The organism is Rhodovulum sp. YNF3179, from assembly GCF_050586465.1.
Taxonomy (GTDB): domain Bacteria; phylum Pseudomonadota; class Alphaproteobacteria; order Rhodobacterales; family Rhodobacteraceae; genus CAJXYS01.
Genome location: NZ_JBOCEG010000002.1, coordinates 55,989 through 109,047, shown reverse-complemented (window position 1 = coordinate 109,047; position 53,059 = coordinate 55,989). Strand labels below are relative to the sequence as shown.

59 protein-coding genes, 1 tRNA gene and 1 other RNA gene (1 of these 61 running past the window's edge) are annotated in these 53,059 nt (G+C 69.4%); 21 read left to right on the top strand and 40 right to left on the bottom strand.

The genetic code is table 11. The annotated features are described in order from the left end of the window. The 6 genes from ACQ5SP_RS03495 to ACQ5SP_RS03470 form a co-directional block, all read right to left on the bottom strand. Positions 1-607, bottom strand: partial view of an acetyl-CoA carboxylase biotin carboxylase subunit gene (locus ACQ5SP_RS03495; protein ID WP_430936489.1) — the 5' portion only. The gene continues 1,394 nt to the left of window position 1, outside the view; 607 of the gene's 2,001 nt are visible here — the first part of the coding sequence; the start codon lies at positions 605-607; the stop codon falls past the left edge of the window. Between the two features lie 138 nt (positions 608-745). Beyond that, complete coding sequence (locus ACQ5SP_RS03490) at positions 746-952, bottom strand: hypothetical protein (RefSeq protein WP_430936487.1); 207 nt, start codon at positions 950-952, stop codon at positions 746-748. A gap of 358 nt (positions 953-1,310) precedes the next feature. Further along, positions 1,311-1,667, bottom strand: coding sequence for a hypothetical protein (locus ACQ5SP_RS03485; protein WP_430936485.1), 357 nt, complete (start codon positions 1,665-1,667; stop codon positions 1,311-1,313). A 72-nt stretch (positions 1,668-1,739) separates the two neighbouring features. Further along, positions 1,740-1,874 (bottom strand): hypothetical protein, encoded by a 135-nt coding sequence (locus ACQ5SP_RS03480; RefSeq protein WP_430936483.1) that lies wholly within the window; start codon positions 1,872-1,874, stop codon positions 1,740-1,742. 214 nt (positions 1,875-2,088) lie between these two features. Beyond that, a complete protein-coding gene (locus tag ACQ5SP_RS03475; protein ID WP_430936481.1) occupies positions 2,089-2,475 on the bottom strand; it encodes a DUF6497 family protein in 387 nt (128 codons plus the stop codon). A gap of 11 nt (positions 2,476-2,486) precedes the next feature. Then, positions 2,487-4,019, bottom strand: a complete 1,533-nt coding sequence (locus ACQ5SP_RS03470) for an acyl-CoA carboxylase subunit beta (protein ID WP_430936479.1) — start codon at positions 4,017-4,019, stop codon at positions 2,487-2,489. Positions 4,020-4,147: 128 nt separating this feature from the next. Between ACQ5SP_RS03470 and ACQ5SP_RS03465 the strand changes: the two genes are divergently transcribed. Together ACQ5SP_RS03465 and ACQ5SP_RS03460 are read left to right on the top strand one after the other, a co-directional pair. Continuing rightward, positions 4,148-5,176: a trans-3-hydroxy-L-proline dehydratase gene (locus ACQ5SP_RS03465; protein WP_430936477.1), complete on the top strand. Its 1,029-nt coding sequence runs from the start codon at positions 4,148-4,150 to the stop codon at positions 5,174-5,176. Between the two features lie 58 nt (positions 5,177-5,234). Then, on the top strand, positions 5,235-6,455 hold the full coding sequence (locus ACQ5SP_RS03460) for a multidrug effflux MFS transporter (protein ID WP_430936475.1): 1,221 nt from the start codon (positions 5,235-5,237) through the stop codon (positions 6,453-6,455). A gap of 4 nt (positions 6,456-6,459) precedes the next feature. On the opposite strand, the gene ACQ5SP_RS03455 is transcribed toward ACQ5SP_RS03460, so the two are convergent. Next, complete coding sequence (locus tag ACQ5SP_RS03455) at positions 6,460-8,241, bottom strand: SLC13 family permease (RefSeq protein ID WP_430936473.1); 1,782 nt, start codon at positions 8,239-8,241, stop codon at positions 6,460-6,462. Between the two features lie 128 nt (positions 8,242-8,369). On the opposite strand from ACQ5SP_RS03455, the gene ACQ5SP_RS03450 reads away from it, so the two are divergent. Next, the gene (locus tag ACQ5SP_RS03450; protein ID WP_430936471.1) at positions 8,370-9,116 is read left to right on the top strand and encodes a YebC/PmpR family DNA-binding transcriptional regulator; all 747 of its coding nucleotides are present in this window, start codon (positions 8,370-8,372) and stop codon (positions 9,114-9,116) included. 76 nt (positions 9,117-9,192) lie between these two features. Then, positions 9,193-10,098, top strand: coding sequence for a DMT family transporter (locus tag ACQ5SP_RS03445; RefSeq protein WP_430936469.1), 906 nt, complete (start codon positions 9,193-9,195; stop codon positions 10,096-10,098). Positions 10,099-10,166: 68 nt separating this feature from the next. On the opposite strand, the gene choV is transcribed toward ACQ5SP_RS03445, so the two are convergent. From choV to choX, 3 genes are all read right to left on the bottom strand, one after another. Beyond that, positions 10,167-11,192: a choline ABC transporter ATP-binding protein gene (choV, locus tag ACQ5SP_RS03440; RefSeq protein WP_430936467.1), complete on the bottom strand. Its 1,026-nt coding sequence runs from the start codon at positions 11,190-11,192 to the stop codon at positions 10,167-10,169. After that, complete coding sequence (gene choW, locus ACQ5SP_RS03435; RefSeq protein WP_430936465.1) at positions 11,189-12,025, bottom strand: choline ABC transporter permease subunit; 837 nt, start codon at positions 12,023-12,025, stop codon at positions 11,189-11,191. The genes choV and choW overlap by 4 nt, the downstream gene beginning before the upstream one ends. A 130-nt stretch (positions 12,026-12,155) precedes the next feature. After that, a complete protein-coding gene (gene choX, locus ACQ5SP_RS03430; RefSeq protein WP_430936463.1) occupies positions 12,156-13,088 on the bottom strand; it encodes a choline ABC transporter substrate-binding protein in 933 nt (310 codons plus the stop codon). 78 nt (positions 13,089-13,166) lie between these two features. Here choX and betI point away from each other — a divergent pair, with 78 nt between their 5' ends. The 5 genes from betI (at position 13,167) to ACQ5SP_RS03405 (ending at position 17,894) form a co-directional block, all read left to right on the top strand. Next, entirely contained in the window at positions 13,167-13,754 is a 588-nt protein-coding gene (betI, locus tag ACQ5SP_RS03425; RefSeq protein ID WP_430936461.1) for a transcriptional regulator BetI, read from the top strand. Beyond that, positions 13,751-15,259, top strand: coding sequence for a choline-sulfatase (betC, locus tag ACQ5SP_RS03420; RefSeq protein ID WP_430936459.1), 1,509 nt, complete (start codon positions 13,751-13,753; stop codon positions 15,257-15,259). The genes betI and betC overlap by 4 nt, the downstream gene beginning before the upstream one ends. 43 nt (positions 15,260-15,302) lie before the next feature. Beyond that, positions 15,303-16,964: a choline dehydrogenase gene (betA, locus tag ACQ5SP_RS03415; RefSeq protein ID WP_430936457.1), complete on the top strand. Its 1,662-nt coding sequence runs from the start codon at positions 15,303-15,305 to the stop codon at positions 16,962-16,964. A gap of 41 nt (positions 16,965-17,005) precedes the next feature. Beyond that, positions 17,006-17,581 carry a hemerythrin domain-containing protein gene (locus ACQ5SP_RS03410; protein WP_430936455.1) on the top strand — a complete coding sequence of 192 codons (576 nt, stop codon included), beginning with the start codon at positions 17,006-17,008 and terminating at the stop codon, positions 17,579-17,581. Positions 17,582-17,654: 73 nt separating this feature from the next. Then, the gene (locus ACQ5SP_RS03405; protein WP_430936453.1) at positions 17,655-17,894 is read left to right on the top strand and encodes a YdcH family protein; all 240 of its coding nucleotides are present in this window, start codon (positions 17,655-17,657) and stop codon (positions 17,892-17,894) included. Between the two features lie 19 nt (positions 17,895-17,913). Here ACQ5SP_RS03405 and ACQ5SP_RS03400 read toward each other — a convergent pair whose 3' ends face one another. From ACQ5SP_RS03400 to ssrS, 8 genes are all read right to left on the bottom strand, one after another. Next, positions 17,914-18,390, bottom strand: a complete 477-nt coding sequence (locus ACQ5SP_RS03400) for a CoxG family protein (RefSeq protein WP_430936451.1) — start codon at positions 18,388-18,390, stop codon at positions 17,914-17,916. A gap of 72 nt (positions 18,391-18,462) precedes the next feature. Next, positions 18,463-19,473, bottom strand: a complete 1,011-nt coding sequence (locus ACQ5SP_RS03395) for an NADP-dependent oxidoreductase (protein ID WP_430936449.1) — start codon at positions 19,471-19,473, stop codon at positions 18,463-18,465. Between the two features lie 14 nt (positions 19,474-19,487). Next, positions 19,488-20,891: a helix-turn-helix domain-containing protein gene (locus ACQ5SP_RS03390; protein WP_430936447.1), complete on the bottom strand. Its 1,404-nt coding sequence runs from the start codon at positions 20,889-20,891 to the stop codon at positions 19,488-19,490. An 83-nt stretch (positions 20,892-20,974) separates the two neighbouring features. After that, positions 20,975-22,753 (bottom strand): SLC13 family permease, encoded by a 1,779-nt coding sequence (locus ACQ5SP_RS03385; protein WP_430936445.1) that lies wholly within the window; start codon positions 22,751-22,753, stop codon positions 20,975-20,977. Between the two features lie 18 nt (positions 22,754-22,771). Next, positions 22,772-23,695: a DMT family transporter gene (locus ACQ5SP_RS03380; protein WP_430936443.1), complete on the bottom strand. Its 924-nt coding sequence runs from the start codon at positions 23,693-23,695 to the stop codon at positions 22,772-22,774. Continuing rightward, the gene (locus ACQ5SP_RS03375; protein ID WP_430936441.1) at positions 23,692-24,504 is read right to left on the bottom strand and encodes a TIGR00282 family metallophosphoesterase; all 813 of its coding nucleotides are present in this window, start codon (positions 24,502-24,504) and stop codon (positions 23,692-23,694) included. The genes ACQ5SP_RS03380 and ACQ5SP_RS03375 overlap by 4 nt, the downstream gene beginning before the upstream one ends. A gap of 161 nt (positions 24,505-24,665) precedes the next feature. Beyond that, positions 24,666-25,229, bottom strand: a complete 564-nt coding sequence (locus tag ACQ5SP_RS03370; RefSeq protein WP_430936439.1) for a 5-formyltetrahydrofolate cyclo-ligase — start codon at positions 25,227-25,229, stop codon at positions 24,666-24,668. Positions 25,230-25,336: 107 nt separating this feature from the next. Continuing rightward, a non-coding RNA gene (gene ssrS / locus ACQ5SP_RS03365) (6S RNA) lies at positions 25,337-25,493 on the bottom strand. 86 nt (positions 25,494-25,579) lie between these two features. Here ssrS and ACQ5SP_RS03360 point away from each other — a divergent pair. Further along, positions 25,580-26,026: an MmcB family DNA repair protein gene (locus ACQ5SP_RS03360; protein ID WP_430936437.1), complete on the top strand. Its 447-nt coding sequence runs from the start codon at positions 25,580-25,582 to the stop codon at positions 26,024-26,026. On the opposite strand, the gene ACQ5SP_RS03355 is transcribed toward ACQ5SP_RS03360, so the two are convergent. Next, positions 26,023-26,262, bottom strand: coding sequence for a DUF6324 family protein (locus tag ACQ5SP_RS03355; protein ID WP_430936435.1), 240 nt, complete (start codon positions 26,260-26,262; stop codon positions 26,023-26,025). The two genes, ACQ5SP_RS03360 and ACQ5SP_RS03355, sit on opposite strands and share 4 nt — an antisense overlap. A 119-nt stretch (positions 26,263-26,381) precedes the next feature. Between ACQ5SP_RS03355 and ACQ5SP_RS03350 the strand changes: the two genes are divergently transcribed. Beyond that, positions 26,382-26,458: transfer RNA gene (locus ACQ5SP_RS03350), tRNA-His, on the top strand. 25 nt (positions 26,459-26,483) lie between these two features. Here the strand turns inward: ACQ5SP_RS03350 and ACQ5SP_RS03345 are convergent. Genes ACQ5SP_RS03345 through ACQ5SP_RS03330 form a run of 4 tightly spaced genes read right to left on the bottom strand, consistent with a single transcriptional unit; the run spans position 26,484 to position 31,504 of the window. Beyond that, complete coding sequence (locus tag ACQ5SP_RS03345) at positions 26,484-27,041, bottom strand: sarcosine oxidase subunit gamma (protein ID WP_430936433.1); 558 nt, start codon at positions 27,039-27,041, stop codon at positions 26,484-26,486. Further along, entirely contained in the window at positions 27,034-29,970 is a 2,937-nt protein-coding gene (locus ACQ5SP_RS03340; protein ID WP_430936431.1) for a sarcosine oxidase subunit alpha family protein, read from the bottom strand. The genes ACQ5SP_RS03345 and ACQ5SP_RS03340 overlap by 8 nt, the downstream gene beginning before the upstream one ends. After that, a complete protein-coding gene (locus ACQ5SP_RS03335) occupies positions 29,970-30,242 on the bottom strand; it encodes a sarcosine oxidase subunit delta (RefSeq protein ID WP_430936429.1) in 273 nt (90 codons plus the stop codon). Before ACQ5SP_RS03335 ends, ACQ5SP_RS03340 begins: the two co-directional genes overlap by 1 nt. Positions 30,243-30,253: 11 nt before the next feature. Further along, complete coding sequence (locus tag ACQ5SP_RS03330; RefSeq protein ID WP_430936427.1) at positions 30,254-31,504, bottom strand: sarcosine oxidase subunit beta family protein; 1,251 nt, start codon at positions 31,502-31,504, stop codon at positions 30,254-30,256. Between the two features lie 275 nt (positions 31,505-31,779). Between ACQ5SP_RS03330 and ACQ5SP_RS03325 the strand changes: the two genes are divergently transcribed. Then, positions 31,780-33,210 (top strand): Glu/Leu/Phe/Val family dehydrogenase, encoded by a 1,431-nt coding sequence (locus ACQ5SP_RS03325; protein WP_430936425.1) that lies wholly within the window; start codon positions 31,780-31,782, stop codon positions 33,208-33,210. Between the two features lie 24 nt (positions 33,211-33,234). Here the strand turns inward: ACQ5SP_RS03325 and ACQ5SP_RS03320 are convergent, their stop codons facing one another. Further along, a complete protein-coding gene (locus tag ACQ5SP_RS03320) occupies positions 33,235-33,711 on the bottom strand; it encodes a hypothetical protein (protein WP_430936423.1) in 477 nt (158 codons plus the stop codon). 172 nt (positions 33,712-33,883) lie between these two features. Here ACQ5SP_RS03320 and ACQ5SP_RS03315 point away from each other — a divergent pair, with 172 nt between their 5' ends. Then, positions 33,884-34,795 (top strand): pirin family protein, encoded by a 912-nt coding sequence (locus ACQ5SP_RS03315; protein ID WP_430936421.1) that lies wholly within the window; start codon positions 33,884-33,886, stop codon positions 34,793-34,795. Positions 34,796-34,853: 58 nt separating this feature from the next. Continuing rightward, on the top strand, positions 34,854-35,630 hold the full coding sequence (locus tag ACQ5SP_RS03310; RefSeq protein ID WP_430936419.1) for an alpha/beta fold hydrolase: 777 nt from the start codon (positions 34,854-34,856) through the stop codon (positions 35,628-35,630). Here ACQ5SP_RS03310 and ACQ5SP_RS03305 read toward each other — a convergent pair. After that, a complete protein-coding gene (locus tag ACQ5SP_RS03305) occupies positions 35,627-35,779 on the bottom strand; it encodes a CTP synthetase (protein WP_430936417.1) in 153 nt (50 codons plus the stop codon). The genes ACQ5SP_RS03310 and ACQ5SP_RS03305 overlap by 4 nt on opposite strands. 168 nt (positions 35,780-35,947) lie before the next feature. On the opposite strand from ACQ5SP_RS03305, the gene ACQ5SP_RS03300 reads away from it, so the two are divergent. Next, the gene (locus ACQ5SP_RS03300) at positions 35,948-36,223 is read left to right on the top strand and encodes a hypothetical protein (RefSeq protein ID WP_430936415.1); all 276 of its coding nucleotides are present in this window, start codon (positions 35,948-35,950) and stop codon (positions 36,221-36,223) included. A gap of 6 nt (positions 36,224-36,229) precedes the next feature. On the opposite strand, the gene ACQ5SP_RS03295 is transcribed toward ACQ5SP_RS03300, so the two are convergent. Continuing rightward, positions 36,230-36,445 carry a hypothetical protein gene (locus tag ACQ5SP_RS03295; protein ID WP_430936413.1) on the bottom strand — a complete coding sequence of 72 codons (216 nt, stop codon included), beginning with the start codon at positions 36,443-36,445 and terminating at the stop codon, positions 36,230-36,232. 116 nt (positions 36,446-36,561) lie between these two features. Beyond that, positions 36,562-37,011 (bottom strand): hypothetical protein, encoded by a 450-nt coding sequence (locus ACQ5SP_RS03290; RefSeq protein WP_430936411.1) that lies wholly within the window; start codon positions 37,009-37,011, stop codon positions 36,562-36,564. Between the two features lie 161 nt (positions 37,012-37,172). Between ACQ5SP_RS03290 and ACQ5SP_RS03285 the strand changes: the two genes are divergently transcribed. Continuing rightward, positions 37,173-37,319 carry an entericidin A/B family lipoprotein gene (locus tag ACQ5SP_RS03285; protein WP_430936409.1) on the top strand — a complete coding sequence of 49 codons (147 nt, stop codon included), beginning with the start codon at positions 37,173-37,175 and terminating at the stop codon, positions 37,317-37,319. Positions 37,320-37,339: 20 nt separating this feature from the next. On the opposite strand, the gene ACQ5SP_RS03280 is transcribed toward ACQ5SP_RS03285, so the two are convergent. From ACQ5SP_RS03280 to ACQ5SP_RS03270, 3 genes are all read right to left on the bottom strand, one after another. Continuing rightward, a complete protein-coding gene (locus ACQ5SP_RS03280) occupies positions 37,340-37,525 on the bottom strand; it encodes a CTP synthetase (RefSeq protein ID WP_430936407.1) in 186 nt (61 codons plus the stop codon). A 106-nt stretch (positions 37,526-37,631) separates the two neighbouring features. Continuing rightward, positions 37,632-39,431, bottom strand: a complete 1,800-nt coding sequence (gene lepA / locus ACQ5SP_RS03275; RefSeq protein ID WP_430936405.1) for a translation elongation factor 4 — start codon at positions 39,429-39,431, stop codon at positions 37,632-37,634. Between the two features lie 56 nt (positions 39,432-39,487). Next, positions 39,488-41,080 carry a site-specific DNA-methyltransferase gene (locus ACQ5SP_RS03270; protein ID WP_430936403.1) on the bottom strand — a complete coding sequence of 531 codons (1,593 nt, stop codon included), beginning with the start codon at positions 41,078-41,080 and terminating at the stop codon, positions 39,488-39,490. Positions 41,081-41,291: 211 nt separating this feature from the next. On the opposite strand from ACQ5SP_RS03270, the gene ACQ5SP_RS03265 reads away from it, so the two are divergent. Then, on the top strand, positions 41,292-41,600 hold the full coding sequence (locus tag ACQ5SP_RS03265) for a hypothetical protein (protein ID WP_430936401.1): 309 nt from the start codon (positions 41,292-41,294) through the stop codon (positions 41,598-41,600). Here ACQ5SP_RS03265 and ACQ5SP_RS03260 read toward each other — a convergent pair. Then, a complete protein-coding gene (locus ACQ5SP_RS03260) occupies positions 41,549-42,037 on the bottom strand; it encodes a low molecular weight protein-tyrosine-phosphatase (protein WP_430936399.1) in 489 nt (162 codons plus the stop codon). The two genes, ACQ5SP_RS03265 and ACQ5SP_RS03260, sit on opposite strands and share 52 nt — an antisense overlap. A gap of 127 nt (positions 42,038-42,164) precedes the next feature. Between ACQ5SP_RS03260 and ACQ5SP_RS03255 the strand changes: the two genes are divergently transcribed. Further along, the gene (locus tag ACQ5SP_RS03255) at positions 42,165-42,863 is read left to right on the top strand and encodes an NAD-dependent deacylase (RefSeq protein ID WP_430936397.1); all 699 of its coding nucleotides are present in this window, start codon (positions 42,165-42,167) and stop codon (positions 42,861-42,863) included. 60 nt (positions 42,864-42,923) lie between these two features. Here the strand turns inward: ACQ5SP_RS03255 and ACQ5SP_RS03250 are convergent, their stop codons facing one another. From ACQ5SP_RS03250 to meaB, 5 genes are all read right to left on the bottom strand, one after another. Then, complete coding sequence (locus ACQ5SP_RS03250) at positions 42,924-43,475, bottom strand: 2OG-Fe(II) oxygenase (RefSeq protein WP_430936395.1); 552 nt, start codon at positions 43,473-43,475, stop codon at positions 42,924-42,926. 95 nt (positions 43,476-43,570) lie between these two features. Next, positions 43,571-44,056 carry a copper chaperone PCu(A)C gene (locus tag ACQ5SP_RS03245; RefSeq protein WP_430936393.1) on the bottom strand — a complete coding sequence of 162 codons (486 nt, stop codon included), beginning with the start codon at positions 44,054-44,056 and terminating at the stop codon, positions 43,571-43,573. A 35-nt stretch (positions 44,057-44,091) separates the two neighbouring features. After that, a complete protein-coding gene (locus ACQ5SP_RS03240) occupies positions 44,092-44,445 on the bottom strand; it encodes a hypothetical protein (RefSeq protein ID WP_430936391.1) in 354 nt (117 codons plus the stop codon). 101 nt (positions 44,446-44,546) lie between these two features. Further along, positions 44,547-44,840 carry a 50S ribosomal protein L28 gene (rpmB, locus tag ACQ5SP_RS03235; RefSeq protein ID WP_430936389.1) on the bottom strand — a complete coding sequence of 98 codons (294 nt, stop codon included), beginning with the start codon at positions 44,838-44,840 and terminating at the stop codon, positions 44,547-44,549. Between the two features lie 70 nt (positions 44,841-44,910). Next, the gene (gene meaB, locus ACQ5SP_RS03230; protein WP_430936387.1) at positions 44,911-45,942 is read right to left on the bottom strand and encodes a methylmalonyl Co-A mutase-associated GTPase MeaB; all 1,032 of its coding nucleotides are present in this window, start codon (positions 45,940-45,942) and stop codon (positions 44,911-44,913) included. A gap of 97 nt (positions 45,943-46,039) precedes the next feature. Between meaB and hrpB the strand changes: the two genes are divergently transcribed. Then, positions 46,040-48,508, top strand: a complete 2,469-nt coding sequence (hrpB, locus tag ACQ5SP_RS03225; protein ID WP_430936385.1) for an ATP-dependent helicase HrpB — start codon at positions 46,040-46,042, stop codon at positions 48,506-48,508. A 223-nt stretch (positions 48,509-48,731) separates the two neighbouring features. On the opposite strand, the gene ACQ5SP_RS03220 is transcribed toward hrpB, so the two are convergent. Then, positions 48,732-49,049 (bottom strand): DUF6280 family protein, encoded by a 318-nt coding sequence (locus ACQ5SP_RS03220; RefSeq protein WP_430936383.1) that lies wholly within the window; start codon positions 49,047-49,049, stop codon positions 48,732-48,734. Positions 49,050-49,263: 214 nt separating this feature from the next. On the opposite strand from ACQ5SP_RS03220, the gene efp reads away from it, so the two are divergent. Next, the gene (efp, locus tag ACQ5SP_RS03215; protein WP_430936381.1) at positions 49,264-49,827 is read left to right on the top strand and encodes an elongation factor P; all 564 of its coding nucleotides are present in this window, start codon (positions 49,264-49,266) and stop codon (positions 49,825-49,827) included. Positions 49,828-49,834: 7 nt separating this feature from the next. On the opposite strand, the gene ACQ5SP_RS03210 is transcribed toward efp, so the two are convergent. The 3 genes from ACQ5SP_RS03210 to metF all read right to left on the bottom strand — a co-directional run bounded on the left by ACQ5SP_RS03210 (position 49,835) and on the right by metF (position 52,005). Then, positions 49,835-50,572 carry a DUF4336 domain-containing protein gene (locus ACQ5SP_RS03210; protein ID WP_430936379.1) on the bottom strand — a complete coding sequence of 246 codons (738 nt, stop codon included), beginning with the start codon at positions 50,570-50,572 and terminating at the stop codon, positions 49,835-49,837. Next, on the bottom strand, positions 50,569-51,066 hold the full coding sequence (locus ACQ5SP_RS03205) for a PaaI family thioesterase (RefSeq protein ID WP_430936377.1): 498 nt from the start codon (positions 51,064-51,066) through the stop codon (positions 50,569-50,571). The genes ACQ5SP_RS03210 and ACQ5SP_RS03205 overlap by 4 nt, the downstream gene beginning before the upstream one ends. 69 nt (positions 51,067-51,135) lie before the next feature. Further along, positions 51,136-52,005, bottom strand: coding sequence for a methylenetetrahydrofolate reductase [NAD(P)H] (metF, locus tag ACQ5SP_RS03200; protein ID WP_430936375.1), 870 nt, complete (start codon positions 52,003-52,005; stop codon positions 51,136-51,138). 85 nt (positions 52,006-52,090) lie between these two features. Between metF and ACQ5SP_RS03195 the strand changes: the two genes are divergently transcribed. Further along, positions 52,091-53,011, top strand: coding sequence for a LysR substrate-binding domain-containing protein (locus ACQ5SP_RS03195; protein ID WP_430936373.1), 921 nt, complete (start codon positions 52,091-52,093; stop codon positions 53,009-53,011). Positions 53,012-53,059 lie beyond the last annotated feature (48 nt).

Sequence of the window (53,059 nt, the reverse complement as noted above, 5' to 3'; positions counted from 1 at the left end):
CGAATTTCTCGATGAAGATCCGGTCGTCGCCGAAAGAGGACGCGGCCTCGTTCTTGGACGACTGGAAGCCCTCGCGCGCCTCTTCGTCGTTCCAGGCGATGCGCATGCCCTTGCCGCCGCCCCCGGCGCTGGCCTTGATCATCACCGGGTAGCCGATCTCCTGGCTGATCTTCACCGCCTCGTCGGCGTCCTCGATCAGCCCCATGACGCCGGGCACGGTATTGACCCCCGCTTCCTTGGCGAGCTTCTTCGAGGTGATCTTGTCGCCCATCGCCTCGATCGCGCCCTTGGGTGGGCCGATGAAGGCGACGCCCTCCTTCTCGAGCGCGGCGGCGAATTTCGGGTTCTCCGACAGGAAGCCGTAGCCCGGATGCACCGCTTCGACGCCGGTCTCGCGGATCGCCGCGAGAATGTTGTCGATCACGATGTAGGACTGGTTGGCCGGGGCCGGGCCGATATGCACCGCCTCGTCGGCCATGCGGACATGCAGCGCATGCTTGTCGGCGTCGGAATAGACCGCCACCGTCGCGATCCCCATGCGGCGGGCCGTCTTGATGACCCGGCACGCGATTTCCCCGCGGTTCGCGATCAGAATTTTCTTGAACATTCTCCGTCCCTTCCAGTCAGCGCAGCCCGGGTTCCGGCCCGGGATGCGACACGAAAAAAGCCACCGGGGCAGGCGCGGCCCCGATGGCTGTTCTTGTCGTCCGTCATTGTGCAGGCCGGGCGCGCCCGGCCGATCCGGTCAGCGGCAGCGGCCCGGATTTTGCTGGCAGTAAAGCGTGTTGCCGGCCGCGCCGACAGCCGCGCCCACGACCGGGTCGCCGTCGACCGCGGCCGCGCCCACGGCGCCCGCGGCCCCGCCGAAGAGCGCCTGCTCGCCGACCGTGTCGCCACAGGCCGCGAGCAGCGGCAGAGTGCCCAGAAGCGCGAGTATGCCAAGTTTCCGCATCGGTTCGTGTCTCCCTCTTGGGTGCAGGCGCCGGACAGGACGTCCGGGCGCGCATCTATGCAGACAGAATGGGAACCGCGCCGGCCCGACGCAAGGCGCGCGCCCGGCTTTCGGCGGGGCTCTGCCGATCCCGGCAGGGGCTTGGCGCCAAAAAGAAAATGAGCCCGGTCGCAAAACGGACGACCGGGCCCCAGAAGAGGGGAAGGGTAACGGTTGTGGATACCCGAGGCCGGCGCACCGGGCCGGCGACCGGCCTCGGGTAAACGATAGCCAGACCGCGCCCGCCGCGCCAAGCGCGGCGTCGTCGCGGCGGCATTATGGGCGATTTGCTGCCGGATTCCGGAGACCATGGGCGGGATCATGCCGGATCTCCGTCGAAGAGCTCGGGAAAAGCGGCCTCGGCCGCCGCCATGTCGACCCGCAGAAGCGCCGCGTAGCTTTCCGGGTCGAACGGCTCTTCGGCCGGCACGACCTCGCGCCCGAAGAGCCAGGACAGCCGCCCCGCGTCGAGATTGCCGCGCTCGAAGGGCGCGTCGCCGAAATGCTCGATCAGCGCGGCGAGAAACCCCGCATCCGCCATTCGGTCGGCCGAACGGCGATCGGCGAACCGCTCACGGCGGGTGAGGCGTGTGGCGCTGCCCTTCTGGGCACGCCGGATCGTGAACTGGAAATCCGTGCCGGGCAGGCGCGAGGGAAACCCGCGATGTTTCAGCATGGCCGCCCCCCTGCCGGCCGGGTGCGGCGCGCGGTCGGCGGGACGGGCGTGACCGCCCGTCCCGCAATGTTATCAGTACTTCTCGTAGGTCGGCTCTTCGACCACCGGCTCGGGCTCGACGTAGACGATTTCTTCCTCCTGCTGGGCGCAGGCGGCAGCGAAGGCCACGAGGCCGAGCGAGAGGACGATCTTGATGGTCTTGGACATTCCGTTCTCCTCAGTCTGTCTCCACCACGCGCCGACGCCCGAGAGGGCGGAACGACGCGCCGTTCCAATTCGGCCGCTTTCGTGCGACCTGTCCGGACGATACGACACTTCACGGGAAAATGATAGGAAGCGCGATCCCGTCCGAAGGGATGTGGCCGGGATGCATCAGCCGCGGCGACCGCGGCCCGGTCCGGGGAAAATCCGGGCGCCATGGTCAGAACACCTCCAGCACGCAGGCACCGTTCTCGATGCGGAACGCCTCGAAGAACTGCCGGGTGTCCGGCGCGGTTTCGCCGAAGGCCAGCGGGCGGTCGGCCATGCTCACGACGAGCTGGTCGACCGTGCGCCCGGTCTCGCGCAGAAGCTGCAAGCCCATCGTCTCGCACAGCGCCTGGAAATCCTGCTGCACATCCTCGAAGCCGAGCGTGCCGCCCTCGCGCGCGATGCCGGGCGCGACGAAGCGCAGCCGCAGCGTGTCTTCCTGCCAGAGGATCTCCTGCAGATAGAGCACCTGCCCGGACGGCACCGCGACGGGGGTCGCGGCCGCCGCCGGCAGGACCGGCAAGGCACAGGCCAGGAGGATATGAAGCGCGCGGCGCACGGTCCCTGCCCTCAAAGCGGGATGTTGTCGTGCTTCTTCCAGGGCATGCCCCGCGTCTTCGTCCGCAACGAGGCGAAGGCCCGGCAGACCCGCTTGCGGGTCGAGCGCGGCTGGATCACCTCGTCGATGAAGCCGCGTTCCGCCGCGACGAACGGGTTGGCGAAGCGATCCTCGTAATCCTTGGTCCGGCGGGCGATCTTGTCGGGGTCGCCCAGTTCGGACCGGTAGAGGATCTCGGTCGCGCCCTTGGCGCCCATCACCGCGACCTCGGAGGTCGGCCAGGCGTAGTTGAAGTCGCCCCGCAGATGCTTGGACGACATGACCACATAAGCCCCGCCATAGGCCTTGCGGGTGATGACGGTCACCTTCGGCACCGTGGCCTCGCCATAGGCGAAGAGCAGCTTGGCGCCGTGCTTGATGATCCCGTCATATTCCTGCTTGGTCCCCGGCAGGAATCCGGGCACGTCCACGAAGGTCAGGATCGGGATCTCGAAGCAGTCGCAGAACCGGACGAAGCGCGCCGCCTTGCGCGCCGAGTCGATGTCGAGCACGCCGGCCAGCACCATCGGCTGGTTCGCCACCACGCCCACGGTCTGGCCCTCGAGCCGGATGAACCCGGTGATGATGTTCTTGGCGAAATCGGCCTGCATCTCGTTGAAGTCGCCCTCGTCGGCGACGCTGCGCACGACCTCTTTCATGTCGTAGGGCTGGTTCGGGTTCTCGGGCACGATGGTGTCGAGCGCCGTTTCGACCCGATCCGGATCGTCGAAGAACGGACGGTGCGGCGGTCGCTCGCGATTGTTGAGCGGCAGCATGTCGATCAGGCGGCGCACCTCCATCAGCGCCTCCATGTCGTTCTCGAAGGCCGCGTCGGCCACCGACGACTTGGAGGTGTGCGTCTTGGCCCCGCCCAGTTCCTCGGCGGTGACGACCTCGTTGGTGACGGTCTTCACGACGTCGGGCCCGGTCACGAACATGTAGGAGCTGTCCTTCACCATGAAGATGAAGTCGGTCATCGCCGGGGAATAGACCGCGCCGCCGGCGCAGGGGCCCATGATCACGCTGATCTGGGGAATGACGCCCGAGGCCTCGATGTTGCGCTGGAACACCTCGCCATAGGCCGCGAGGCTGGCGACGCCCTCCTGGATACGCGCCCCGCCCGAATCGTTCAGGCCGATCACCGGCGCGCCGTTCTGCATCGCCATGTCCATGATCTTGCAGATCTTCTGGCCGTGGGTCTCGGACACCGAGCCGCCCATCACGGTGAAATCCTGGCTGAAGACATAGACCATGCGCCCGTTGATCGTGCCCCAGCCGGTCACGACCCCGTCGCCATAGGGGCGGCTTTCCTGCATGCCGAAATCGGTGCAGCGATGCGCCACGAACATGTCGAACTCTTCGAAGGAGCCCGGGTCGAGCAACAGCTCCAGCCGCTCGCGCGCCGTCAGCTTGCCCTTGGCGTGCTGCCCGTCGACCCGCTTCTCGCCGCCGCCGAGCCGGGCCTGGTCGCGGCGGGTCTCGAGTTCTTGCAGGATATCCTTCATCGCGTATGCTCCCCCCTGGATTTATCGCCGGACGATACGCGGCGCGGGGCTTTCGCGGAAGAAAAACATGGCAAATTTGCAAATTATTGGCACCACCCTGCAGGCTAAATGCAAATTTGCGAATTCCGGTGCGGACTGATCGCCTCATCCACGTCGTCTCGGCCCATGCCGAGGGCGAGGTCGGCGACGTCGTCACCGGCGGCGTCGCGCCGCCGCCGGGCGAAACGCTCTGGGAGCAGCGCGACCATCTCGCGCGTGACGGCCGCCTGCGCCGCTTCTTGCTGAACGAGCCGCGCGGCGGCGTCTTCCGGCACGTGAACCTGATCGTGCCGCCACGCGCCCCCGAGGCCGCGTGGGGCTTCCTGATCATGGAGCCGGAACACACGCCGCCGATGTCCGGTTCGAACACGATCTGCGTGGCCACCGTGCTGCTCGAGACCGGGATGGTGCCGATCACCGGCCCCGAGACGCGCTTCGTGATCGAGGCCCCGGCAGGCCCCATCGCGGTGACCGCGCGCTGCGAGAACGGCAAGGCCCGCGATATCCGCTTTCGCGGCGTGGCGTCCTTCGCCGACCGGCTGGACGCCCCGCTCGACGTGCCGGGGCTGGGGCGGCTCACGGTCGACACGGCTTATGGCGGCGACAGTTTCGTGATCGTGCGCGCCGAGGAGGCCGGTCTCGAGCTCGTGCCCGAGCGCGCCGACGAGATCGCGGCGCTCGGGGCGCGGATCACCCGCGCGGCCAACGCGCAACTCGGCTTCGCGCATCCCGCCGCACCCTGGCGGCATATCTCGTTCTGCCAGTTCACCGCGCCCGTCGCAGATGGCCCGGACGGCCCCGAGGGCCTTTCGGCCGTCGTCATCGACCCGGGCAAGGTCGACCGCTCCCCGACCGGAACGGGCTGCGCGGCCCGTATGGCGGTCATGGCCGCGCGGGGCGCGATGGGACCGGGCGACCGCTTCACCGGGCGCGCGATGCTCGGCGGGCGGTTCGAATGCCGCATCGCGGAAGAAACGCAGGTTGCCGGCCGTCCCGCGATCATCCCGGAAATCCGCGGCCGGGCCTGGATCACCGGCACCCACCAGCTGATGCGCGATCCCGACGATCCCTGGCCCGAGGGCTACCGGATGACCGACACCTGGCCGCGCATGCCCTGACGCGGCGTTCCGTTGCGAATGCAATGGACAATCGCGGCCAGCGGCTTAAGGTCCGGCCATGACCGCGCGACCCGATGTCCGGTTCCTCGACCGGACCACCCCGCCCCACATCTTCACGCTCGTCGTCTTCGCCGGCCTCTCGGCGCTGGCGATGAACGTGTTTCTGCCCTCTCTGCCCAGCATGACCGCCTATTTCGAGGCCGAATACAGCGTCATGCAGCTGTCGGTCGCGCTTTACCTCGCGGTGAATGCCGCGCTGCAGGTGGTGATCGGGCCGGTCTCCGACCGCTTCGGACGACGCCCGGTGATCCTCTGGTCCGCGGTCCTGTTCCTGATCTTCACGCTCGGCTGCCTGGTCGCGCCCACCGCCGAGCTTTTCCTGGCCTGCCGCATGGGCCAGGCGGTCATCGTCACCGGCATGGTGCTGAGCCGCGCGATCGTCCGCGACATGGTGCCCGGCGACCAGGCGGCCAGCATGATCGGCTATGTCACCATGGGCATGGCCGTGGTGCCGATGATCGGCCCCGCGATCGGCGGGGTGCTCGACGAGGCCTTCGGCTGGCAGGCGAATTTCGTGATGCTGTTCCTCGGCGGCCTGTTCGTGCTTTGGCTCTCCTGGGCCGACCAGGGCGAGACGGCGACCGCCCGGTCGTCCAGCTTCGCCGAACAGTTCCGCCAGTATCCCGAACTCCTGACGGCACGGCGCTTCTGGGGCTACGCGCTGACCGCGGCGTTCTGTTCGGGGGCGTTCTTCGCCTATCTGGGCGGCGCGCCCTTCGTCGGCTCCGAGGTCTACGCCCTGACGCCGGCGGTGCTCGGCTTCTATTTCGGGGCGCCGGCGCTCGGCTACGCGGCGGGCAATTTCTTCACCGGGCGCTATGCCGTGCGCTACGGCATCAACCGGATGCTCGCCTGGGGCACGCTGCTTTGCGCCGGCGGGCTCGGGCTGTCGCTGGTGGTGAGCTATGCCGGGCTCGGCAGTGCGCTGGCCTTTTTCGGCTTCATGACCTTCGTGGGGCTCGGCAACGGCATGGTGCTGCCGAACGCCACCGCGGGCATGCTGTCGGTGCGCCCGCACCTGGCCGGCACCGCCAGCGGGCTCGGCGGGGCGATCATGATCGGCGGCGGCGCCGCCCTGTCGGCGCTGGCGGGCGCCATGCTGACGACGGGCTCGGGCGCGCTGCCGTTGCAGTGGATCATGTTCCTCACCGCGTTCGCCGCCGTGCTTTCGATGGCCTATGTGCTGCAGCGCGAGCGTCGGCTGCGCCGCGGCGCCTGACCGCTCAGAGCGGCCAGACCAGCAGGATCATCGGAACCGACACGCCGATCACCAGCCCCTCGAGCGGCAGGCCCATTCGCCAATAATCGCCGAAGGCATAACCGCCGGGACCGAGGATCAGGGTGTTGTTCTTGTGGCCGATCGGCGTCAGAAACGCGCAGGATGCCGCCACCGCCACCGCCATGAGGAACGGATCGGGATTCGCGCCCAGCGTGTCGGCGATCTCCATGGCGACGGGGGCGGCCACGATGGTCGTCGCCGTGTTGTTCAGAACGTCCGAGAGCGTCATCGTCACGGCCATGAGGATAGCGAGGATCGCCCAGGCGGGAAAGCCGCCCGTGAGTCCCGTCAGCGCGTTGGCCACCAGCGCCGTGCCGCCCGCCTCCTCGAGCGCCGTGCCGAGCGGGATCATCGAGCCCAGCAAGACGACGACCGGCCATTCCACGTGCTCGTAGACCTCCGAGATCGGAACGATCCGCATGATCAGGAACAGCGCCACCACGATGCCCAGCGCCACGGGCACGGAGATATAGCCGAAACTCGCGACCGCGACCGCGGCGGCGAAGATCCCGATGGCCAGCCAGGTCTTGTCCTGCTTGGTCACCTTGAGCCCGCGTTCGGCCAGCGGAAGGCAGCCGAGCCATTCGGTGACGTCGTTCTCGCGGCCCGCCGGAACCAGCAGCAGCAGGATGTCGCCGGGATGGACCACCGCCTTGCGCACCTGGCTCGTGAGCTCGCGCCCCTTGCGCGAGATGCCCATCAGGATCGTCTGCTGGCGCCAGGAGAGCCCGATGCTCTGGGCGGTCTTGCCGGTGATGCGCGACTGTTCGGGAACCACCACCTCGAGCAGTTCGAGCCCCTCGCCGGCGGCGTCGAGCTTATCCTCGCGCTCGGTATCGGAAAACCCGAGCCTGAGCGCGGTGCGGAACTCGTCGAGGGCCTCGGGCGTGGCGTCCAGCACCAGGACGTCGCCGGCGCGCAGCGTCGCGTTGCGCGATCGGCCGAAACGGCGCTTGCCGTCGCGGACCAGCCCGATCACCGCGGCGTCGGTCTCTTCCTCGGTCTCGTGCAGGTCACGGATCTTCCGGCCCACGACCTCCGACTCCCCGGGCACGGTCAGCTCGGCGACGTAGCGAGCCTTTTCCATCAGGTTCTCGCCGGCGCTGGCCTCGCCGTCGCGCTGCGGGATAAGCCGCCAGCCGACCGTGCCGATGAAGACCAGCCCGGCCAGCGCCGCGACCGCGCCGACCGGCGCGAAGTCGAACATGGCGAAGGACTCGCCCAGACGGTCCTCGCGGAAGGTGGCGATGATGATGTTGGGCGGGGTGCCGATCAGCGTCACCATGCCGCCCAGGATCGTCGCGAAGGACAGCGGCATCAGGCTGAGCCCGGCATTGCGCCCGGCCTTGCGCGCGGTCTGGATGTCGACCGGCATCAGCAGCGCCAGCGCCGCCACGTTGTTCATGAACCCCGAGAACACGGCGCCCACGCTGCCCATCGTGGCGATGTGCCAGCCGAGCGGGCGGGAACTGTCGATCAGCGTCCGGGTGATCAGCTGTACCGCGCCCGAGCGCACCAGCCCCGCCGAGACCACCAGCACCAGCGCCACCACCATGGTCGCGGGATGCCCGAAACCGTCGAAGGCCCGGTCGGAGGGGACCACCCCGAGGACCACGCCGCTCAGCAGCGCGGTGAAGGCCACCAGGTCATAGCGCCAGCGCCCCCAGATCAGGAACACGAAGACGACGAGGAAAATGGCAAAAAGGATAATCTGGTCGGTCGTCACGGCATGCTCCCTGTCGGCGACAGACAAGCCCATTGCGCGGACATATGCAACGCCCTGGCGGTCTTGCACGTTCCCCGCGCCCTGCCCTATAGACAGGCAGACCGATTTCCCGGAACGGAGAGAGTGCCATGGCAGGCCATTCGAAATGGGCGAATATCCAGCACCGGAAAGGCCGCCAGGACGCGGCGCGTTCCAAGCTGTTCTCGAAGCTCTCCAAGGAGATCACGGTCGCCGCCAAGATGGGCGACCCGGACCCCGAGAAGAACCCGCGGCTCAGGCTCGCGATCAAGGAGGCCAAGTCGAACTCGGTTCCGAAGGACGTGATCGAGCGGGCGATCAAGAAATCGCAGGGCGGCGACTCGGAGGATTACGAGGAAATCCGCTACGAGGGCTACGGGCCGAACGGCGTGGCCGTGATCGTCGAGGCGATGACCGACAACCGCAACCGCACGGCGTCGAACGTGCGGTCGACCTTTTCCAAGAACGGCGGCAACCTCGGCGAGACGGGCGCGGTCAGCTTCATGTTCGACCGCAAGGGCGAGATCACCTACCCCGCGGACGCCGGTGACGCCGACACGGTGATGATGGCCGCCATCGAGGCCGGTGCCGAGGACGTGGAAAGCGCCGAGGACGGGCACATCGTCTACTGTGCCGACACCGATCTGCACGAGGTCGCCTCGGCGCTGGAGGCCCAGCTGGGCGAGAGCGAGTCGACCCGCCTGATCTGGAAGCCCCAGACCACCACCGAGCTGGATCTCGAGAACGCGCAGAAGCTGATGAAACTGCTCGAGGCCCTGGAAGACGACGACGACGTGCAGAAGGTCACGGCGAATTTCGAGATCTCCGACGAGGTGATGGCCCAGCTGTCGGCCTGAGCCGGCCGGCCGCGCCGGCCCGGCATCGGCCGCCTGCCCCTTGCGGCCCCCGGTCCGATCGGGTCAGATCGCCGCCATGTCCGAGAGCCCCGCCCACCGCCCGCTCGCCGGGATCCTCTGGATGCTCCTGACCGGGCTCTGTTTCGTCGCCGTGACCGCGACGGTGAAACACCTGGGCCAGGCCGTTCCCGCCGCGCAGGCGGCCTTCCTGCGCTACGCGCTGGGACTGGTTTTCGTGATCCCGATGATCCGGCCGATGCTGCGCTCGGGGCTGGGCCGGCGGGGCGCGACGCTCGCGGGGCTGCGCGCGGCGGCGCATACGCTGGCCGTCATCCTCTGGTTCTTCGCCATGGCACGGATCCCGATCGCGGACGTCACCGCGATGAACTACCTCGCGCCGGTCTACATTTCCGTCGGGGCGGCGCTTTTCCTGGGCGAGCGACTGGCCTCGCGGCGGATCGCGGCGATCCTGGTGGCGCTGGCGGGCGCGCTGGTGATCCTGCGCCCGGGCTTCCGCGAGCTGTCGTCCGGGCATATTGCGATGCTCTTCACCGCGCCGGCCTTCGCCGTCTCCTACCTCATGGCCAAGCGCCTGACGGCGGAGATCAGCCCGCTCGCGGTGGTGGGGCTCCTGTCGGTCGGGGTCACCATCGGGCTCGCCCCCTTCGCGGCGGTCGTCTGGGTGCCGCCCACGCCGGTCCAGCTGCTCTGGCTCTTGCTGGTGGCCTTCTTCGCCACGGCGGGACATTACAGCATGACCCGCGCCTTCGAGGCCGCGCCGCTGGCGGTGACGCAACCCGTGACCTTCCTGCAGCTGGTCTGGGCCACGCTGCTCGGGATTTTCGTCTTCGGCGAGGCCTTCGATCCCTGGGTGGTGCTCGGCGGCTCGATGGTGGTCGGCGCGGTCAGCTTTATCTCGTGGCGCGAGTCCGCGCTGCGCCGGCGCGCGGCGACGCCGCCCGACGCGGCCGCGAAGCTCTGAGTGGCGGGCCCCGGGGGCTGTCTGCCCCCGGACCCCCGAGGATATTTCCGGAACGATGAAGGGGCCCGTCAGCCCCGCGGGTCCAGAAGCTTGGCGATCACGGTGTCGCGGGTGATCTGGCCGATCACCGCGCCGTTCTCGACCACGCCGATCGGCGCGCGGGCGGCCTTGACCTCTTCCATGACCGACTGGATCACGGCGTCGGGCGGCACGGTCGCGTCGTGCCGGCCGGTCGAGGGCTCCATCACGTCGCGCGCCGTCAGGACGCCGAGCGGGTTCATATGCGCCACGAAATCGGCCACGTAGTCGTTGGCGGGGCGCGAGAAAATCTCCTGCGGGCGGCCGCATTGCACGATGCGCCCCCCTTCCATGATCGCGATCCGGTCGCCGATCTTGAAGGCCTCGTCGAGGTCGTGGCTGACGAAGATGATAGTTCGCGCCAGCTTCGACTGCAGGTCCAGCAGCTCGTCCTGCAGCCGGGTGCGGATCAGCGGATCGAGCGCCGAGAAGGGTTCGTCCATCAGCAGGATCGGCGCGTCGGTGGCGAAGGCACGCGCCAGGCCCACGCGCTGCTGCATTCCGCCCGAGAGCTCGCCCACCTTGCGGTCGGCCCAGTCGGCGAGGCCGACCAGCTCGAGCTGGCGTTCGACCTGCGCGCGGCGGTCCGTGGCCGGCAGCCCGGCAAGCTCGAGTCCGAGCCCGACATTGTCGCGCACGCTGCGCCAGGGCAGCAGGCCGAACTGCTGGAAGACCATGGCGATGTTTTGCAGCCGCATGCGCCGCAGCGTCCTGGCATCGGCATGGGTGACGTCGACCATCGCGTCGCCGTCATTGACCCGCACGCTTCCGCGGACCACCGGGTTGAGCCCGTTGACCGCGCGCAGCAGGGTCGACTTGCCCGACCCCGAGAGCCCCATCAACACGACGATCTCGCCCGTCTCGACGGTGAGCGAGCAGTCATGCACGCCCAGCACCTGGCCGGTGGCGGCCTGGATCTCGGCCCGGGACTGGCCGGCATCCATGAGCGGCAGGGCGGTTTCGGGATGGTCGCCGAAGACGATGGAGACCTTGTCGAAATCCACGGCGGTGGTCATGGGCGGCGCTCCATCTTGAGCATGCGGTCGAGGATGATCGCGACGACGACGATGATGAAGCCCGACTCGAAGCCGAGCGCGGTGTTGACCTGGTTGAGCGCCCGCACCACCGGCACCCCGAGCCCGTCGGCCCCGACCAGCGCGGCGATCACCACCATCGACAGCGAAAGCATGATGGTCTGGTTCAGCCCGGCCATGATCTGTGGCAGCGCGTAGGGCAGCTCGACCTTCCAGAGCGTCTGGCGCGGCGTGGCGCCGAAGGCCTGCGCGGCCTCGAGCAGGGACTGCGGCGTCGAGGAGATCCCGAGATGCGTCAGCCGGATCGGCGCCGGCACCACGAAGATCACCGTGGCCATCAGCCCCGGCACCATGCCGATCCCGAAGAAGACGATGGCCGGGATCAGGTAGACGAAGGGCGGCAGGGTCTGCATCAGGTCGAGCACCGGGCGCATGCCCGCGTAGAGCCGCGGCCGGTGCGCCGCGGCGATGCCGATGGGCACGCCCACGCCCATGCAGACCACGCAGGAGGCCAGCACCAGCGTCAGGCTCTCGGTCGTTTCTTCCCAGTAGTCCTGGTTCAGGATGAACAGAAAGCCCAGCGCCACGAAGAGGCAGGTCTTCCAGCTGCGCTGCAGCGCCCAGGTCAGCGCCACCAGCACGGCGATCACCAAGAGCGGGTGCGGCGTCTGCAGCACCCAGAGCAACCCGTCGATCAGGTTCTCCATGCCGATGGCAAGCGCGTCGAAGAAGACCGCGGCGTTGTCCTGAAGCCAGTCGAAGACGGCGGCGGCGCCGTCGCCCACGGGGATCTTGTTGTCGGTGAGCCAGTTCATGCATCTGTCCCTGCGTGCGTGACGAAGCGGCGGCGCTGCACCGGGGCGCGCCGTTGGCCGGCGCTTGTCCTCTCCGCTCCCGGACCCTCCCCCGTTCCGGGGGGAGGGAGATTGGCGTCAGGCCGCCGGCTCAGAGGCCGAGTTCGGCCCGGACCGCCGCGAGGCCGTCTTCGCCGCCCGCGGTCTGGACACCGTCCAGCCAGGCGTCGAGCGCGTCCGGGTTGGCCGAGATCCAGGCGCGCGCGGCGTCTTGCGGATCCTCGCCGTCGTTCAGGATCGCGCCCATGATCTCGTTCTCCATCGCCAGCGTGAATTCGAGATTCTGCAGGAACTGCCCGACATTCGGGCAGTCCTCGACATAGCCGGCCCGGGTGTTGGTGTAGACCGTCGCGCCGCCGAGATTGGGGCCGAACCAGTCGTCGCCGCCCGTCAGGTAGGTGATGTCGTAATTGGCGTTCATCGGGTGCGGCTCCCAGGCGAGGAAGACGATCGGCTCTTCCCGGCGGACGGCCCGGCCGACCTGCGCCAGCATGCCCTGCTCGGAGCTTTCGACCACCTCGAAGCCGTCGAGCCCGAACGCGCCCGACTCGATCATTTCCATGATGAGCCGGTTGCCGTCATTGCCCGGCTCGATGCCGTAGATCTCGCGTTCCAGCGCCTCGGCCTGGTCGGCAATCGTGCCGAAGGAGGTGATGCCCAGCGCCGCGCCCTGGGCATTGGTGGCGAGGGTGTATTTCGCCCCCTCGAGATTGGCGCGGACCGTGTCGACCGTGCCGGCCTCGCGGTAAGGCGCGATATCGGCTTCCATGGTCGGCATCCAGTTCCCGAGGAAGACGTCGATGTCGCCCTCGGCCAGCGAGGTGTAGGTCACCGGCACCGACAGCACCTTGATGTCGGTCTCGTAGCCGAGTGCGTCCAGCACCAGCGTCGTCGCGGCGGTCGTGGCGGTGATGTCGGTCCAGCCGACATCCGAGAAGGTCACGCTATCGCAATTCGCGGCGGCGCTGCCGGCCATGGCGAGGCTCGCGGCGGAGGCCAGAAGGGTCGAGCGGATGGAGGTCATGGGAAGCTCCCTGTTTTCTTGATTGACGAGTCAATTAAAAACCACTTAGCTTCGGATTGCAACAGCACGGGGGCCGGGATGCCGAAGCTCGGAATGGAGCCTATCCGAAGGGAAGCCTTGGTGAAAGCGACCATCGCCGAGATCGGCGCGCGGGGGTCGCTCGACGTCACGGTCAGCCAGATCGCCAAGCGCGCCGGCATGTCGAGCGCGCTGGCGCATCACTATTTCGGCGGCAAGGAGCAGATCTTCCTCGCGGCGATGCGCCATATCCTGGGCGTCTACGGCGCGCAGGTGCGCGCCGCGCTGGCCGTGGCGGACGGCCCGCGCGCCCGGGTCGAAGCCATCGTGAAGGCCAGTTTCGAGCACGAGAACTTTCGCGCCGAGGTCATCGCGGCCTGGCTGAACTTCTACGTCCAGGCGCAGACCTCGCAGGATGCCTGGCGGCTGCTGCGGATCTACCAGCGCCGGCTGCAGTCGAACCTCGTGCATGACCTGCGACCGCTGGCGGGCGACCGTGCCCCGGCCATCGCGCAGGGGATCGGCGCGATGATCGACGGGGTCTATATCCGCCAGGCGCTGGCGGGCCTGTCGCTCGACCGGGCGCAGGCGGTTGCGCTAGCGCTGGGATACCTGGACCGGGAACTCGACGCGGCGGGGCAGCAATGACGAAACCGAACATCCTCATCCTGATGGTCGACCAGTTGAACGGGACGCTGTTTCCGGACGGGCCGGCCGACTGGCTGCACACCCCGAACCTGCGCCGGCTGGCCGCGCGGTCGGTGCGCTTCGCCAACGCCTACACGGCCAGCCCGCTCTGCGCGCCGGGACGGGCGAGCTTCATGGCCGGCCAGCTGCCACACCGCACCCGCGTCTACGACAATGCCGCGGAATACGCCTCGGATATCCCGACATACGCCCATCACCTGCGGCGCGCGGGCTACCAGACCTGTCTCAGCGGCAAGATGCATTTCGTCGGCCCCGACCAGCTGCACGGCTTCGAGCAGCGGCTCACCACCGATATCTATCCCGCCGATTTCGGCTGGACGCCGGATTACCGCAAGCCGGGCGAGCGGATCGACTGGTGGTATCACAACCTCGGCTCGGTCACGGGCGCCGGCGTGGCCGAGATCTCCAATCAGATGGAATACGACGACGAGGTCGCCTTCATGGCCGAGCAGAAGCTCTACGATCTCGCGCGCGGCCATGACGACCGGCCCTGGTGCCTGACCGTCAGCTTCACCCATCCGCACGATCCCTATGTGGCGCGGCGCAGGTTCTGGGATCTCTACGCCGCGTGCGATCACCTGCTGCCCGCGGTCCCGGCCATGGACTACGCGGATCACGACCCGCATTCGCAGCGGATCTTCGACGCCAACGACTGGCGCAGCTTCGACATTGCCGAGGACGACATCCGCCGGTCGCGCCGGGCCTATTTCGCCAATGTCAGCTATCTCGACGAGAAGATCGGCCAGCTTCTGGACGTGCTGGAGCGGACCCGGCAGGAGGCGATCATCCTCTTCGTCTCGGATCACGGCGACATGCTGGGCGAGCGCGGGCTCTGGTTCAAGATGTCCTTCTTCGAGGGCGCGTCGCGCGTGCCGCTGATGATCGCGGCACCGGGCCTGGCACCGGGGCGGGTGGCCGACCCGGTCTCGACCGTCGACGTGACCCCGACGCTCTGCGATCTCGCCGGGGTCTCGATGGACGAGGTGCTGCCCTGGACCGATGGCGAGAGCCTGCTGCCCTATGCGGGCGGCACGGCGCGGCAGACGCCCGTGGCCATCGAATACGCGGCCGAGGCGAGCTACGCGCCCCTGGTCTGCCTGCGGCACGGACGCTGGAAATACACCCGCTGCGCGCTGGACCCCGAGCAGCTCTTCGATCTCGAGGCCGACCCGCACGAGCTGGAGAACCGCGCCGGCGACCCTGCCTGCGCCGGAACGCTGGCCGGCTTCCGCGAGATGGCGGACGAGCGCTGGGATCTCGCCCGGTTCGACGCCGAGGTGCGCGAGAGCCAGGCCAGGCGCTGGGTGGTCTACGAGGCGCTCCGCAACGGCGCCTATTACCCGTGGGACTACCAGCCGCTGCGCGACGCGTCGGACCGGTTCATGCGCAACCACATGGATCTCAACGTGGTGGAGGACGCGCAGCGCTTCCCGCGCGGCGAATGACGGGCGCTGGCGCGCGGGCGGACGACGGCACAGGAGAAGAGTGATGGAAGCCGATTTCGTGATCGTGGGCGCAGGCAGCGCGGGCTGCGCCATGGCCTACCGGCTGTCGGAGGACGGCCGTCATTCCGTGCTGGTGATCGAGCATGGCGGCACCGATGCCGGGCCCTTCATCCAGATGCCCGCGGCGCTCAGCTATCCGATGAACATGCGCCGCTACGACTGGGGCTACAGCTCCGAGCCGGAACCGCATCTGGGCGGGCGGCGGCTCGCCTGCCCGCGCGGCAAGGTGATCGGCGGCTCCTCGTCGATCAACGGGATGGTCTATGTGCGGGGCCATGCGCGCGACTACGACCACTGGGCAGAGGCCGGCGCCGACGGCTGGGGCTTCGCCGACGTGCTGCCCTATTTCAGGCGGCTGGAAAACTGGCATGCCGGCGGCCAGGGCGGGGACCCGGCCTGGCGCGGCACCGACGGCCCACTCCATGTCGGGCGCGGGCCGCGGAACAATCCGCTGCACGCGGCCTTTGTCGAGGCCGGGCGGCAGGCCGGCTACGAGGTGACGGGCGACTACAACGGCGAGAAGCAGGAAGGCTTCGGCCCGATGGAACAGACCGTCTGGCGCGGCCGGCGCTGGTCGGCCGCGAACGCCTATCTGAAACCGGCGCTCAAGCGGGCCAACTGCGATCTCCTGCGCGGTCTCGCCCGCCGCGTGGTGATCGCGGACGGCCGCGCCACCGGCGTCGAGATCGAACGCGGCGGCCGGGTCGAGACCGTCCGCGCCCGCCGCGAGGTGATCCTGGCCGCCTCGTCGATCAACACGCCGAAGCTGCTCATGCTGTCGGGAATCGGTCCGGCCGGGCACCTGGCCGAGCATGGGATCGAGGTGGTCGCCGACCGCCCCGGCGTCGGGCGCAACCTGCAGGACCACCTGGAGCTTTACATCCAGATGGCGGCGGCGCAGCCGATCACGCTCTATCGTTACTGGAACCTCCTCGGGAAGGCGCTGATCGGGGCACAGTGGCTCTTCACCGGCACCGGGCTCGGCGCCTCCAACCAGTTCGAGAGCGCAGCCTTCATCCGCTCGCGCGCCGGGGTCGATTACCCCGACATCCAGTATCACTTCCTGCCGCTCGCGGTGCGCTACGACGGCAAGGCCGCCGCCGAGGGGCACGGCTTCCAGGCCCATGTCGGCCCGATGCGGAGCCCATCGCGCGGCGCGGTGACGCTGCGCAGCGCCGACCCGGCCGAGGCGCCGCGGATCCTCTTCAACTACATGAGCACGGAGCAGGACTGGATCGATTTCCGCCGCTGCATCCGGCTGACCCGCGAGCTCTTCGCCCAGCCGGCCTTCGCGCCCTATGTCCGCCACGAGATCCAGCCCGGTGACGCGGTGCAATCCGACGACGCGCTGGACGATTTCGTGCGCGAGCACGTGGAAAGCGCCTACCACCCCTGCGGCACGGCGAAGATGGGCCGCCGCGACGATCCGCGGGCCGTGGTCGACCCGGAATGCCGGGTGATCGGCGTCGACGGGCTGCGGGTGGCCGACAGTTCGGTGTTTCCGCGGATCACCAATGGCAACATCAACGCGCCCTCGATCCTCGTGGGCGAGAAAGCCGCCGATCACGTCCTGGGCCGCACCCCCCTGCCCCCGGCCAACGACGCGCCGTGGATTCACCCGGACTGGCGCACCGCCCAGCGCTGAGGGGCATTGACACCGCGCGCCGGGCGGATAGCTCTTGGCGGGTGACCGAAGGATCCTCCAAGACGCTCGAAACCCGCACCGGCCTGCCGGACGCGCTGCGCGTCCTGCTGGAGGACTACCCGCGTGAAAGCTGGGAAAGCCACCCGAATTTCGACGGGCTGACCCGCTTCTGGCTGGAGCGCCACCTCATGTTCCGCGAGATCCTCGCCCGGCTGCAGACCGACGCCGAGGCGATGCTGGACCGCCGGATCGCGCCGCGCGCCTATGGCCAGCGCCTGTCGCGGCTGGGGGGCATGTTCCTCAACGAGCTGCACGGCCACCACATGATCGAGGATCACCAGTATTTCCCCATGCTCTCGGGACGGGAGTCCCGGCTCGCGGCCGGGTTCGAGCTGCTCGACGCCGATCATCACGCGCTGGACGGCCACCTGAACGCCCTGGCCAATGCCGCGAACGCGGTGCTGCGCGGCCTCGGCGCGGGCGACGCCACCGACGACACCGGCCGGCTCCATGCCGCGCTCGGCGGCTTCGCGCCCTTTCTCGACCGCCACCTCGTGGACGAGGAGGACCTGGTGGTGCCGGTCATCCTGAAACACGGCCCCGATCTGCACGGCTGATTTGACGCGGATCAAGGTTCGGCCCCGGACGACTGGCTAGGGTCGGACGGAACAGACACCCAAGGAGAAACGCATGTCCCATACGCCGCACGAACTGTCCGAGGAATTTCCCGAATACGCCGAGAAGATCCATGCGCTGAAGACCTCGGACGCGCATTTCGCGAAGCTCGTGGACGAGTATCACGAGATCAACCGCGCGGTGCACCGGGCAGAGACGAACGTCGAGCCGACCGAGCAACTGCACGAGGAAGAGATGCGCAAGAAGCGCATGGCCCTGAAAGACGAAATCTGGCGGGCGCTCAGCGCCGCCTGATCCGGCCCGCCCGTTCGGGCTATTCCTCTTCGCCGGCGTCCGCCTTGGCGCCGGCGCCTTCGACCTCGTCCTTGAAATTCTCGAAGAACTGGTCGGCCATCTTGGTGGCGAAACCGTGGATGAGCCGCGAACCCAGCTGCGCGAGCTTGCCGCCCACCTTCGCCTCGACGTCGTAGGTCAGTTCCGTGCCGCCGTCCTCGGCATCGGCCAGCGCCACGTCGGCCGCGCCCTTGGCGAACCCGGCCACGCCGCCCTTGCCCTCGCCGGAGATGGTGTAGCTTTCCATCGGCTCGACGTTCGACAGCTCCACCTGGCCCTTGAAGGTCGCCTTGACCGGGCCGACTTTCTGCTTGACCACCGCCTCGAAGCCCTCTTCGGGCGCGCCGGTCAGCTCCTGGCATCCGGGGATGCAGGCCTTCAGCACCTCTGGATCGTTCAGCGCGGCCCAGACCGTTGCGCGATCGGCGGCGATGGTGCGGCTTCCCTTGAGTTCCATGCGGCTCTCCCCGTTTCGTTTCGATCTGGATAGCCGCGCCCTGCGACCGGATCAATCGCCAAAACGGCGGGCTCAGTCGACGGCGACGATCAGTTTGCCGGTGTTCTCACCGCGGTAGAGCATCCCGATGGCATCCCGCGCCGCCTCGGCGCCGTCCAAGACATGCTCGCGCCAGGTCAGGGTGCCGTCGCGGACCCAGCCGGCGAGCCTGTCGATGGTTTCCGCGTAGCGATCCTTGTGATCGAAGGCCAGGAAGCCCTGCATCCGGGCCCTCTTGACCAGCAATTGGCGGTGGACGCGCGGCCCCTGCGGCAGCGGATCCCAGTCGGTGATCGCGGCGGTTCCGCAGATCACGACCCGCGCGTTCTGCGCCAGGTGGCCCATCACCCTGTCCGAGATCGGCCCGCAGGTATTGTCGAAATAGACGTCGACGCCGTCGGGACAGGCCGCGGCCAGCCCCGCATCGAGCCCGCCGGCCTTGTAATCGAGCGCCGCGTCATAGCCATAGGCCTCGCGGCAGAGCGCGACCTTCTCCGGCCCGCCGGCGATCCCGACGGCCCGGCAGCCGAGCGCCCTGGCGATCTGGCCCACGGCCGACCCGACCGCGCCGGCGGCGGTGGAGACCACGACCGTCTCGCCCGGCTGCGGATCCGCCACCGTGGTCAGCCCCAGATAGGCGGTCACCCCGTTCAGACCCAGTATTCCCAGCGCCAGAGAGGGCGGCAGGTCGGTCTCGGCCACCTTGCGGTCGATGGCCTCGCCCGGAACGGTGGCCATCCGCTGCCAGCCCAGCATGCCGGTCACCACCTCGCCCGGGGCGAAGCCGGGATGACGGCTCTCGACCACCTCGCCCACGGCGAAGCTGCGCATCACCGCGCCGATCGCGACCGGCGGCAGGTAGTTGGGCACGTCGTTGACCCAGCCGCGCATCGCGGGGTCCACCGACCAGTGCGAGACGCGCACCAGAACCTCGCCGTCGCGGGGCGGCACCGGGTCCACCTCCTCGACGCGGAAATGGCGCGGTTCCGGCACGCCCTTGGGTCGCTCGGCCAGGACGACGCGGCGGTTCGGGGTTGCGGTCATGCCTCTCTCCTCTGTCAGTCGATCCGGTAGGGCAGCACGCCCCGCTCATCATGATCCACGCGCAGCGGCCGCTCCAGCGGCGGGACCGAGCGCTGGTGGCAGTTCACCCGCTCGCAGATACGGCAGGAAATGCCGATCGGCTCGAAGGCGGCGCTGTTGCCGATATCGAGATCGTCGGCATAGACCAGCGCGCCGGCGTGGCGCACCTCGCAGCCGAGGCCGATGGCGTAGCGCCGCACCGGCGCCTTGAAACTGCCGCCGGGCTTCGACACGTCACGCGCAAGGCAGAGATAGCGCACCCCGTCCGGCGTCTCGGCCAGCTGGCGCAGGAACTGGCCCGGCGTCTCGAAGGCGCGGTGCACGTTCCACAGCGGGCAGGCCCCGCCGAACCGCGCGAATTGCAGCCGCGTGGCCGAGTGGCGCTTGGTGATGGTCCCGGCCTGGTCGACGCGGACGAAAAAGAAGGGAACCCCCTTGGCGCCGGGGCGCTGCAGGGTCGAGAGCCGGTGCGCCACCTGTTCGATCGAGGCCCCGAACCGGTCGGCCAGCACCTCGAGATCATGACGGCAGTCCTGGGCGGCCTCCAGGAAGGCGGTGTAGGGCAGCAGCGCCGCGCCGGCGAAATAATTGGCCAGCCCGATCTTGGCGATGTCGCGCGCCTCTTCCGACTGGAAACGGGCGAAGTCCAGCGTCGCGTCGAGCAGATCCGCCTGCGTCAGCAGCGCGATCTGGTGCAGAAGCTGGAAATGCTGCGTCGCCGGCGCGGTCCGCGCCGCCAGCGTCAGCTCCGCCCGCGCGGGATCGTAGCGGCGCAGCACCGGCCCGTCGGCCAGGCGCACCGTCACCCCCCGTGCCGCGAGATAGGCCATGCAGGCGGCCGGCCCGCCCTCGCCGTCCGCGGCGAGGCTCGTCGCCACGCGCTCGGCGGCGCGGTCCACCGCGTCGATGTAATTGTCGCAATAGTGAAAGAAGTCGCGCACCTCTTCCCAGGGCGACGGCGCGATGGCGCTGTCCTCGCGGCCCAGCGCCTCGTCGAGCGACGCGAGCCGCTCATGGGTCTGGCGATACGCCCGGTGCAGTTCCAGGAAGGCCCGCGCCAGCGCCGGCGCGTTCGACGCCGCCAGCCGCAGATCGGCCAGCGGCGGCGTGGCCTCGCCGAAGACCGGGTCGGCCAGCGCCTCGCGCATGTCGGTGACCATGCGCTCGGCATCCCCGGTGGAAAGCTCGGTCACGTCGAAGCCGAATTCCTGCGCCAGCGCCAGCACGACGCCGGTCGAGACCGGGCGGTGGTTGTTCTCCATCTGGTTGAGGTAGGGCAGCGAAACGCCGAGCTTGCCGGCGAAATCCTTCTGGGTCAGCCCCAGCCGCACCCGCGTCTCGCGCAGCTTCACGCCTGCATAGAGTTTCTGTGTCGCCATGCCCTGCCGCACCCCGGCTTTGCGGATTTGCCGATATCCTGCCTAGCCTTTGCAAACCGATTGGCGCAAGCGCTTTTGCCGGCTCAGAGCGGCCAGATCAGCGGGATCACGAGGCTTGCGACGATGCCGACCGAGAGGTTGAGCGGGATCCCGATCTTCAGGAAGTCGGTGAAGCGATAGCCGCCCGGGCCATAGACCATCATGTTGGTCTGGTAGCCGATCGGCGTCGCGAAGCTGGCCGAGGCCGCCACCATCACCGCCACCACCAGCGGCCGCGGATCGACGCCGAGCGCCGCGCCGAGTCCGATGGCGATCGGCGTGACCACCACCGCGACGGCGTTGTTCGAGACCAGCTCCGTCAGCACCGAGGTCAGCAGGTAGATCGCCCAGACGATCAGCCAGGGCGGCAGGCCCATCAGGTAGGGGCTGACCGCCTCCACGATCAGGCTGACGGCCCCGGACGCCTCGAGCGCGGCGCCGATGGCCAGCATCGAGAAGATCAGCGCCAGCAGCCGCCCGTCGATGAAACCGAAGGCTTCCTCGGCATCGATGCAGCGCGTCAGCAGGATCAGCGCCACCGCGGCCAGAGCCAGGAAAAAGATCGGCGCGACCCCGAGCCCGGCCAGCACCACGATCATGGCCAGCGCCCCCAGCGCCAGCGGCGCGTGGCCGCGGCGATAGGCGCGCGCCGAGGGCTGCGCGATATCGACCATGTCCATGTCCGCGGCCAGGCGCTGGATGTCCTCCGGCGCACCTTCGAGCAGCAGGGTATCGCCCACCCGCACGACGAGATCGTCGAGCTGGCGGCCGATATTCTGGTTCCGCCGGTGCACCGCCAGCGGATAGACCCCGTAGCGCCGCCGCAGGCGCAGCGACCCGAGCGAGCGCCCGATCATCCGGCAGCCCGGGGAGATCAGCGCCTCGACGGTCGTGGTCTCGACGGAGGACAGCTTGTCGACCATGCGCAGGTTCTTGTTCTGCTGCAGGCCCAGCAACTCCGACATCTCGGTGCGCAGCACCACCCGGTCGCCCGCTTCCAGCGTCACCCCCGAGAGATCCCGCCGAAGCGACGCGTCGCCGCGCAACACGTCGATCAGCCGCACGCCCTCGCGGCGGAAGAGATCGACCTCGCGCACCGGCTGGCCGATCAGCTCGGACTCTTCCGGCACGGCGACCTCGGTGAAGTATTTCATCTTCGACTTGTCCGAGAGCAGGTTGGCCATGGTCTCGCGCCGGGGCAGGAGGTGACGCCCGACGAGCCCCAGGTAGAGCATTCCCCAGGCAACGAGGACCAGCCCGAGCGGCGTGACCTCGAAGATGGTGAAGGGCTCCATGCCATGCGTGCGGGCCACGCCGTCGACCAGCAGGTTCGTCGACGTGCCGATCAGCGTCAGCGTGCCGCCCAGGATCGCCGCGTAGCTGAGCGGCATCAGAAGCTTCGAGGCAGAGACGCCGAGCGACCGGGACAGCTGGACGAAGACCGGGATCATCACCACGACGACGGGCGTGTTGGACACGAAGGCCGAGGCCGCGATCACGAAGCCCAGCAGCGCCCCGAGCGCCATCACCGGGCGCGTGCCGACCCAGCGCTCCGCGTGCTGGGTAAACCAGTCGAGCGAGCCCGTCCTGACGAGCCCGCCCATGACGATGAACATCGCCGCGATGGTCCAGGGCGCCGGGTTCGACAACACGTCGAGCGCGGTGTCGTAGGGCAGGATCCCGAGGAACAGCATCACCGCCACGCCGGCCAGCGCCACCACTTCGGTCGGATAGACCTCGCGCACGAAGAGCGTGAACATCGCGGCGACGACCGCCAGCGCCAGGATCGGCTCTGCCATCGCTATGCCGGACAGGTCGATCATCGCCGCGCCCCTTCTGCCTCAGCCCGCATCCTGCCCCGCCGGCCGGATGGCGGCAACCGCGTCGCGGGGCCGCGGCTGCACGAGGAACAGCCCCGCCAGCATCAGCGCCAGCGCCGCCCAGACCCAGCCCGCGTACCGCTCGCCCAGCAGCAGCATCGCCCAGAGCACGCCGGACAGCGTCACGAGATACGCCACCTGCGCGGCGAAGACCGACCCGGCCCGGCCCACCAGCCAGACATAGCCCGCATAGACGAGGGCATGGATGACCGACGCCGCGACCACCGCCTGATCCGGCGCGCCCCAGGGCCCGCGCGGGTCGATGAACTGCCCCGTGCCCAGCGCCAGCGCCGCCGCCACCGGCACGCCGACCAGCGCCGCACCGAGGAGCGTGCGCAGCGGGCCGATATCGAGCGTGCCGAAGCGCCCCACATAGTTGCCCTCCACCGCGTAGAAGAAGGGGGCGATCATCGCCAGCGGCACGTAGACGGCCATCGCCGGGTCGGGCAGGCTGGCATCCGGCCCGACGATCAGCACGACCGCCCCCGCGCCGCAGAGGATCCCGGCCAGCCGCCGCCAGCTGAACCGCTCCAGCCGCCAGCCCAGCGCGATGGGCAGCGCGAACATCGGCACCAGCGAGATCAGGATCGACAGGATTCCCGCCGGCAGGAACCGCGCCGCCTGGAAAGAGGCGGAATTCGGCAGGATCGTCCCCAGGAAGGCGATGGCGAGATAAAGCCTCAGGTGGCGCGGGGTCATCGGCAGGCGCTGGCCGCGCAGCAGGGCGATCACGCCCAGAACCAGCGCCGAGATGACCAGTTGCCAGAAGATGATGCCGAAATGCCGGTAGCCCTCCGAGACCGCGATCTTTGCCAGCGGCTGGGTGATGCCCCAGCCAGCCCCGAGCGCCAGCAGGATCAGGACCGGCGGAACCGGGGCTGTCACGGCAGGGAGTCCTGCAACCGGCCGCCCGCGCGGATCATGGTGACCGTCAAGGCGCGCCCCGTGGCGTCGTCGGTCTCGACCAGAACCCCCGAGAGCGTCGCCGTGCCCATCGCGGGGGTGAAGCGCTCTCGGCCCATTCCGGTGATGAAGCGGCGCATGGGCTCGGTCTTTTCCATGCCGATGACCGAATCGTAGTCGCCGCACATGCCGGCGTCAGTCAGGTAGGCGGTCCCCCCCGAAAGGATCTGCGCATCCGCCGTGGGAACATGGGTATGGGTGCCCACCACGAGGCTCGCCCGGCCGTCGCACCAATGGCCGGCGGCCATCTTCTCCGAGGTTGCCTCGGCATGGAAATCCACGATCACCGCATCGGCCTGCCCGCCCAGCGGATGCGCCTTCAGCACCGGCTCCAGCGCCGAGAACGGATCGTCGAAGGGCCGTTTCATGAAGACCTGCCCCAGGGCCTGGGTCACCAGCACGCGCCGGCCGCCCCGCGCCTCGAACACGCGCGCGCCGCGCCCCGGCGCCGACTTGGCGAAGTTGAGCGGGCGGAGGATGCGGGGCTCCTGCTCGATATGGGTCAGCATCTCCTTCTGGTCGAAGGCATGATCGCCCAGCGTGATGACGTCCGCGCCCGCCTCGAGGATCAGCCCGGCATGGGCCGCCGACAGCCCCATGCCGCCGGTGGCGTTCTCGCCATTGACCACGACGAAGTCGAGCTTCCAGTCCGCCCGCAGCCCCGGCAGCCGGTCCCGGATCGCGGCACGGCCCGCGCGCCCCACAACGTCGCCCAGAAAAAGCAGTCTCATGCCTCTCTCCTAGGCCCGCCGCGCGCCCTTGTCGAGCGGCGCGGTTCCGCGCGCGCCGCGCGCGGGGATATTTCGACCACTTGGAAACCCGGAACGCCCCATCCAAGTGGCGGAAATATCCCCGCCGGAGGCATGGATCGCCGCGCAGCGGCTCCGGCCCGTCAGGGCCGGATCACGCCCGTCTCGGTCACGATCGCGTCGAGGCGCTGGTCGGTGGGCTCGGTGGGGACGGTCTCCATTTCCTGGCCCGCGAAGGCGAAGCCCACCGCCAGGACCGGTGCCGCGGCGCGCAGCCTCTCGAGCGTGCGGTCGTAGAACCCGCCGCCGTAGCCCAGCCGGAACCCGTCGCGATCGAAGGCCAGGAGCGGCACGATCAACGCGGCCGGCGTGATCCAGGAACCGGCCGCGGGAACCCGGGCGCCGAAGGGGCCGTCGATCATCTCGGCCGCGGGCGTCCAGGCCCGGAAGGCAAGCGGGCGGCCCGGCCCGGTGATCACCGGGACGCAGACCGGGCGGCCCGCGGCGACCAGCGCGGCCATCGCGCCGACCGGGTCGATCTCGGTGCGGATCTTCATGTAGCCGGCCACCGCTCCGGCGGTCTCGGCGCGGAGCAGCGCCAGCAGATGCGCCGTCGCCGCCTCCTCGGCCTGCCGACCGGCCGCGGCCTTGCGCCGTGCGAAGGCGGCCTTGCGGGTCTCGGCTTTCAGCGCGGTCATGTCTGTCATCGGGATCTCCGCGGGTCGGTGCGGCCCAGCCTAACCGGACGCGCCGCCACCTGCCACGCGCGTCGGGGACGGGTGGCGGCGCGAAAACGACATGCCGGGGGAAACGCGGCGGGCCCACCACGGCCGTGGAGGCGCTCAATTCCCGAGAGCCTGCATACACAGGTGGGCGCCAGGTAACGAGGCCAGGACCCCGACAGAGCCGGCTCCCTCGGAAAAGATTAAGGCCACTGGAATTTGACCTCTTCACGAGAAGGGCAGTACCCGCCAAGGCGCAACATAGGCCCGGTGCTGCGCGCCGGCAAGGGGCAGCGGGTCTTGCCCCGTGTTCACGGATTGTTCATTATTCCCCCATGCCCCAGGATCTCGCCCCCGGACAGCTTCTCGCCCGCGGCGCCGCGCGCCATCTCGCCGGGCACGGATTCGCCTGCATCGAGGAATTCGTGCCCGCGCCGGGGCTGCGCGTGGACGTGATGGCGTTGGGGCCGAAGGGTGAGCTCTGGGTGGTCGAATGCAAGTCGTCGCGCGCGGATTTCCTGTCGGACGCCAAGTGGTCGGGTTATCTCGACTGGTGCGACCGGTTCTTCTGGGCGGTGGATGCGGATTTTCCCCAGGCGCTCCTGCCGGCGGAGACCGGCCTGATCCTTGCCGATGCCTATGACGCCGAGATCCTGCGCATGGGACCCGAGTCGCGGCTGGCCGGCGCGCGGCGCCGCGCGCTGACGCAGAAATTCGCCCGGCACGCGGCGCTGCGGTTGCAGGCGCTGCGCGATCCCGGCGCGGCACTCGAGCCGCGCTAGCCGGTCTTGCCCTTTTTCTTGCCGGCCTTGCCGCCCCCGCCGCCCGGCTCGCTCATCGAGCGCGCCCGCGCCGCCGCCAGGCGGATTTCCTCGGCGATCTCCTCGGCCTCCTCGGGATCGAAGTCGAGCGGCAGTTCCAGCCCGCCCTCGGCGGCGACGTAGATCCGCACCATGCCGAGAGAGGTCGGCCCGATCTGCAGATTCGCCGCGATGTCGCTTTCCTTGTCGATGCCCATGGCCCGCACTCCTGTTCCGGATCGGGTCGATACGGTGAAACCGGGGGCAATTCAAGCGTCGCGGGCCGCGCGAAGGCCTTGCATTCCCGCGCCGGCAACGCTAAATCGCGCGTCACGGTGCCGCCTTAGCTCAGTAGGTTAGAGCGCTTGATTGTGGATCAAGAGGTCCCCCGTTCGAGCCGGGGAGGCGGTACCACTTCCCGACCGACGCCTGCGAAACCTCAGTCCGGCAAGCCGGCCTGCGCCGCGACGCTCTCCATCGCCTCGGCGATCCGGGCGACGCCCCAGCGCGCGAAGGAACGCATCAGCATGATCTCCATGCCCTCCTCGGTGCGGGTCAGCACGGCCATCATGTGCGCCAGCTCGGTGCGCGCGGCGTGGCCGGGCCTGAAGACGCCCGGGTGCAGGTCGAGCGGCGTCAGCCGCGCCAGGACCGACTCGGTCCCCGCCCCCTCGAGCCGCAGGACCACCCAGCCGTCGCTGAGATCCGTCACCGCCGCATGGGCGGCGACGGCGGCATCCGGCGCGATCTCGCCCACCAGCATGTACTGCCGGTAGCCGGCCCAGATCAGCCGCGCCCCCGGCGTCCCCGCGGCGCGACCGGCGGGTGGCAGGGCAAGGCCGTGCGCGGAGTCGAGCGCCTGCGACAGCGCTTCCTCGGCGCCGGCATAGGGGGCGATCGCGGTGATCGCGGCAGGCGCGCACGCGACGAGACGGCAGGACCCGGCCTCGACCGGCAGCAGGTCGGCCACGGGGGATTTCGCGATCAGCTCAACCACGGACACGGCTCCCTTCCGGATCGAAGAAGACGGGCGGGCAGACCGTGCAGGCCGTCTCGGCCCCGCGCAGATGATCGACCATGCGGATCGTCTCGCCATGGCGTGCCCGTCCGTCACGCAGGAAACCGAGCGCCAGGGTCGTGTTCAGCGTGGGCGAGAACCCGGCGCTGGTGACGTAGCCCTGGTCATTGACGCGCACCGCCTCGGCGCCCTCTGCGAAAAGATGCGCGCCGGGCAGGATCCGCGCGCCGTTCTCGACCGGCTTCAGCCCGACGAGTTGTTCACGCTCGGGGCCGGCCAGCCCCTCGCGGGTGGTGGCCAGCTGGCCGATGCAGTCCTTCCTGGCGCTGACCATCCGCGCCATCCCGAGGTCGAAGGGCGTGGTCCGGCCATGCAGCTCGGCATGGGTCAGGAAGCCCTTCTCGATCCTGAGCACGTTGAGCGCTTCCATCCCGTAGGCGCCGCCCTCGAGGCTCTCGGCGCGGGTGACGAGCGCGCGGAAGAGCGCATCGCCATAGCGGGCCGGCACCGCGATCTCGTAGGCCAGCTCGCCCGAGAAGGAAATCCGGAACAGCCGCCCGGCCACGCCGGCGACCGTCACCGGGCCGCAGGACATGAAGGGAAACGCCGCGTCGGCGATATCCTCGTCGACGAGGCTGTCCAGAAGATCGCGCGCCTTCGGCCCGGCGACGGCGAACTGCGCCCAGTGATCCGTGACCGAAAGCGTCTGCACGTCGAGATCGGGGCGCAGGACCTGCTGGACGTATTCGAGATGCCGCATGACCTGTCCGGCCGCGGCGGTGGTCGTCGTCATCAGGAAACGGTGCTCGTCGAGCCGCGCCGTCGTGCCGTCATCCATGACATGGCCATCCTCGCGCAGCATGATCCCGTAGCGCACGCGGCCCGGCTTCAGCGTCGAGAAGGTGTTGGCATAGACGAAATCGAGGAAGGCCGCGGCATCCGGCCCCTGAATGTCGATCTTGCCCAGCGTCGAGACGTCGGCCACCCCGACCGACTCGCGCACCATCCGCACCTCGCGGTCGCAGGACTCGCGCCAGGTGGTCTCTCCCGGGCGGGGGAAATAGCTCGGGCGGTACCAGAGCCCGGCCTCTATGAAGGGCGCGCCGCGCGCGCGGCTCGCCTCGTGCGAGGTCGTGTAGCGCTGCGGCGCGAAGCCGCTGCCGCGGGCATGCGCGCCCAGCGCGCCGATCCGCACCGGGGTGTAGGGCGGGCGGAAGGTCGTGGTGCCCGTCTCGGGGATCGGGCGGCCGGTCAGTTCCGACAGGACCGCCAGCGCCCCGATATTGGACAGCTTCCCCTGGTCGGTCGCCATGCCCAGCGTCGTGTAGCGTTTCATGTGCTCGACCGAGCGGAAGTTCTCCTGGTGGGCAAGCTTGACGTCCTTGACCGTCACGTCGTTCTGGAAGTCGAGCCAGGCGCGCCCCCGGGTGCCGGTGACATGCCAGAAGGGCGTGATGGCCGTCTCGCCATCCTCGGCTTGCGGGACGTCCGGCGTCGGGGCCGCGGCGCCGAGCGCCTCAAGCGCCGTCCGTGCGGCGGCGTCGCCGCTGGCCAGCGCGGCGGCGGTGGTCATCCGGCCCGCGGCCGCGCCGGCGGGCAGCAGGCCCGGCACCGCGTTCTCGGCCGGGACGAAGGCCGCGATCGCCGCGTCCCAGACCGGGCGGCCGTTCATGTGGCAGGTCAGGTGCACCGCCGGGTTCCAGCCGCCCGAGACGGCAAGCGTGTCGGCGGCGATCTCCTCGCTGCCGCCCGCGCCCCGCACCGTCAGGCCCGTCAGGCCGAGCCGCCCCCTGGTGCCGGTCACCACGGCGCCGCGATGGACCGGGAAATCGCCCGTGCCCCCCGCATCCTGCCGCGTGTCGATCATCGCGGCGATCTCGACCCCGGCGGCGGCGAGATCGCGCGCGGTGCGCCAGGCATCGTCATTGTTGCCGAAGACCGCGACCCGTTTGCCCGGCGCCACCGCCCAGCGATTGGCATAGGCGCGCACGGCGCCGGCCAGCATAACGCCGGGCCGGTCGTTGTCGGGAAACGCGATGGGCCGCTCGGTCGCGCCGGCCGCGAGGATCGCGCGCCGCGCGGCGATCCGCCAGAAGGTCTGCACCGGCGCCGCGTCCGGCAGATCGCCGACATGTTCGCCGACCCGTTCCAGCGCGCCGTAGGTACCGCCGTCATAGGCGCCGGTGACGGTGGTGCGGCGCATGATGCGCACATTGTCCATCTCCGCGAGGGTGCGGATCGTTTCCTCGGCCCAGAGATGGCCCGGCAGGCCGCCCACCTCTTCGCGTTCGGCATTGAGCCGGCCGCCGGGGCGGAAATCCTCGTCGGCGAGGATCACGTCGGCCCCGCCCCGCGCCGCGGTCAGCGCCGCCATCAGCCCGGCGGGCCCGGCGCCGATCACCAGGACGTCGCAATGGGCGAAGGCCTTGTCGTAGCGCGCGGTGTCCGTCGCCCCGGACAATGCGCCGAGACCCGCGGCGCGGCGGATCACCGGCTCGTAAAGCTTTTCCCAGAAGCTACGCGGCCACATGAAGGTCTTGTAGTAGAACCCCGCGCCCAGGAACGGCGACAGCCAGTCATTGACCGCGAGCAGGTCCGTCCGCAGGGACGGCCAGCGGTTCTGGCTCGTCGCCGTCAGACCGTCGTAAATCTCCTGCTGGGTGGCCCGGACATTGGGCGCGACCTGGTCGCCGGCGCCGATCTGCACCAGCGCGTTCGGCTCTTCCGATCCGGCGGTCATCACGCCGCGCGGCCGGTGATACTTGAAGGACCGGCCCATCAGCCGCACGCCGTTGGCCAGCAGCGCGGAGGCCAGCGTGTCGCCCTTCAGCCCGGCATGGCCCTTGCCGTCGAAGCGGAAGCGCAGCGGCGCGTCGCGGTCGATCAGCCCGCCCGTGTCGAGACGCATCAGCCCGCCCCCCGCTTGGCCTCGGCCGCCAGCGCGGTGCCGAGGATCTCGTGGGTGACGGTGTCGCGCCGCACCTTCAGCCAGGCGCGGCAGCCCATGTCGTGGCTCCAGAGCTCCTCGGTCGGGCCGGCGGGATTGTCGCGCAGGTGCAGATACGCCTCGAGCGCGTCGAGATCCGCGTCCGCGCCGGGCCGATCCATGTAGACCGCCGCGCCGCCATAGGTGAACTCGCGCAGGTCGCGGTCGCCGCAGAGGGGGCATGTGATGCGCATTCGGTCCTCCCTCAGTGCAGGTTGTGCTGGCTGCCGGTGCCTTCCTCGTCGAGGAGGTGCCCCGTGCGGAACCGATCCAGCCGGTACTTGGCCGCGACCTCGTGCGGCGCGTCCCGGGCGATGAGATGGGCGAAGCACCAGCCCGAGGCCGGCACCGCCTTGAAGCCGCCGTAGCACCAGCCGCAGTCGACATAGAGCCCGTCGATATGGGTCTTGTCGATGATGGGCGAGCCGTCCGGCGTCATGTCCATGATCCCGCCCCAGCTGCGCAGCACCCGCGCCTTTCCGATCATCGGCATCAGCGTCATGCCCGCCTCCATGACATGCTCGGCCATCGGCAGGTTCCCGCGCTGCGCGTAGGAGGCGTAGAAATCGAGATCGCCGCCAAAGACCAGGCCGCCCTTGTCGGACTGGCTGATGTAGAAATGCCCCATGCCGAAGCTGACGACATGGTCGATCACGGGCTTCAGCCCCTCGGTCACGAAGGCCTGCAGGATATGGCTCTCGATGGGCAGGCGCATCCCGGCCATGGCGGCCACCTGGCCCGACCGGCCCGCGGTGACGATGCCGACCTTCCGGGCGCGGATCGCGCCGCGGGTGGTCTGCACGCCAGTGACGCGCCCGGCCTCGACGTCGATGCCGGTCACCTCGCAATTCTGGATCAGGTCCACGCCGCGCCGGTCGGCCCCGCGGGCATACCCCCAGGCGACCGCGTCGTGGCGCGCGGTGCCGCCGCGCGGATGCAGCAGGCCGCCGTAGATCGGGAAGCGCGTGTTGTCGAAATCGAGATAGGGCAGATGTTTGCGCACGCCTTCGCGGTCCAAGAGGATCGCGTCGTCGCCCTGGTTGACCATCGCGTTGCCCCGGCGGGCGAAGGCGTCGCGCTGGCCGTCGGAATGGAACAGGTTGATGAGCCCGCGCTGGGAATGCATCACGTTGTAGTTCAGCTCCTGCTCCAGCCCTTCCCAGAGCTTGAGCGAATGGCTGTAGAACTGCGAGTTGCCGTCGAGGAAATAGTTGGCGCGCACGATCGTGGTGTTCCGCCCCACATTGCCACCGCCGAGATATCCCTTCTCCAGCACCGCGACATTGGTCAGGCCATGGTTCTTGGCGAGGTAATAGGCCGTGGACAGCCCGTGCCCCCCGCCACCGATCAGAACGATGTCGTAGTCGTCCTTCGGCGCGGGGTCGCGCCAATGCGGCGTCCAGCCCTTCTGGCCGGTCAGGCCTTCCTTCAGCAATCTCAGAGCGGAATAGCGCATGGGGTCTCCGTCTTGCGGGGCCAGCCTACAGCCCCGGGGCGAGTGTTCAATGACCGGCTGCCAATTCCGCGCCATTCCCCGACATTTTCCCGGTCCGTCCACGACATGGCCGCACCGGACTTCCGCGGCTGTGCCGTGGATTTTCCCAGACCCCCCTATCCGGAATGGATTCCGAAACTGTTTTCGGTCATGGTCATTTTGCCGCAGGGGCGCGTCCCCGGCCGCGGGGCGGCGGGGGGAACCGACGACAGAACGCCACCAAGAGGGGGGACCCAATGTTGAAGAAGCCCGAACCGACCTTCCGCGAATCCGTCGACCTGATGTTCAACCGGGCCGTCGCCCTGATGGACCTGCCGCCCGGGCTCGAGGAAAAAATCCGGGTCTGCAACGCCACCTACACGGTCCGCTTCGGCGTGCGGCTCCGCGGCCAGATCAAGACCTTCACCGGCTACCGCTCGGTGCACTCCGAACACATGGAGCCGGTCAAGGGCGGCATCCGCTACGCCACCGCGGTCAACCAGGACGAGGTCGAGGCGCTGGCGGCGCTGATGACCTACAAATGCGCCATCGTCGAGGCGCCCTTCGGCGGCTCCAAGGGCGGGCTCTGCATCGATCCGCGCGAATACGAGGAACACGAACTCGAACTGGTCACGCGCCGCTTCGCCTACGAGCTGGCCAAGCGCGATCTCATCAGCCCGAGCCAGAACGTCCCCGCCCCCGACATGGGCACCGGGGAACGCGAGATGGCCTGGATCGCCGACCAGTACAGCCGCATGCACACCACCGACATCAACGCGCGTGCCTGCGTGACCGGCAAGCCGCCCCATGCCGGCGGCATCCAGGGCCGCGTCGAGGCCACCGGGCGCGGCGTGCAATACGCGCTGCGCGAGTTCTTCCGCCATGCCGATGACAAGAAGAAGGCGGGGCTGCAGGGCACGCTCGAGGGCAAGAAGGTCATCGTCCAGGGTCTCGGGAACGTGGGCTACCACGCCGCCAAGTTCCTGACCGAGGAGGACGGCGCCAAGGTCATCGGCGTGATCGAGCGCGACGGCGGACTCTACGACAAGGACGGGCTCGATATCGAAGGGCTGCACCGCTACATCTCCCAGCATGGCGGGGTGAAGGGCTACTATTCCGGCGAATACGTGGTCGATTCCCGCCACCTCCTGGAAGAGGAATGCGACGTCCTGATCCCGGCCGCCGTCGAGGGCGTGATCAACATGAACAACGCCGAGCGGGTCAAGGCGAAGCTGATCATCGAGGCCGCGAACGGGCCGGTGACCGCGCCGGCCGACGACGTGCTGCGCAAGAAGGGCACCGTCATCATTCCCGACATGTACGCTAATGCCGGCGGCGTCACGGTGTCCTATTTCGAATGGGTCAAGAACCTCAGCCATATCCGCTTCGGCCGGATGCAGCGCCGCCAGGAGGAAGCGCGCCACCAGCTGCTCGTCGACGAGATCAACCGCGTGCTGGGGGAAGCCGGTGTCGAGGCCAAGCTCTCGGCCAGCTTCACCGAGGCCTATCTCAAGGGCGCCGGAGAGCTGGAACTCGTCCGCTCGGGGCTGGACGACACCATGCGCACCGCCTACCAGGCCATGCGCGAGGTCTGGCACGAGCATGACGACGTCACCGACCTGCGCACGGCCGCCTATCTCGTCTCGATCAAGCGCGTGGCGGAGAGCTACCAGGCCAAGGGGCTCTAGCTTCCGGGGCCGGCGCCGGGCCGCTCAGCCGCGGTCGCGCTCCATGATGCGGGCGGTCAGCACATCGGCCATCACGCGGGCCTGCGCCCCCGGCGTGACGCCGCCGATGCCGACCCGCCGGCCCAGCCGCCACCAGAGCCCCGGCGCCCAGGCGCGGGGCTGCGGCGTCTTCAGGCGGACCAGGAAGCCGTTCGACGGCTTGAAGGCGAACAGCCCGCGATCGACGCTCTCGACGTCCTCCACGCGGCAGATCTGCCGGCCGCCGGTCTCGTAGAGCCCGTCCTCGCGCAGGACGACCGCTTCTTCGGTGGCCTGCCAGGTCCGCACCGACAGCGCCAGCGCCGCCAGCCCGGCCACGATCAGGAAGACCTGCCATCCCAGGGACTGCGGCGGCGTGGCCAGCCCCACATAGACGAGCGTGCCGCCCAGCACCGCCAGCACCACCAGCGCGAAGACCCGCCTGGGGCCAGATGCCTCGACCCGTACCTGAAACTCGTTCATCGGCTGGCGCCTCCCTGCCCGTCTCGCCTGCGCCCTCTTAGACGGCGCGGCCGGCCGGGTCCAGCGGCGCGCGGCTGTGCAGGGATGCGCGGCGCCCGTGCGGCCCCGCGGAATTGTCCGGCGGCGCTGGCGGGCCTACCTTCCACCCAACCCTTTGCGACAGGAGAGCGCCATGTCCATCAGACCCGTCACCGCGACCCGTGCCGCCAGCCCGACGCTGGAAGGCGCCGGCGTGAAGCTGCACCGCGCCTTCGGTTTCCAGGACCCGTCGGAGCTCGACCCGTTCCTGCTTTTCGACGATTTCCGCAACGAGCGACCCGAGGATTTCCTGCGCGGCTTTCCCTGGCACCCGCATCGCGGCATCGAGACGATCACCTACGTGCTCGACGGCACGGTCGAGCATGGCGACAGCCTGGGCAATACCGGCACGCTCGCCGCCGGCGACGTGCAGTGGATGACCGCCGGCTCGGGCATCATGCACCAGGAAATGCCCCAGGGCAGCGCCGATGGCCGGATGCACGGCTTCCAGCTCTGGGCGAACCTGCCCTCGAGCCTCAAGATGACGGCGCCGCGCTACCAGGACGTCAAGGGCAAGGACATCCCCGAGATCATCGACGATGACGGCACCCGGGTGCGGGTCATCACCGGCTCTTTCTGGGGGCAGTCCGGCCCGGTCGACGGGATCGCCGCCGATCCGCTCTATCTCGACGTGAGCGTGCCGCCGCTGGTGACCAAGCGCCTGCCGGTGGATACCTACCGCCGCGCCTTCGCCTATGTCTTTGCCGGCGCCGGGCGCTTCGCCGACGCCTCGCAGCCCCATGGCGTGCTGCTCGAGAAGGAGGTCATGGGCGAGGAGGTCAACATCCGCGACATGTCCGGCAACCGGACGCTGGTCAAGTTCGGCACCGGCGACGAGATCACCGTGCAGGCCGGCGAGGAGGGCATCCGCTTCCTGCTGATCGCCGGGGCGCCGATCCAGGAACCCGTCGCCTGGCATGGCCCCATCGTGATGAACACACGCGAGGAGCTGATGCAGGCCGTCACCGAGCTGCGCAACGGCACCTTCATCCGCCCCGCCCATTGATCGCGGACACTGGCCAAACTGCGCGGCGTTGCCTAGAACGCCGCGCAGGAGGTGCCCCATGCTCAATACAGTCGTCACCGGCGATCCGACCGACCAGCCGCCGCTCGTGATCGCGCACGGGCTGTTCGGCTCGGCGCGCAACTGGGGCGTCCTGGCCAAGCGGCTCTCGGCCGCGCGGCAGGTGATCGCGGTGGACATGCGCAACCACGGCGCAAGCCCGTGGACCGCCGCCCACGCCTACCCGAACCTTGCCGACGACCTGGCCGAGGTGATCGCGGCGCATGGCGGACGGGCGGATGTCCTCGGCCATTCGATGGGGGGCAAGGCGGCGATGGTGCTGGCGCTTACCCGGCCGGCGCGTGTCGCGCGGCTGATCGTGGCCGATATCGCGCCGCTCGGCTACGGCCACAGCCAGACACCGCTGATCGAGGCCATGCAGGCGGTCGATCTCTCGCAGGTCGAGAGCCGCCGCGACGCCGACGAACAGCTCGGCGGACACGTGGCCGAGGCACCGGTGCGCGCGTTCCTGCTGCAATCGCTGGATCTCAAGGGGGCGGCCCCGCGCTGGATGCTCAACCTGGACGCGCTCAAGGCCGAAATGGACCGCATCATCGGCTTTCCCGAGATCGACGGCCGGTTCGACGGCCCGGCGCTGTTCCTCGCCGGCGCGCTGTCGGACTATGTCACCGATGACGCCGGGCCCGCCATCCGCGCGCTCTTCCCGCGGGCGGAACTGGAACAGGTCCCGGGCGCGGGGCACTGGCTCCATGCCGAGAAGCCCCGCGAGACCGAGGCGGCGGTCACCGCCTTCCTGGATCGGCACCCCGCGGACTAGCTGCCGCGCAGCGCCCGCACCACCGCCCAGGTCACCGGCAGCGCCGCGACGAAGCCCACCACGGCGGCGGCGACGATCGGGCGCGTCGTGTCGAACCCGGCGGTCAGCACCGCCACGACGGCCACCCCCATCAGGGTGGTGGCGGCCATCAAGAAAATCGGCAAGGCCAAGCGGAACATCATACCCTCCGTCCCTCGAACGCGCGTTTCCGCCGCCACCCTGCCACAGCCGCGCCCGCGCGCCTTGATCCAGCGCAAGCCGCGCGCGGCGGGCGCATGCTATGATGCGCCGTGGCACTCTCAGGGGGAGGGAGGCGAATGATCACTCTGGACGATATCGTCGACATGACGTCGCTGACGCGCGAGGAGATCGCGGCGATCGCGGAACACGAGCATGTCGAGGGCGTGAACGCGGCGGCGCTGGCCGATTACATGGAGCATATGCCCAAGGGGCCGCAGGCGATCCAGCGGATGATCTGCGAGGATATCCGGGATGCGCTGCACCGCGACGACGTGGCGCATGCCAAGGAGCTCTACGCGGTGCTCAAGCACTTCATGCAGACGCATCCCGGCGCCGCGCGCGGCGCCGAGTGAGCCGCCTCAGGCGGCGCGGTGCCGGCGCGGCCAGAACGGGTCGCGGCGCTTGATCCGCTTGGCGAGCACCCAGCTGAGGGGCGCGGCCACTAGCGCGCCAGCGGCGGCGGCCACGACGATGACGGGCCAGGTGTAAAGCCCGGCGGTCAGCGCGGCGATGACGAAACTTCCCATCAGGGTCACTGCGGCCATCAGGTAGATGAGCAGGGCGAGACGATCCATGACATCCTCCTTTCCATCGCCGCCGCGCGGTCGGGTGCGGCGGCGTCACGGAGGAAACGTTCCGACGCCCGGCGGGTTCCGGGCGGCCCGCGGCATGCGGGCCGCGCCGGGCCGGCTCAGAAGGACCAGACGGCCGCGCCGGACTCGAGCAGCGCGTCGGCCATCGCCGGCGGCTGGGCGACACCGACGCCGTCGATCAGCGCCTCGGGCTGAAGTCCCTTGCCGGGCAGGTAGATCGCGCAGACCTCGACCGTGGCGCCCTTCGCAACGATCTGCGTGAGCAGCCCCTGCGGGCTCATGTCCCTGGGCGGCTGGCCGGCGGTGGCGCTCTCGGGCGCATCGTCGAGCGCGATGTCCCCGGCCGGGCCACAGAGCAGCATGTGCACGCGGGTGCCCTTGGCCACGGCCTGCATGGTCAGGACCATCGACATCAGCTGGGTCTGCGGGTTCTCGGCCGTCACCACGGTGACGAGGCGCTCGGCCCTGGCCATGTGGTCATCGGCGGCGGCCGGCAAGGCCGTCAGCGCGAGCGCGGCGGCGGCGGCGGCGGTAAGGGTCTTCAGCATGATCTGCTCCTTGGCGTGTCGGTTGAGCGCGTTTCCCGGGGCCACGCTATATTGTATATTTGTAATATATATATGTAACAACGTCGCACCCCGCGCGACGCCGCCGGGACCTGGGGCGCGCGCGAGACGTTGGCGCGGCGCAACCGGACACGGAGGACATCATGACCCCGAAGAGACCGATCGCCCTGCCCTTCGGCGCGCTGCTGGCGCTGGCGGGCTGCGAAACGATGGAAGGCGCCGGCGAGGATATCGAGCGCGCCGGCGAGACGCTCCAGCACGAGAGCCAGGACGTCCGGAACGAGATGTGACCAACAGCGCGCGGGGGCGCTCAGCCGTCCCCGTGCAGATTGCGCGCGACAAGCCAGGCCGCGGGAAAGGCCACGAGGAACCCGGCGCCCGCCGCGCCCAGGATCGGCCAGAGCCCGCCCCAGCCCATGACCAGCACGACGACGATCGCGACGCCGGCCAGCGTCGCGCCGATGAAGATGTGCAAAAGCAGGATGAGCGGCAGCATGAACCCTCCGTCTGGCGGACGGGTCCGCCCTAACCCGCGCGCCCGGCGGCGGCCTTGATCTGGGTCAGGCTGCGGCGGCCCGGCCGCGCGGGATGCGCGGATGCCCTCAGTTGTCCATCTTCAGCGCGTTGATGAAGGCCTGCTGCGGGATCTCCACCTTGCCGAACTGGCGCATCTTCTTCTTGCCGGCCTTCTGCTTTTCCAGGAGCTTCTTCTTCCGCGTCACGTCCCCGCCATAGCACTTGGCGGTGACGTCCTTGCGCAGCGCCGCCAGCGTTTCGCGGGCGATGACCTTGCCGCCGATGGCCGCCTGGATCGGGATCTTGAACATGTGGCGCGGGATCAGCTCCTTCAGCTTCTCGCACATCGCGCGGCCGCGGCTCTCGGCCCGGTCCCGGTGGACCATGATCGACAACGCGTCCACCGGCTCGTCATTGACCAGGATCTGCATCTTCACCAGGTTGTCGGCGCGGTAGCCCTCCATCTGGTAGTCGAAGCTGGCATAGCCGCGGGTCACCGATTTCAGCCGGTCGTAGAAGTCGAACACCACCTCGTTGAGCGGCAGGTCGTAGACCACCATCGCCCGGCTGCCCGCATAGGTCAGGTCAAGCTGGATGCCGCGGCGGTCCTGGCAAAGCTTCAGCACGTCGCCCAGGAACTCGTCGGGCACCATGATGGTGGCCTTGATGCGCGGCTCCTCGATATGGGCCACATGGGTCAGGTCCGGCATGTCGGCGGGGTTGTGCAGCTCGCGCATCTCGCCGTCCTTCATGTGGACGTTATAGACCACCGACGGCGCCGTGGTGATCAGCTCGATGCCCCATTCGCGTTCCAGCCGGTCGCGGATCACCTCGAGATGCAGCAGGCCGAGGAACCCGCAGCGGAAGCCGAAGCCCAGCGCCGCCGAGGTCTCCATCTCGTAGCTGAAGGAGGCGTCGTTCAGCGCCAGCTTCTCGATCGCGGTGCGCAGGTCCTCGAACTCGGCCGAATCGACCGGGAACAGCCCGCAGAAGACCACCGGCACCGAGGGCTTGAAGCCCGGCAGCGCGGTTTCCGCGCCCTTCTTCTCGTGGGTGATCGTGTCGCCCACGCGGGTGTCGCGCACCTGCTTGATCGAGGCCGTCAGGATGCCGATCTCGCCCGGGCCCAGCTCCTTGACGTCGAGCATGGCGGGTTTCAGCACCGCCAGCTTGTCGACGCCGTACAGCGCGCCGGTCTGCATCATGCGGATCTTGTCGCCCTTGCGCAGCACGCCGTCCATGATCCGCACCAGCACCACGACGCCCAGATAGGGGTCGTACCAGCTGTCCACCAGCATCGCCTTGAGGGGCGCGTCGCGGTCGCCCTCGGGGGGCGGCAGGCGCTGCACGATGGCCTCGAGCACGTCCGGGATGCCCATCCCGGTCTTGGCCGAGATCGGGATCGCGTCCGAGGCGTCGATGCCGATCACGTCCTCGATCTGCTCCATCACCCGCTCCGGCTCGGCCGCGGGCAGGTCGATCTTGTTCAGCACCGGCACGATCTCGTGGTCGGCGTCGATGGCCTGGTAGACATTGGCCAGCGTCTGCGCCTCGACGCCCTGTGTCGCGTCGACGACCAGAAGCGAGCCCTCGACCGCGCGCATCGAGCGGCTGACCTCATAGGCGAAATCGACGTGTCCGGGCGTGTCGATCAGGTTGAGCACATAGGTGTGCCCGTCCTTGGCCGGGTAGTCGATCCGAACCGTGTTGGCCTTGATCGTGATGCCGCGTTCGCGCTCGATATCCATGGCGTCGAGCAGCTGGTCGCGCATGTCGCGCTCGGCCACGGTGCCGGTCAGCTGGATCAGCCGGTCGGCCAGCGTCGACTTGCCGTGGTCGATATGGGCCACGATGGAGAAATTGCGGATATGGGCGAGCTCTGTCATGGCGCTGGATATGCACCGGAACGCCCCCCGGGACAAGTGGCTGCGGCGCCATGGCCTCAGAGATCGAAGGCCGCCTGCGCCCCCGCCCCGTTCTCGCGCGCGGCGCGCTTGAAGGCGTCGTCGCGGCGGGCGGGCAGGCGCACGGCGCGGTCGCGAAGCTGCAACGCCTCCTCGATGGTGACGACCTGCAGGCGCGGGACGGGGGTAAAGCCGTCCATCTCGTAGCCGCCCGCGGCGGCGGCCTCGGAGATCATGTTGCGGTTCGGCGGATCGAGGGTCAGGAAGACTGCGATGTCGGCCTTGTGCCGTTCCATGGCGCCGCGCAGGCGGGCGATCTGGGGGGTGCCCACCTTACCCGATTTCACTTCGATGATCGCGCGGCCGGTCTTGCCGAAATAGAGGTTGCCGTCGATGCCGCCGTCGCCCGAGCGTTTTGTGGGCTGACCCGACAGAAGGGCGACCGCCCATTTCTCGAACTCGTAGTAGTAGCGCGGGTCCTCCTGCCCCCGGCGGGCGAGGTCGCGCGCGCCCGACAGGTCCTGCGGGACGCCATGGGTGGTGAATTGCACGCCTTCGAAGGCGTCGCGCAGGCGTTTCTCGATCAGGCCGATGGCGAGGTGGGTGACGTCGATGCCTATCCACTGCCGCCCGAGTTTCTCGGCGGCATGGACGGTGGTGCCGCAGCCGCAGAACGGATCGAGGACGACGTCGCCAGGGTTGGAGGAGGCCTGTAGGATGCGTTCGAGGAGCGCGACGGGTTTCTGGGTGGGGTAGCCGAGGCGTTCCTTGGCTTGCGAGTTGAGCGGTGGGATGTCCGTCCAGATGTCGCCCATCACCCCACCTTCCATCTCGTTCAGGTAGCGTTTCAATTGTGGTCTGCGGCTCGTATTGAAATCACCATTTTTATGGGTGGGATACCAAATCCGGCCCTCGTCGTGCAGCCGCTGCATCGTTTCGCGCTGATAACGCCAGCCTTTTTCTGGATACGGAAACCCAAGCCAATCATACATCATTTTGGGGCGCGGGCTCGGGCTTGTCATGTTGTCAAGGCGATATGGGCCTCGTCCATCATTGTCATCGCGGCCATATTTTGATTTGACATATTCAGCCGAATGAGGCTCTCGAGGCGTGTTCCAGGTGAACGCTTTTTCCGACTTCGCATAGAAAAGTATGCAATCGGCGTTGTTGCTCCACGTTTTCGCGTCGCTGTGGGTCGTTGTCCGCTTCCAGTCGATCTCGTTCTTGAAATTCCGCGCCCCGAACACCGCATCCAGCAGGATCTTCAGGTAATGGCTCGCCGTCGGATCGCAGTGCAGGTAGAGCGACCCCGTCGGCTTCAGCACCCGGTGCAGCTCCAGAAGCCGCACGGCCATCATGGCGAGATAGGCCATCATGTCGTTTTCGCCGAGGAAGGACCGCATCGCGGTCAGCATCGTCGCGGCCTCGGCGTTGCCCGAGCGGCGCACCTCGTCGAAGGCTTCCTCGGCCGCGTCGGTCCAGTGCCAGGTGTCGTCGAAGGCCTCGATCTGGGCGGCGCTTTCGCTGCCAGAGGGCCCTTTGAACAGCACGTTGTAGGAGGCGTTCGAATTGAAGGGCGGGTCGAGGTAGATCAGGTCAACGCTCTCGTCCGCCACGCTCTCGCGCAGCACGGCGAGGTTGTCCCCGTAATAGAGATGGTTGCCCATACCGGCGGCACTCGCTGATCACATGTCAGTGGTAGCCTAGGGGGGCGCCGCGGACCCGGTCAATCGCCTGATCCGGCGGAGCCGCGACAGCCTGTGCAATTGCGCGAAAGGCGGTTTCGGGGCATACTTTCGCGAAGAAAAAAGCGGTATCCCCCGCACAGACCGAGGCAGACAGATGAGAAAGACGCTTCTCGCCGCGACGATGGTCGCGCTCGTGGCGCCGGTGGCCCAGGCCGGCCCGATCGAGAACGCCTGCAACCGCTCCGACCGCGCCAAGGGTGACCGCGCGCTCTGCGGCTGCATCCAGGACGTGGCCGACCTGACGCTCGACCGCTCCGACCAGCGCATGGCCGCGCAGTTCTTCAAGGATCCGCATCGCGCACAGGAAATCCGGCAGTCCGACAACCGCCGGCACGAGGGTTTCTGGCAGCGTTACCGCGCCTTCGGCGAGGCGGCCGAGGAGTTCTGCACGCGGCGGAGCTGATCGATCAGCCCGTCGGCGGCCTCTTCCACCAGGTCGAGAACGCCCTCGAAATCCCCGGTGAAATACGGGTCCGGCAGGTCCGCGCCGGCCCGTCCCGCCGCATGGTCGAGCAGCATCGCGACCGGCGTATCGTTGCCGGGCGGGCGCAGCCGCTCGAGCGCGGCGCGGTTCGACGCGTCCATCGCCAGGATCAGGTCGAAGGCCTCGAAATCGTCCGGCGCCACCTGGCGGGCGCGCAGCGGCGCCAGGTCGTAGCCCCGCGCCGCCGCCGCCGCGATCGCCGGCGGGTGCGGCGGGTGGCCCAGGTGCCAGTCGCCGGTCCCGGCGCTGTCGAGATCCAGGTCCAGCCCGGCCGCCGCGGCGCGGGCGCGCACGACCCCCTCCGCGGTGGGCGAGCGGCAGATATTGCCGAGACAGACGAAGAGTATGCGGCGCATGGGCGGGTTCCTTTCCTGCCCGATGAGCTAGCAGCCCGCCCCGCCCCGGGCAAGGCGTGCCGTCCCGGGGCTTGGCCGATGGCGGGCGCGGCGCTAGCCTGCGGCCCGGGCAGGAAAGGGGGACGTCATGGCCGGCGATATCGTGATCCTCACCGGGGCGGGCATCTCCGCCGAATCCGGGCTCGGCACCTTCCGCGACGCGGGCGGCATCTGGGCGCGCTACCCGCTCGAGGACGTGGCCACGCCCGAGGGCTTCGCCCGCGACCCGGCGCTGGTGCACGACTTCTACAACGCCCGGCGGCGCCAGGCCCGCGCCGCCAGCCCGAACCCCGCCCATGCGGCGCTCGCCCGGCTCGAGGCCTCCTGGCCCGGCCGCGTGCTGATCGTGACCCAGAACATCGACTCGCTGCACGAGCGCGCGGGCACCCGCGCCGTCCGGCACATGCACGGCCGGATCGATCGCGCGCGCTGCGCGGGCTGCGGCCATCGCTGGGACGCGCCGGACGAGATGCACCCGCATGACGCCTGCCCGGCCTGCACGGCCCCGCGGACGCGCCCGGACGTCGTCTGGTTCGGGGAAATGCCCGAGCACATGGACGAGATCTGGGACCGGCTGCGCGCCGCGGCGCTCTTCGTCTCGATCGGCACATCGGGCAACGTCTATCCCGCCGCCGCCTTCGTCCAGGATGCCGCCCGCGCCGGCGCCTACACGCTGGAACTCAACCTCGACCCTTCCGCCGGCGCCGCCGATTTCGACGAAACCCGCCATGGCCCGGCCGGCCGGATCGTGCCCGCCTGGGTCGACGAGATGCTGGCCCGCACCTGACCGCCGCCCTCCAAGTGGCGAAAATATCCCCGCCGGAGGCACGATCTGCCGCGCAGCGGCTCAGCGGAAGGCCGGCCCGTGGGCCCACTGGGTCAGCGAGTAGCGCGCGCCGCCCTCCACGGGCGTGACGCGGTGCAGCACGAAGCTCGGGAACAGCGTCGCGGTGCCGCGCCCGCGCGGCGCCTGCCGGATATGGGCGTCGGGCATCAGTTCCAGCGCCCCGCCCTCATAGGCGTCCGGGTCCGACAGCTGGACCACGACCGTCAGCTTGCGCCGGCGCGCCACCGGCCCGTCGCCGATATCGGAATGCCAGTCGAAATGCCCCGCCCGGTCGGCACCGTAACGCGCGACCTGCGCGCTCTCGGCGAAGTCGCGCAGGTCGAAGTCGAAGACCTTGCGGTTGGTCTCGCGCACCACGTCGACGATGCGGTCGGTCACCCAGTCGCTGCCGGCGCGCTCGTCCAGCCAGGCGATGTCGGCGCGGCGCATGTTGTGATGCGTGGTGCCCCCGACCAGCCCGGCATCGGCAAGCGCGCCACCCGTGGCCAGCGCGATGATGCGCGCGCACTCGGCGCCCGTGAAGGCATCGGAAACGTCGAAAGAACTCTGCATGGGTCCGGTATCCTGAACAGGGCTTTCAGGAAGCCCGAACCGCGGCGGAAATCTGCGCCGGAAGCGACAGGATGCTGCCGCTTCCGGCCCGGGGATCAGTTATGGCCCATGCCCTGGCGCATCTGGCCGCCATGGGCGGGCTTGCGTTCCAGGTCGACCGGCACGGTCAGGGTGATCTCGCCGGCCTTCTCGAAGGTCAGCGTCAGCGCGACCGTGTCGCCATGCGCAAGCGGCGCGGTGAGCCCCATGAACATCACGTGGTCGCCGCCGCGCGCCAGCGCGTGGCTGCCGCCGGCCGGGATCGGGAAGCCATCCTCGTCCTCGCGCATCAGCATCACGCCGTTCTCGTCCTGGATGTGGGTGTGCAGTTCAACCCGGGCGGCGATGTCGCTGGCCGCGCCGATCAGCCGGTCGTCGCCCGCGCCGGCATTCACGATGGTCATGAAGGCCGCGCCCGATTTCGACATGGCGGTGCTGGACCGGGCATAGGCATCCTCGATGGTAATGTCGGCGGCCTGCGCGAGACCGGCCAGGCCGAGGCCGGCCGCGAGCGCGCCGGCGAAAAGGGAAGTCCGTTTCATCTGTCTGTCCTTTGTCTGATGGAATTGGTCCGGGATCAGACAGGAACGGGGGGCGCGCGGGCCGGGGGATGGGGTGCGGCGTCCGCGGGAACGGCAACGCCCGCGCACCGGGTCGCCGGCACCGCGTCGAAGGCCATCGGCCGGGCGGGCAGCGACGCGGCGTCGATGCCGTCACCGGCAAAGAGCGCCAGGCCGTAATCCGGGCAGACGCGGGTCTCCTCGACCGGCGCGCCATCGGGGCCGATCATGACGACCTTGATGGTGGTGCCGGTGCAGATGACCATCTCGGTCCCTCCGGCCCCCTGCCCGCGACCCGACGCCATGGTCACGCTGGCAAGCGCCACCGAGAGCAGCAGAAGGAAGGCCGTGAGCGGGCGAAAGAACGTCATGCGCCCAACCTAGGGGCGGCAGCCGCGCCCCGGCACTGGACAAAATGAAGCGGCCCCGCCCGGTGGGACGAGGCCGCCTTTCATACGCGATGTCCGGCGGATCAGGCCGCGGTCGCCGCCTGTGCCTTGGCGATGTCGCGCTTGATCTTCAGCGCGCGCGGCGACAGCTCCGCGTCCTTCGCCTTGGCGAGGAAAGCGTCGAGCCCGCCACGGTGATCCACGGTGCGCAGCGCCGAGGCCGAGATCCGCAGCTGGAAGGTCCGGCCGAGCGTGTCCGACATCAGCGAGACGTCGTTCAGGTTCGGCAGGAAACGGCGCTTGGTCTTGTTGTTGGCGTGGCTGACGTTGTTGCCAACCATGACGCCTTTTCCGGTCAGTTCACAACGGCGCGACATGTGTCTGGTCCTCGGGCAAATAGGGTTATGGGCGCCGCGCGCGGCGGCACCTCCGGTCTGGGCGCGGGTCTTACGGCGAAACGCCGGGGGCGTCAAGCGATTCATCGCCCCGCGCCAGCCCCGCCCCCATCAGCGCGAGCACCTCCGCCGCACCCGCCTCGGGCGAGAGCCGGCGCGCGGCCACCTCGGCGCCGAGCCGCTCCAGCGCCGCGCGGATCTCGGGCTCGCGGTCGAGCCGCGCAAGCAGCCCCGCGCGCACCTCGGCACGGAACCAGCGCTCGGATTGTTCGGCGCGGTTGCGCGCCCAGTGGCTTTCGGCGCGCCGCCAGTCGGCCAGCGCGGTGATCGCGTCCCAGGCGGTGCCCAGCCCCTCGTCCCGAAGCGCCGAGACGGTCATCGCCCTGGGAAAACCCTCGGGATCCTGCGGCCGCTTGCGCAGAAGCTTGAGCGCGCCGGCGTAGTCGGCCCGGGTGCGCGCGGCGGTCTCCTTCAGCGGGCCGTCGGCCTTGTTCACGAGGATCAGGTCCGCGATCTCCATGATCCCGCGCTTCACCCCCTGCAATTCGTCGCCCCCCGCGGGCGCCAGCAGCAGCACGAAGATGTCGGTCATCTCGGCCACCACGGTTTCGGACTGGCCCACGCCGACGGTCTCCACCAGCACCACGTCGAAGCCCGCCGCCTCGCAGAGCGCGATGGCCTCGCGGGTGCGCCGCGCGACCCCGCCCAGCGCCGACTGGCTGGGCGAGGGCCGGATGAAGGCCCCCGGCGCGCGCGACAGCCGTTCCATCCGGGTCTTGTCGCCCAGGATCGAGCCGCCGGAACGGGCCGAGGACGGGTCGACCGCCAGGACCGCCACCTTCATCCCCTGCCCGGTCAGCATCATCCCGAAGCTCTCGATGAAGGTGGACTTGCCCACCCCCGGCGTGCCCGAGAGCCCGATGCGGAGCGCTTCGGGCGGGTCGGTGCGGCGCAGCGCCTCCAGCAGCGCGACCGCCGCGGCGCGGTGATCGTCCCGCGTGCTCTCGATCAGGGTGATGGCACGCGCCAGCGCCCGGCGGCTGCCGGCGGCGATGTCTTCGGCTAGCTTGGGAATATCGGTCACGTCAGGGCGCTCCGGGGCAGGCAGGCGGTTCGGGGTTTTCTGCCCTGCCCGGGGCCGGTATGTCCAGTGGGTCCCGCCCGATCCGAGAGGACCGCCCGTGAGCCCCGCCCTGCCTATCGAGGCCGCCCTGCCCGACCTGCACGCCGCCCTGGAGCGCGCGGGCCAGGCCGTGCTGCAGGCCCCGCCGGGCGCGGGCAAGACGACCCGCGTCCCGCTCGCGCTGCTGGAGGCCGGGCTCTTCGAGGGACGCCTCGTCATGCTGGAACCACGCCGGCTCGCGGCCCGCGCCGCCGCCCAGCGCATGGCCGAGACGCTGGGCGAGACGCCGGGCGCCAGGGTGGGATACCGCATCCGCGGCGAGAGCAAGACCTCCGGCCGCACCCGGATCGAGGTGGTGACGGAGGGGATCCTGACCCGGATGATCCAGGCCGACCCGTCGCTCGAGGGCATCGGCATGGTGATCTTCGACGAGTTCCACGAACGCTCGCTCAACGCCGATCTCGGGCTTGCGCTGACGCTCGAGGCCCGCGCCGCGCTGCGCGAGGACCTGAAACTCCTGGTGATGTCGGCGACGCTGGACGCGGCCCCGGTGGCCGCGCTGATGGGCGACGCGCCGCTCGTGACCTCGGAAGGCCGCGCCCATCCCGTCGAGACCCGCTGGCGCGACGCGCCCTGGCGGCGCGGCGACGGGCGCGGCCCCCGCTTCGAAGAGGCGGCCGCCGATCTCGTCCTGCGCGCCACGGCGGAAACGGCGGGCGGCCTCCTCGTCTTCCTGCCCGGTGCGGGCGAGATCCGCAGGGTGGCGGCCCGTCTGGATGGCCGCTTGCCCGGCGACGTCGCCCTCCGCCCGCTTTACGGCGCCATGGATTTCGCCGCCCAGCGCGCGGCCATCGCGCCGGCGCGGAGCGGGCGCAAGCTGGTGCTGGCCACCGCGATCGCCGAGACCTCGCTGACCATCGAGGACGTCCGGGTCGTGGTGGACTGCGGCCGGGCGCGGCGGGCGCGGTTCGATCCCGGCTCCGGCATGACCCGGCTGGTCACCGAGCCCGTGACCCGCGCCGAGGCCGACCAGCGCCGCGGGCGCGCGGGCCGGGTCGCGGCGGGCATCTGCTACAGGATGTGGACGCGCGGCGAGGAAGGCGCGCTGCCCGGCCATCCCCCGGCCGAGATCGAATCGGCCGACCTGGCCGGTCTCGCGCTCGACCTCGCGCTCTGGGGCGCGCGCGACGCCGCCGCGCTGCCGTTCCTGACCCCGCCCAATCCCGCCGCCTTCGCCGAGGCGCGCCGGCTGCTGGCCGAGCTGGGCGCACTCGAGGACGGGGGCGCGATCACCGATCACGGGCGGCGCATGGCGGCCATGCCGCTGCATCCGCGGCTGGCCCACATGGTGCTGACCGGCGGACCGGACGCGCCCCGGCTGGCCGCGCTGCTGGCCGACCGCGATCCGCTCGCCGGCGCCCCGGCCGATCTCGCGCTGCGCTGGGAGGCCGTGGGCGACCCGAAACGCTTCGCGGCCCGGCGCCCCTACGGCCTGGACCGCGGCGCGGTGGAGCGCATCCGCACCGAGGCCCGCCGCCTGCCCCGCGGCGAAGGCCCCGCCCAGAGCCTCGGCCAGATGGCCGCGCGGGCCTATCCCGACCGGATCGGCCTGCACCGGCCCGGCGACGACCCGCGCTACGTCCTGTCGGGCGGCAAGGGGGCGCGGCTCGACCCCGGCGACGATCTCGGCACCGCGCGGCTGCTCGTGGCCACCGATCTCGACGGTGACGCGCGCGAGGCGCGGATCCGACAGGCTGCAGCGCTGACCGAGACCGCGCTGCGCGAGGTGCATGGCGACCGCATCGCCTGGGTCGACATCTGCGCATGGTCGCGGCGCGCGCGAAAGGTCATCGCCCGCCGGCAGGAGCGGCTCGGCGCCCTGGTGCTCGACGACCGGATCTGGCGCGACTGCCCGCCCGACCGCATCGCCGCGGCGGCGCTGGAGGGCGTGCGCGACCTGGGGCTCGACGCGCTCGACGTCTCGCCCGCGGCACGGCGACTCCGGGCACGGGTGGCGTTCCTGCGGGCCCGGGGCGTCGAGCTGCCCGACCTGTCGGACGCGGCCCTGCTCGACACGGCGGAAGACTGGCTGCTGCCCTGGCTCACGGGCTCCAGGACGGCGGCCGATCTGAAGGCCATCGACCTGACCGGTCCCCTAGAGGCATGGCTCGGCCCCGCCCGGATGGCGGAGATCGACCGGCTCGCCCCGGCCCGCTTCACCGCGCCCACCGGCACCCGTGTCGCGATCGACTATTCCGGCGACACCCCCGAGATCGCGGTTCGCCTGCAGGAACTCTTCGGCCTGACGGCGCACCCGGTGGCCGGCCCGGACCGGCTGCCGCTCAGGATCACGCTGCTCTCGCCGGCGCGGCGCCCGGTACAGACGACCTCGGACCTGCCGGGTTTCTGGGCAAGATCCTACGCGGATGTCCGCAAGGACATGCGCGGGCGCTATCCCAAGCATCCCTGGCCCGAGGACCCGACCGCGGCCGCGCCCACCACCCGGACGAAACGCAGGGGCGGCTGATGGCACCGCCGGGAATCCATGCCTCCGGCGGGGATATTTCCACCACTTGGAGCCGGGCGCCTTAGTGCGCGTCCAAGTGGGACAAGTATCCCCGCCGGAGGCTCCGCGCGCCCGGCAGGGCGCGCAAAACAGGCACGGCGCCCCGCACGGGGCGCCACCGCATAACGAAAGGGACGCGCCCCGGGGGCGCGTCCCTTTCTGTCTTCCGCAGTTATCCGGGCGATCAGGCCGCCTGGGCCTCCGCGGCATTGCGGCGCTCGCTTTCCTCGCGCGAGAGCGCGACGGAAGTGCGGACACCAGAGGCCACGAATTTCATCAGGCCCTGCACGACCCGTTCGTTCGGATCGATGCCCGCACAGGACAGCACCTCGCGCCCATCGCGCGAGCGCGCCCAGCGGGCGATCTGGTCCGGCCCGTTACCGTATTTCTTGTCGTCGGCGATCGCGTCATCGAGCGCCGCGAGGACGACCGCGGCAAAGAGCTTGCGCGCACGCTGGCCCTGTTCGTAGTTGAATGCCGAGTCGTCAACGTAATCAAACATCACGTTGTCCTTGCGTTATTGGTCTTGTCATTTCGGGCGTGCTGCTCAATATGGCGGATTTGTAACGATTCGGTATGCCAGTTTCTGCATGTCACCTATGCGCCTGGCGCATAGCTTACGCTTGCACGGATCGTTTTTCGCCGCCTTGTCAGCTTGGTCTTCGCAAGATATAGGCACGCGCGACAGACCATCAACCTTTCGTCAGGAAACACCCATGCCCAAGATCAACGGCAACGAGATCCGCCCCGGCAACGTGATCGAGCACAATGACGGGCTCTGGGTCGCGGTGAAGGTCAGCCACGTCAAGCCCGGCAAGGGCGGCGCCTTCGCCCAGGTCGAGATGAAGAACCTGCGCAACGGGTCCAAGCTGAACGAGCGGTTCCGTTCGGACGACAAGGTCGAGCGTGCGCGGCTCGAGCAGCGCGACCAGCAGTTTCTCTATGAAACCGACGGCATGCTGGTTTTCATGGACATGGAGAGCTTCGAGCAGATCGAGCTGCCCGCCGACGTCCTTGGCGAGCGCCGCCCCTTCCTTCAGGACGGCATGACCGTCACCATCGAGTATTTCGGTGACGAGGCGCTCAACGTCACCCTGCCCCAGAAGGTCACCTGCACCGTCGTAGAGACCGAGCCGGTGGTGAAGGGACAGACCGCCGCCAACAGCTTCAAGCCGGCGGTGCTCGACAATGGCGTGCGGGTGATGGTGCCGCCCTTCGTGGGCCAGGACGAGGCAATCATCGTCAACACCGAGACCATGGAATACGCCGAACGCGCCTGACCGCGGGTCACAGAAGCCGGCGAAAGGCGCGGCGCAGTTCCGCCGCGCCGTCCGTCGCGTAGATGCGCCCATGCGCCATCACGACCTGCGCGGGGTCCCAGGCGATCATCCGTCGGACCGCCGCGCGCAACCGGTCCCGCCGCCCGGCATAGGCCAGGCGCATGTCGATGGGCATCTTGCCATCGGGGTGGCGCGTGCCCGCGATCAGGACCAGCCACCGCATCACCGGGCCGAGCCGGCGCGGCTCGAAGTTCTGGATGAGATCGGTCAGGATCAGCGTGCGGGACGCATGGTGGAAGAAGGCGATCTCGTCCATCAGCCGGTTGCCATCCAGGTGCAGCTGGTCGATCTCGCCGGCCCAGTCGGCGGGCGGCGTCCCGCCCAGCACCGCGTGAGGCGGAAAATCCACCCCGTGGCGCACCGCCCGACCGGCGACACCCGGCGCGGCCCAGACCGACGCCTCGGGGCAGCGCGTCGCCCAGCCGGGAAGGCCTGCGTAGTGAAAGCTGTTCGGCGCGACCAGATGCGCGACCGGGCCGAGCGCGGCCAGTCGCGCGGCCAGCGCCGGCGTCCAGGCGATCGGCGAATGCAGCCAGAGCCCGCCGCCGGCCTGCCGCACGACCGTCATCCGCGTCGGGAAGGGGATGCCGTAGAACCGGATCTCCGGGCCGTCCACGATCCACAGGCCGTCGGCCAGTCGCTTCGGTGTGTCGAGGGGGCGGTAAAGGAAACCGGCCCCGCTCACGGACCGTCCACGCGCATGATGATGCAGGTGGTCGAACCGGTCGCGTAGAGCCTGCCATCCGCGATCCCCGTGATCCGCCCCTCGGCGACGCCGGTGGAGCGGCCGGCATGGCTGACCGTGCCCACCGCCTCGATCTCGGTCCCGAGCGGGATCGGCCGGGTGACATTCACCTTGTATTCCAGCGTCGTGTAGACGCTGCCCCGGGGCACCTCGGTCATCACCGCGCAGGCCATCGCGCTGTCGAGAAGCGTCCCGTACCAGCCGCCATGAACCGTTCCCATCGGGTTGGTCATCTCGAAATCGGGCGTGCCGCGGAAGGCGACGCGGCCACGGGCCACGCTGTGCAGCCGGTAGCCGAGCGTGCGCCCCATCGGGGGATGGGCGATCCGCCCCTCGAGGATCGCGCGCATGAAGTCGAGCCCCGACATCGACAGCAACACCTCGCGGCTGGCGAGGTCCTCGGGGCGGGTGGCGAAAAGCGGCGCTGCGGTCATGGAACGGGGCCCGGCTGTTGATCCGGCCGGCACCCTAAGCGGCCCCGCCGGGGCCGGCAAGCCGCCCGATCAGGCGACTTTGGAAAGCTCCGTCCGCGGCTGGATGCCCAGCGCCGCGCAGACGTCGCGGGTGAGACCCGGCTTGTTCAGCGTGTAGAAATGCAGATCGCCAACGCCGCCCGCGACCAGGTCGCCCGCCAGTTCCGAGGCCAACGCCACCGACAAAAGATCGGCGCGGTCGTCGCGGATGGCCCTGTCGTAGGCGTCGTCAAGCCACGCCGGGATATGGGCGCCGCATTTCTCGGCGAAGCGGCGGGCCTTGGGCCAGTCCTCGACCGGCAGGAGACCGGGGATGATCTTCTCGGGATCGATCCCGGCTTTCTCGCAGCGGTCGCGGAACCGGAAGAAGGTCTCGGCCTCGAAGAAGAACTGCGTGATCGCGCTGTCGGCTCCGGCGTCGAACTTGCGCTTGAGGTAATCCACGTCGCCGGTCGCACCGCGGCTCTCGGGATGCGGATCGGGATAGGCGCCGACGCGGATGTGGAAATCGCCCGCCGCCTTCAGCGCCGCGATCAGCTCCACCGAAGAGCCGAAGCCGTCCGCGGCCGGGGTGAACCGCCCCTGCCCCTTCGGCGGGTCACCCCGGAGCGCCACGATCTCGCGCACGCCGGCCGCGCCGTAGGCGCGCGCGATCTCCAGCGTCTCGTCGCGGGTGGCGTCGACACAGGTCAGATGCGCGGCCACGTTCAGCCCGGTGTTCTTGTGGATCGCCTCCACCGCTTCGTGGGTGAGCCGCCGCGTGGTGCCGCCCGCGCCATAGGTCACCGACACGAAGCGCGGCGCCAGGGGCGCCAGCGTCTGCACCGCCTCCCAGAGCCGGAAGCTCGCATCGAGCGAGCGGGGCGGGAAGAATTCGAAGGAAACATTCGGCGTGGTCATGACGATACCTCTGAAAGCGTTTCGCCGGTTGTGTCACGTTCCGATCCGTGAGACAAATTCATAATCCTCATCAACGTTATGAGCCATGTCGAAGTTACATCTCGAGTTCCGGCACCTTCGCAGCATCAAGGCGATCGCCGAGGCGGGCGGGCTCGCCCGTGCCGCGGAGATGCTGAACATCACCCAGTCCGCGCTTTCGCACCAGATCAAGGGCCTCGAGGACCAGATCGGCGTGGAGCTGTTCGTGCGCAGGTCCAAGCCGATGCGGCTTTCGCCCGCGGGCCAGCGGCTGCTGAAACTCGCCGAACGCGTGCTGCCCGAGGTCGAGACCCTCGAAGAGGAATTCCGCGCCCTGAAGGAGGGGCGCACCGGGCGGCTGCATATCGCGATCGAATGCCATGCCTGTTTCGAGTGGCTCTTCCCGGTGCTCGAGCAGTTCCGCCGGGCCTGGCCGGGCATCGACGTCGACATCCGCCCGGGGCTCAGCTTCGACGGGCTGCCGGCGCTGGCCCGCGAGGAGGTCGATCTCGTCGTCACCTCCGATCCCGAGGACATCGCCGGCGTCACCTTCACGCCGCTCTTCGACTACGAGCCGGTTTTCGTCGCCTCCGCGCTCCATCCGCTGGCGGCGAAGCCCTTCGTCGAGGCCGAGGATTTCCGCGACGTCACGCTCATCACCTACCCGGTCGATCGCGGCCGGCTCGACGTTTTCACGCAGCTGCTGACCCCGGCCCGGGTCGAGCCCCGCGCCATCCGCCAGGTCGAACTGACGGCCGTGATCCTGCTGCTGGTGGCCTCCAATCGCGGGGTTGCGGTGCTGCCCGACTGGGTCGTGCGCGAGGTGCGCTACAATTCCGATTACGTCACCCGCCCGCTGACGGAGCCCGGGCTGACCAAGCGTCTCTACGCGGCCACGCGGACCGAGGACGCGGCCAAGCCCTTCATGGCGCATGTCCTGCGGCTGATGCGCAGCGAGCCCGTCAAGATGCAGCGCAAGGCCGGCTAGGCGCGCCGGCGCGGAATTGCGCTTGGCACTGCCGGCCGCGGCCACTAT

What these genes read in the sequence shown, in the direction of transcription:
- ACQ5SP_RS03260 (WP_430936399.1), bottom strand. Translation starts at nt 42,037, where the DNA reads ATGCGCCGCATACTCTTCGTCTGTCTCGGCAATATCTGCCGCTCGCCC.
- choW (WP_430936465.1), bottom strand. Translation starts at nt 12,025, where the DNA reads ATGAACTGGCTCACCGACAACAAGATCCCCGTGGGCGACGGCGCCGCC.
- ACQ5SP_RS03205 (WP_430936377.1), bottom strand. Translation starts at nt 51,066, where the DNA reads ATGACCGCAGCGCCGCTTTTCGCCACCCGCCCCGAGGACCTCGCCAGC.
- betC (WP_430936459.1), top strand. Translation starts at nt 13,751, where the DNA reads ATGACGAAACCGAACATCCTCATCCTGATGGTCGACCAGTTGAACGGG.
- efp (WP_430936381.1), top strand. Translation starts at nt 49,264, where the DNA reads ATGCCCAAGATCAACGGCAACGAGATCCGCCCCGGCAACGTGATCGAG.
- ACQ5SP_RS03390 (WP_430936447.1), bottom strand. Translation starts at nt 20,891, where the DNA reads ATGGCGACACAGAAACTCTATGCAGGCGTGAAGCTGCGCGAGACGCGG.
- ACQ5SP_RS03300 (WP_430936415.1), top strand. Translation starts at nt 35,948, where the DNA reads ATGATCACTCTGGACGATATCGTCGACATGACGTCGCTGACGCGCGAG.
- ACQ5SP_RS03315 (WP_430936421.1), top strand. Translation starts at nt 33,884, where the DNA reads ATGTCCATCAGACCCGTCACCGCGACCCGTGCCGCCAGCCCGACGCTG.
- ACQ5SP_RS03310 (WP_430936419.1), top strand. Translation starts at nt 34,854, where the DNA reads ATGCTCAATACAGTCGTCACCGGCGATCCGACCGACCAGCCGCCGCTC.
- rpmB (WP_430936389.1), bottom strand. Translation starts at nt 44,840, where the DNA reads ATGTCGCGCCGTTGTGAACTGACCGGAAAAGGCGTCATGGTTGGCAAC.
- ACQ5SP_RS03240 (WP_430936391.1), bottom strand. Translation starts at nt 44,445, where the DNA reads ATGACGTTCTTTCGCCCGCTCACGGCCTTCCTTCTGCTGCTCTCGGTG.
- ACQ5SP_RS03265 (WP_430936401.1), top strand. Translation starts at nt 41,292, where the DNA reads ATGAGAAAGACGCTTCTCGCCGCGACGATGGTCGCGCTCGTGGCGCCG.
- ACQ5SP_RS03375 (WP_430936441.1), bottom strand. Translation starts at nt 24,504, where the DNA reads ATGAGACTGCTTTTTCTGGGCGACGTTGTGGGGCGCGCGGGCCGTGCC.
- ACQ5SP_RS03340 (WP_430936431.1), bottom strand. Translation starts at nt 29,970, where the DNA reads ATGCGTCTCGACACGGGCGGGCTGATCGACCGCGACGCGCCGCTGCGC.
- ACQ5SP_RS03195 (WP_430936373.1), top strand. Translation starts at nt 52,091, where the DNA reads ATGTCGAAGTTACATCTCGAGTTCCGGCACCTTCGCAGCATCAAGGCG.
- ACQ5SP_RS03285 (WP_430936409.1), top strand. Translation starts at nt 37,173, where the DNA reads ATGACCCCGAAGAGACCGATCGCCCTGCCCTTCGGCGCGCTGCTGGCG.
- ACQ5SP_RS03245 (WP_430936393.1), bottom strand. Translation starts at nt 44,056, where the DNA reads ATGAAACGGACTTCCCTTTTCGCCGGCGCGCTCGCGGCCGGCCTCGGC.
- ACQ5SP_RS03355 (WP_430936435.1), bottom strand. Translation starts at nt 26,262, where the DNA reads ATGGGCATCGACAAGGAAAGCGACATCGCGGCGAATCTGCAGATCGGG.
- lepA (WP_430936405.1), bottom strand. Translation starts at nt 39,431, where the DNA reads ATGACAGAGCTCGCCCATATCCGCAATTTCTCCATCGTGGCCCATATC.
- ACQ5SP_RS03470 (WP_430936479.1), bottom strand. Translation starts at nt 4,019, where the DNA reads ATGAAGGATATCCTGCAAGAACTCGAGACCCGCCGCGACCAGGCCCGG.
- ACQ5SP_RS03480 (WP_430936483.1), bottom strand. Translation starts at nt 1,874, where the DNA reads ATGTCCAAGACCATCAAGATCGTCCTCTCGCTCGGCCTCGTGGCCTTC.
- ACQ5SP_RS03255 (WP_430936397.1), top strand. Translation starts at nt 42,165, where the DNA reads ATGGCCGGCGATATCGTGATCCTCACCGGGGCGGGCATCTCCGCCGAA.
- ACQ5SP_RS03445 (WP_430936469.1), top strand. Translation starts at nt 9,193, where the DNA reads ATGTCCGAGAGCCCCGCCCACCGCCCGCTCGCCGGGATCCTCTGGATG.
- ACQ5SP_RS03305 (WP_430936417.1), bottom strand. Translation starts at nt 35,779, where the DNA reads ATGGCCGCCACCACCCTGATGGGGGTGGCCGTCGTGGCGGTGCTGACC.
- ACQ5SP_RS03220 (WP_430936383.1), bottom strand. Translation starts at nt 49,049, where the DNA reads ATGTTTGATTACGTTGACGACTCGGCATTCAACTACGAACAGGGCCAG.
- betA (WP_430936457.1), top strand. Translation starts at nt 15,303, where the DNA reads ATGGAAGCCGATTTCGTGATCGTGGGCGCAGGCAGCGCGGGCTGCGCC.
- ACQ5SP_RS03395 (WP_430936449.1), bottom strand. Translation starts at nt 19,473, where the DNA reads ATGACCGCAACCCCGAACCGCCGCGTCGTCCTGGCCGAGCGACCCAAG.
- ACQ5SP_RS03450 (WP_430936471.1), top strand. Translation starts at nt 8,370, where the DNA reads ATGGCAGGCCATTCGAAATGGGCGAATATCCAGCACCGGAAAGGCCGC.
- ACQ5SP_RS03290 (WP_430936411.1), bottom strand. Translation starts at nt 37,011, where the DNA reads ATGCTGAAGACCCTTACCGCCGCCGCCGCCGCCGCGCTCGCGCTGACG.
- ACQ5SP_RS03370 (WP_430936439.1), bottom strand. Translation starts at nt 25,229, where the DNA reads ATGACAGACATGACCGCGCTGAAAGCCGAGACCCGCAAGGCCGCCTTC.
- ACQ5SP_RS03385 (WP_430936445.1), bottom strand. Translation starts at nt 22,753, where the DNA reads ATGATCGACCTGTCCGGCATAGCGATGGCAGAGCCGATCCTGGCGCTG.
- ACQ5SP_RS03405 (WP_430936453.1), top strand. Translation starts at nt 17,655, where the DNA reads ATGTCCCATACGCCGCACGAACTGTCCGAGGAATTTCCCGAATACGCC.
- ACQ5SP_RS03400 (WP_430936451.1), bottom strand. Translation starts at nt 18,390, where the DNA reads ATGGAACTCAAGGGAAGCCGCACCATCGCCGCCGATCGCGCAACGGTC.
- ACQ5SP_RS03295 (WP_430936413.1), bottom strand. Translation starts at nt 36,445, where the DNA reads ATGGATCGTCTCGCCCTGCTCATCTACCTGATGGCCGCAGTGACCCTG.
- ACQ5SP_RS03485 (WP_430936485.1), bottom strand. Translation starts at nt 1,667, where the DNA reads ATGCTGAAACATCGCGGGTTTCCCTCGCGCCTGCCCGGCACGGATTTC.
- ACQ5SP_RS03280 (WP_430936407.1), bottom strand. Translation starts at nt 37,525, where the DNA reads ATGCTGCCGCTCATCCTGCTTTTGCACATCTTCATCGGCGCGACGCTG.
- ACQ5SP_RS03360 (WP_430936437.1), top strand. Translation starts at nt 25,580, where the DNA reads ATGCCCCAGGATCTCGCCCCCGGACAGCTTCTCGCCCGCGGCGCCGCG.
- ACQ5SP_RS03490 (WP_430936487.1), bottom strand. Translation starts at nt 952, where the DNA reads ATGCGGAAACTTGGCATACTCGCGCTTCTGGGCACTCTGCCGCTGCTC.
- choX (WP_430936463.1), bottom strand. Translation starts at nt 13,088, where the DNA reads ATGACCTCCATCCGCTCGACCCTTCTGGCCTCCGCCGCGAGCCTCGCC.
- ACQ5SP_RS03320 (WP_430936423.1), bottom strand. Translation starts at nt 33,711, where the DNA reads ATGAACGAGTTTCAGGTACGGGTCGAGGCATCTGGCCCCAGGCGGGTC.
- metF (WP_430936375.1), bottom strand. Translation starts at nt 52,005, where the DNA reads ATGACCACGCCGAATGTTTCCTTCGAATTCTTCCCGCCCCGCTCGCTC.
- ACQ5SP_RS03250 (WP_430936395.1), bottom strand. Translation starts at nt 43,475, where the DNA reads ATGCAGAGTTCTTTCGACGTTTCCGATGCCTTCACGGGCGCCGAGTGC.
- ACQ5SP_RS03460 (WP_430936475.1), top strand. Translation starts at nt 5,235, where the DNA reads ATGACCGCGCGACCCGATGTCCGGTTCCTCGACCGGACCACCCCGCCC.
- choV (WP_430936467.1), bottom strand. Translation starts at nt 11,192, where the DNA reads ATGACCACCGCCGTGGATTTCGACAAGGTCTCCATCGTCTTCGGCGAC.
- ACQ5SP_RS03330 (WP_430936427.1), bottom strand. Translation starts at nt 31,504, where the DNA reads ATGCGCTATTCCGCTCTGAGATTGCTGAAGGAAGGCCTGACCGGCCAG.
- ACQ5SP_RS03335 (WP_430936429.1), bottom strand. Translation starts at nt 30,242, where the DNA reads ATGCGCATCACATGCCCCCTCTGCGGCGACCGCGACCTGCGCGAGTTC.
- ACQ5SP_RS03325 (WP_430936425.1), top strand. Translation starts at nt 31,780, where the DNA reads ATGTTGAAGAAGCCCGAACCGACCTTCCGCGAATCCGTCGACCTGATG.
- betI (WP_430936461.1), top strand. Translation starts at nt 13,167, where the DNA reads ATGCCGAAGCTCGGAATGGAGCCTATCCGAAGGGAAGCCTTGGTGAAA.